This is a genomic window from Dyella koreensis, from assembly GCF_044904565.1.
GTDB lineage: Bacteria > Pseudomonadota > Gammaproteobacteria > Xanthomonadales > Rhodanobacteraceae > Dyella_D > Dyella_D koreensis.
On record NZ_JADIKD010000008.1, the window covers coordinates 344,209 to 401,879 of the forward strand.

The 57,671-nt window shown below is 64.5% G+C and carries 40 protein-coding genes (2 of these 40 only partly in view); 20 read left to right on the forward strand and 20 right to left on the reverse strand.

The annotated features are described in order from the left end of the window. The 4 genes from ISS97_RS07185 to ISS97_RS07200 form a co-directional block, all read left to right on the forward strand. Nucleotides 1–1,658 carry the 3' portion of a M1 family metallopeptidase gene (locus ISS97_RS07185; protein WP_379986946.1) on the forward strand. Its footprint begins 1,021 nt before the window's first position, so the window shows 1,658 of its 2,679 coding nt (coding positions 1,022–2,679); the start codon falls outside the window, past its left edge; it ends in the stop codon at nucleotides 1,656–1,658. Between the two features lie 574 nt (nucleotides 1,659–2,232). Further along, a complete protein-coding gene (locus ISS97_RS07190; protein WP_379986945.1) occupies nucleotides 2,233–6,408 on the forward strand; it encodes a hypothetical protein in 4,176 nt (1,391 codons plus the stop codon). Further along, on the forward strand, nucleotides 6,401–7,228 hold the full coding sequence (prmC, locus tag ISS97_RS07195) for a peptide chain release factor N(5)-glutamine methyltransferase (RefSeq protein ID WP_379986944.1): 828 nt from the start codon (nucleotides 6,401–6,403) through the stop codon (nucleotides 7,226–7,228). The genes ISS97_RS07190 and prmC overlap by 8 nt, the downstream gene beginning before the upstream one ends. 355 nt (nucleotides 7,229–7,583) lie before the next feature. Next, nucleotides 7,584–9,644 (forward strand): glycosyl hydrolase family 18 protein, encoded by a 2,061-nt coding sequence (locus tag ISS97_RS07200; protein ID WP_379987211.1) that lies wholly within the window; start codon nucleotides 7,584–7,586, stop codon nucleotides 9,642–9,644. Nucleotides 9,645–9,708: 64 nt separating this feature from the next. Here ISS97_RS07200 and dxs read toward each other — a convergent pair whose 3' ends face one another. After that, nucleotides 9,709–11,601: a 1-deoxy-D-xylulose-5-phosphate synthase gene (dxs, locus tag ISS97_RS07205; RefSeq protein WP_379986943.1), complete on the reverse strand. Its 1,893-nt coding sequence runs from the start codon at nucleotides 11,599–11,601 to the stop codon at nucleotides 9,709–9,711. Nucleotides 11,602–11,761: 160 nt separating this feature from the next. Here dxs and ISS97_RS07210 point away from each other — a divergent pair, with 160 nt between their 5' ends. Continuing rightward, on the forward strand, nucleotides 11,762–12,181 hold the full coding sequence (locus ISS97_RS07210; protein ID WP_379986942.1) for a low affinity iron permease family protein: 420 nt from the start codon (nucleotides 11,762–11,764) through the stop codon (nucleotides 12,179–12,181). 15 nt (nucleotides 12,182–12,196) lie between these two features. On the opposite strand, the gene ISS97_RS07215 is transcribed toward ISS97_RS07210, so the two are convergent. Further along, a complete protein-coding gene (locus tag ISS97_RS07215; RefSeq protein ID WP_379986941.1) occupies nucleotides 12,197–12,820 on the reverse strand; it encodes an HNH endonuclease in 624 nt (207 codons plus the stop codon). An 11-nt stretch (nucleotides 12,821–12,831) separates the two neighbouring features. Further along, on the reverse strand, nucleotides 12,832–12,999 hold the full coding sequence (locus tag ISS97_RS07220) for a hypothetical protein (RefSeq protein ID WP_379986940.1): 168 nt from the start codon (nucleotides 12,997–12,999) through the stop codon (nucleotides 12,832–12,834). Nucleotides 13,000–13,074: 75 nt separating this feature from the next. Between ISS97_RS07220 and ISS97_RS07225 the strand changes: the two genes are divergently transcribed. Continuing rightward, the gene (locus ISS97_RS07225; protein ID WP_379986939.1) at nucleotides 13,075–13,827 is read left to right on the forward strand and encodes a SapC family protein; all 753 of its coding nucleotides are present in this window, start codon (nucleotides 13,075–13,077) and stop codon (nucleotides 13,825–13,827) included. Between the two features lie 150 nt (nucleotides 13,828–13,977). On the opposite strand, the gene ISS97_RS07230 is transcribed toward ISS97_RS07225, so the two are convergent. From ISS97_RS07230 to ISS97_RS07245, 4 genes are all read right to left on the reverse strand, one after another. Then, nucleotides 13,978–14,481, reverse strand: coding sequence for a RidA family protein (locus tag ISS97_RS07230; protein WP_379986938.1), 504 nt, complete (start codon nucleotides 14,479–14,481; stop codon nucleotides 13,978–13,980). 38 nt (nucleotides 14,482–14,519) lie between these two features. Continuing rightward, nucleotides 14,520–14,951, reverse strand: a complete 432-nt coding sequence (locus ISS97_RS07235) for a c-type cytochrome (protein ID WP_379986937.1) — start codon at nucleotides 14,949–14,951, stop codon at nucleotides 14,520–14,522. Beyond that, nucleotides 14,948–16,555 (reverse strand): flavin monoamine oxidase family protein, encoded by a 1,608-nt coding sequence (locus tag ISS97_RS07240; protein WP_379987210.1) that lies wholly within the window; start codon nucleotides 16,553–16,555, stop codon nucleotides 14,948–14,950. The genes ISS97_RS07235 and ISS97_RS07240 overlap by 4 nt, the downstream gene beginning before the upstream one ends. A gap of 152 nt (nucleotides 16,556–16,707) precedes the next feature. Further along, nucleotides 16,708–19,083 carry a TonB-dependent receptor plug domain-containing protein gene (locus ISS97_RS07245; protein ID WP_379987209.1) on the reverse strand — a complete coding sequence of 792 codons (2,376 nt, stop codon included), beginning with the start codon at nucleotides 19,081–19,083 and terminating at the stop codon, nucleotides 16,708–16,710. 372 nt (nucleotides 19,084–19,455) lie between these two features. On the opposite strand from ISS97_RS07245, the gene ISS97_RS07250 reads away from it, so the two are divergent. From ISS97_RS07250 to ISS97_RS07260, 3 genes are all read left to right on the forward strand, one after another. Continuing rightward, entirely contained in the window at nucleotides 19,456–20,856 is a 1,401-nt protein-coding gene (locus tag ISS97_RS07250) for a TolC family protein (protein ID WP_379986936.1), read from the forward strand. A gap of 196 nt (nucleotides 20,857–21,052) precedes the next feature. Continuing rightward, nucleotides 21,053–21,991: an efflux RND transporter periplasmic adaptor subunit gene (locus ISS97_RS07255; protein WP_379986935.1), complete on the forward strand. Its 939-nt coding sequence runs from the start codon at nucleotides 21,053–21,055 to the stop codon at nucleotides 21,989–21,991. Continuing rightward, nucleotides 21,991–25,113, forward strand: coding sequence for an efflux RND transporter permease subunit (locus tag ISS97_RS07260; RefSeq protein WP_379986934.1), 3,123 nt, complete (start codon nucleotides 21,991–21,993; stop codon nucleotides 25,111–25,113). Before ISS97_RS07255 ends, ISS97_RS07260 begins: the two co-directional genes overlap by 1 nt. Nucleotides 25,114–25,216: 103 nt before the next feature. On the opposite strand, the gene ISS97_RS07265 is transcribed toward ISS97_RS07260, so the two are convergent. The 4 genes from ISS97_RS07265 to ISS97_RS07280 form a co-directional block, all read right to left on the reverse strand. Then, nucleotides 25,217–25,549: a hypothetical protein gene (locus ISS97_RS07265; RefSeq protein ID WP_379986933.1), complete on the reverse strand. Its 333-nt coding sequence runs from the start codon at nucleotides 25,547–25,549 to the stop codon at nucleotides 25,217–25,219. A 239-nt stretch (nucleotides 25,550–25,788) separates the two neighbouring features. Next, on the reverse strand, nucleotides 25,789–26,262 hold the full coding sequence (locus tag ISS97_RS07270; protein ID WP_379986932.1) for a GNAT family N-acetyltransferase: 474 nt from the start codon (nucleotides 26,260–26,262) through the stop codon (nucleotides 25,789–25,791). Between the two features lie 231 nt (nucleotides 26,263–26,493). Beyond that, a complete protein-coding gene (locus ISS97_RS07275; RefSeq protein ID WP_379986931.1) occupies nucleotides 26,494–28,269 on the reverse strand; it encodes an acyl-CoA dehydrogenase C-terminal domain-containing protein in 1,776 nt (591 codons plus the stop codon). Between the two features lie 40 nt (nucleotides 28,270–28,309). Then, a complete protein-coding gene (locus ISS97_RS07280) occupies nucleotides 28,310–28,792 on the reverse strand; it encodes a hypothetical protein (RefSeq protein ID WP_379986930.1) in 483 nt (160 codons plus the stop codon). Between the two features lie 170 nt (nucleotides 28,793–28,962). Here ISS97_RS07280 and ISS97_RS07285 point away from each other — a divergent pair, with 170 nt between their 5' ends. The 3 genes from ISS97_RS07285 (at nucleotide 28,963) to ISS97_RS07295 (ending at nucleotide 32,887) form a co-directional block, all read left to right on the forward strand. Then, nucleotides 28,963–29,436: an SET domain-containing protein gene (locus tag ISS97_RS07285; RefSeq protein WP_379986929.1), complete on the forward strand. Its 474-nt coding sequence runs from the start codon at nucleotides 28,963–28,965 to the stop codon at nucleotides 29,434–29,436. A gap of 259 nt (nucleotides 29,437–29,695) precedes the next feature. Beyond that, the gene (locus ISS97_RS07290; protein WP_379987208.1) at nucleotides 29,696–32,305 is read left to right on the forward strand and encodes a glycoside hydrolase family 3 protein; all 2,610 of its coding nucleotides are present in this window, start codon (nucleotides 29,696–29,698) and stop codon (nucleotides 32,303–32,305) included. A gap of 30 nt (nucleotides 32,306–32,335) precedes the next feature. Continuing rightward, the gene (locus ISS97_RS07295; protein WP_379986928.1) at nucleotides 32,336–32,887 is read left to right on the forward strand and encodes a putative glycolipid-binding domain-containing protein; all 552 of its coding nucleotides are present in this window, start codon (nucleotides 32,336–32,338) and stop codon (nucleotides 32,885–32,887) included. A gap of 41 nt (nucleotides 32,888–32,928) precedes the next feature. On the opposite strand, the gene ISS97_RS07300 is transcribed toward ISS97_RS07295, so the two are convergent. After that, nucleotides 32,929–34,467: an MFS transporter gene (locus ISS97_RS07300; protein WP_379986927.1), complete on the reverse strand. Its 1,539-nt coding sequence runs from the start codon at nucleotides 34,465–34,467 to the stop codon at nucleotides 32,929–32,931. 337 nt (nucleotides 34,468–34,804) lie between these two features. On the opposite strand from ISS97_RS07300, the gene ISS97_RS07305 reads away from it, so the two are divergent. Further along, on the forward strand, nucleotides 34,805–35,671 hold the full coding sequence (locus ISS97_RS07305; protein WP_379986926.1) for a LysR family transcriptional regulator: 867 nt from the start codon (nucleotides 34,805–34,807) through the stop codon (nucleotides 35,669–35,671). On the opposite strand, the gene ISS97_RS07310 is transcribed toward ISS97_RS07305, so the two are convergent. Next, entirely contained in the window at nucleotides 35,658–36,716 is a 1,059-nt protein-coding gene (locus tag ISS97_RS07310; RefSeq protein WP_379986925.1) for an alpha/beta fold hydrolase, read from the reverse strand. The genes ISS97_RS07305 and ISS97_RS07310 overlap by 14 nt on opposite strands. 223 nt (nucleotides 36,717–36,939) lie before the next feature. Here ISS97_RS07310 and ISS97_RS07315 point away from each other — a divergent pair, with 223 nt between their 5' ends. The 5 genes from ISS97_RS07315 (at nucleotide 36,940) to ISS97_RS07335 (ending at nucleotide 41,055) form a co-directional block, all read left to right on the forward strand. Further along, on the forward strand, nucleotides 36,940–37,425 hold the full coding sequence (locus tag ISS97_RS07315; protein ID WP_379986924.1) for a hypothetical protein: 486 nt from the start codon (nucleotides 36,940–36,942) through the stop codon (nucleotides 37,423–37,425). A 29-nt stretch (nucleotides 37,426–37,454) separates the two neighbouring features. After that, complete coding sequence (locus ISS97_RS07320; RefSeq protein WP_379986923.1) at nucleotides 37,455–38,522, forward strand: sensor histidine kinase; 1,068 nt, start codon at nucleotides 37,455–37,457, stop codon at nucleotides 38,520–38,522. Then, nucleotides 38,522–39,280, forward strand: a complete 759-nt coding sequence (locus ISS97_RS07325) for a LytR/AlgR family response regulator transcription factor (RefSeq protein ID WP_379986922.1) — start codon at nucleotides 38,522–38,524, stop codon at nucleotides 39,278–39,280. The genes ISS97_RS07320 and ISS97_RS07325 overlap by 1 nt, the downstream gene beginning before the upstream one ends. 203 nt (nucleotides 39,281–39,483) lie before the next feature. Further along, the gene (locus ISS97_RS07330; protein WP_379986921.1) at nucleotides 39,484–39,633 is read left to right on the forward strand and encodes a hypothetical protein; all 150 of its coding nucleotides are present in this window, start codon (nucleotides 39,484–39,486) and stop codon (nucleotides 39,631–39,633) included. A 30-nt stretch (nucleotides 39,634–39,663) separates the two neighbouring features. Continuing rightward, a complete protein-coding gene (locus ISS97_RS07335; protein WP_379986920.1) occupies nucleotides 39,664–41,055 on the forward strand; it encodes a C40 family peptidase in 1,392 nt (463 codons plus the stop codon). Nucleotides 41,056–41,118: 63 nt separating this feature from the next. On the opposite strand, the gene ISS97_RS07340 is transcribed toward ISS97_RS07335, so the two are convergent. Together ISS97_RS07340 and fusA are read right to left on the reverse strand one after the other, a co-directional pair. Further along, nucleotides 41,119–41,622: a GreA/GreB family elongation factor gene (locus ISS97_RS07340; RefSeq protein WP_379986919.1), complete on the reverse strand. Its 504-nt coding sequence runs from the start codon at nucleotides 41,620–41,622 to the stop codon at nucleotides 41,119–41,121. 133 nt (nucleotides 41,623–41,755) lie between these two features. Then, nucleotides 41,756–43,795: an elongation factor G gene (gene fusA, locus ISS97_RS07345; protein ID WP_379986918.1), complete on the reverse strand. Its 2,040-nt coding sequence runs from the start codon at nucleotides 43,793–43,795 to the stop codon at nucleotides 41,756–41,758. Between the two features lie 732 nt (nucleotides 43,796–44,527). Here fusA and ISS97_RS07350 point away from each other — a divergent pair. Both ISS97_RS07350 and ISS97_RS07355 read left to right on the forward strand, forming a co-directional pair. Beyond that, nucleotides 44,528–45,328, forward strand: a complete 801-nt coding sequence (locus tag ISS97_RS07350) for a hypothetical protein (protein WP_379986917.1) — start codon at nucleotides 44,528–44,530, stop codon at nucleotides 45,326–45,328. Between the two features lie 46 nt (nucleotides 45,329–45,374). Next, complete coding sequence (locus ISS97_RS07355; protein WP_379986916.1) at nucleotides 45,375–47,339, forward strand: hypothetical protein; 1,965 nt, start codon at nucleotides 45,375–45,377, stop codon at nucleotides 47,337–47,339. A gap of 409 nt (nucleotides 47,340–47,748) precedes the next feature. Here the strand turns inward: ISS97_RS07355 and ISS97_RS07360 are convergent, their stop codons facing one another. The 5 genes from ISS97_RS07360 to ISS97_RS07380 form a co-directional block, all read right to left on the reverse strand. Continuing rightward, a complete protein-coding gene (locus tag ISS97_RS07360) occupies nucleotides 47,749–50,166 on the reverse strand; it encodes a TonB-dependent receptor plug domain-containing protein (RefSeq protein ID WP_379986915.1) in 2,418 nt (805 codons plus the stop codon). 615 nt (nucleotides 50,167–50,781) lie between these two features. Further along, nucleotides 50,782–53,064 carry a xanthine dehydrogenase family protein molybdopterin-binding subunit gene (locus ISS97_RS07365; RefSeq protein WP_379986914.1) on the reverse strand — a complete coding sequence of 761 codons (2,283 nt, stop codon included), beginning with the start codon at nucleotides 53,062–53,064 and terminating at the stop codon, nucleotides 50,782–50,784. Beyond that, nucleotides 53,061–53,594 carry a (2Fe-2S)-binding protein gene (locus ISS97_RS07370; protein ID WP_379986913.1) on the reverse strand — a complete coding sequence of 178 codons (534 nt, stop codon included), beginning with the start codon at nucleotides 53,592–53,594 and terminating at the stop codon, nucleotides 53,061–53,063. The genes ISS97_RS07365 and ISS97_RS07370 overlap by 4 nt, the downstream gene beginning before the upstream one ends. A gap of 415 nt (nucleotides 53,595–54,009) precedes the next feature. After that, the gene (locus ISS97_RS07375) at nucleotides 54,010–55,350 is read right to left on the reverse strand and encodes an APC family permease (RefSeq protein ID WP_379986912.1); all 1,341 of its coding nucleotides are present in this window, start codon (nucleotides 55,348–55,350) and stop codon (nucleotides 54,010–54,012) included. 548 nt (nucleotides 55,351–55,898) lie between these two features. After that, on the reverse strand, nucleotides 55,899–57,671 hold the 3' portion of the coding sequence (locus tag ISS97_RS07380; RefSeq protein WP_379986911.1) for a S53 family peptidase. Its footprint extends 162 nt past the window's final position; the window shows 1,773 of its 1,935 coding nt (coding positions 163–1,935); the start codon falls outside the window, past its right edge — the gene reads right to left on this strand; it ends in the stop codon at nucleotides 55,899–55,901.

Sequence of the window (57,671 nt, forward strand, 5' to 3'; positions counted from 1 at the left end):
TGACCATGGGCTGGTGGGACGACCTGTGGCTCAACGAAGCCTTCGCCACCTGGATGCAGCAGAAGGTGACGCAGAAGGTGCATCCGGAATATCGCGCCGACCTCGACCGCGTGCGCGGTGCGCAGGGCGCGATGAACGGCGACAGCCTGGTCACCACGCGCAAGATCCGCCAGCCGATCACCGGCAACGGCGACATCGAGACCGCGTTCGACGGCATCACCTATCAGAAGGGTGCGGCCGTGCTCGGCATGTTCGAGGGCTACGTGACCGAGCCGGTGTTCCAGAAGGGCATGCGCGCGTACATCCAGGATCACAAGTTCAGCAACGCGACGGCTGACGATCTGGTCGACTCCATCGCCAAGGCCGCCGACAAGGGCAATGACTTCAAGGAAGCCTTCAAGAGCTTCCTCAACCAGCCGGGCGTGCCATATGTGCAGACCAAGCTGGCGCAGGAAGGCGGCAAGACGGTGCTGCATCTGAGCCAGAGCCGCTACCTGCCGCTGGGCAGCACCGGCGATGCGAACCATCTGTGGGGCGTGCCGGTGTGCGTGCGCTACGGCACCGCCGACGGCAGCAAGGTCAGCTGCGAGCTGTTGAACAAGGCGCAGGGCACCATGGCGCTGCCGGGCGCCACCGCGCAGAGCTGGGTGATGCCGAATGCCAACGGCAGCGGCTACTACCGCTTCAGCATGGACAAGGCCGACCTCGGCACCCTCGGCAAGCAGATCGGCAAGCTCGACGATGCCGAGCAGCTGGCTTATGCCGATGCGATCAATGCGTCGTTCAAGCGTGGCGACATCGACGCCGGCACCGCGCTGGCCGCGCTGAAGCCGCTCACCGGTTCCAAGGTGCGCGAGGTTGCCACCGCGCCGATCGGCACCTTCAACTGGATCTTCAACCAGCTCGCCACCACCGATGCGCAGCGCGCCAAGCTGGTGGCATGGGCCAAGTCGTCGTACCTGCCGAGCCTGCAGCAGCTGGGCTATCACCGTAAGGACGGTGAGCCCGATGGCGATTCCCTGCAGCGCGCCACGCTGGCCAACTTCCTTGGCCTGGACGTGAAGTTGCCGGAAGTTCGCGCCGAACTGCTCAAGCAGGGCGACGCGGTACTGAAGGCAAAGGACGGCCGTCTCGACTTCGCCGCCGCCGACTCCAACCTGCTCGGTGCCGCGCTGGGCGTGGCGGCGCAGGAGCATGGCAAGCCGGTGGTTGACGCGCTGACCGCCGAACTGCCCAAGACCAGCGATCCCGCGCAGCGCAACGCCATCCTCAGTGGCCTGGCTCAGGTCGAAGACCCGGCGCTGGCCGAGCAGGTGCGCAACCTCTCGCTGGACAAGCAGGTGAAGGTGGGCGAGATGGCTGCGCTGCTGATGGGCAACCGCGATACCCAGGCCGGCCGCGACGCCATGTGGAAGTGGTCGGTGGCGAACTACGACAAGATCGTGGCCCGCACCGGCAGCTTCGCCGGCGGCCGTCTGCCGGGCCTGATGGGCGGCGGCGGCTGCTCCAAGGCCGAGGCTGATCGTCTGCAGGAGTTCTTCAAGACGCGCGCCAAGGAAGTGACCGGTGCCGAGCGTGGTCTGGCGCAGAACACCGAGGGAACCCTGCTGTGTTCAGCGTTGAAGGCCAAGCAGGATCCGGCAGCGATCCTGCGCTAATCGCTTTTGGGGAATGAGAATGGCCGGGCGGTGAAAACCGCCCGGCCATTCTTTTTGCCACATCTGGTAGGAGCGCACCCTGTGCGCGAAAGCCCTGCGAAGCAAGGCTGCTTTCCTTTCCCGTCTGGCAAAAATGGCCCTGCTTCGCAGGGCTTTCGCGCACAGGGTGCGCTCCTACAGGGGGGGGCGGGTGCTTCAACCCCGTTTTTGATCATGCTCCGTTGCATCCCTTAGCAGTGCTTTTCATCACGCCGCCGAATCCACCTACACTGCACGGCGGCCACTGACGGCTGAGAGCCTGTTCCATATCTTTGCGTGGCCCGCGCCGGAATCTGTTTGCGCGCAGGCCAAGGAAGAACGAGGGCGTGTACGTCCGTACACAACCGAGTGATGACGCAGGCATGTGGGCAAACAGATCCGGCCCGGAGGGTTGCTTGTATGTGGGGACCATGCGGCGGCGCGCGGCTTGACCTGGCAATAAGCCAGGTGCTGCGCCACGCTCCACCACCTGATCCCCACATACAAGCAACGCGGGCTACGCAAAGATATGGAACAGGCTCTAAAGGAGACCGGCATGCGTCGATGGGGATGGTTGTTCGGAGGGCTGGCGATAGCCGTCTCGGCATTCGCGCAGGATGTGCCGCCACCGTTGCGCGACTGGAAGGACTGGGCGCTGCACGACGTGCCGCAACATGCCTGTCCGTTCCTGGCCAGCCAGGCGCCCAATGCCGGCAGCTATCAGTGCGCATGGCCCGGCCGCCTGGCACTGGATGCCGGCAAAGATGGCGGGCGCTTCAGTCTTGATGTGCATGTCGATGCGCCCGGCTGGGTCAGCCTGCCAGGCGACGAGCGCAACTGGCCGCAGCAAGTCACCGCCGGCGGTAAGCCGCTCACGGTGCTTCATCGCAACGGCCAGCCGATGCTGTGGCTGGAACCTGGCGATTACGCGCTGCACGGTGTACTGCCCTGGGATACGCGACCGGCGCGATTGCGTGTGCCGAATGCGATCGGCCTCGTTGCGCTGAATCTGGATGGGCATGCGGTGAGTCGCGTGGAGCGCAACGGCGAGCAGCTCACCCTGGGCGAAGCGGCCGAAGCGCAGCGCGCGGCCGATGCGCTGTCGCTGCGCGTCTATCGCCGCCTTGAGGACGGTTTGCCGGCGACGCTGGAAACGCAGCTGCAGTTGAACGTCACCGGCAGTGCGCGCGAGCAGTTGCTGGGGCCGGCATTGCCGAAGGGCTTCGTAGCGACTTCATTGAGCGGCGATCTGCCGGCGCGGCTGGAGAACGATGGGCAATTGCGCATCCAGTTGCGTCCTGGCCAATGGACCTTGCATCTGGATGCGCGCAGTACCGACACCTTGCAGCAGGTGGCGCTGAAGCTGCCGGCGCAGCCGTGGCCGCGCCAGGAAATCTGGAGCTATGCCGACGATCCCGGGCTGCGTAGCACGCGCGTACAAGGGCAGGCGACCGACGCCTCGCAGGCTGGTGTGCCGGGCGACTGGCAAGAGTTGCCGGCCTTCGCGCTGGACGATGACAGCGGCCTCACTGTCGAGCAGGGCACGCGCGGCGGCGAAGGCGGGCAGGGCGATCAGATCCAGGTGCAACGGCAGATGTGGCTGGACTTCGACGGCCGTGGACTCAACGTCAGCGACCAGCTCCATGGCACCTTGCGGCAGCGGCAGCGCCTGGATGTGGCCGCGCCGTGGCAACTGCAGCGCGCGACGCAGGGCGATACGCCGTTGCTGATTACCGCGGCGGGCGATGGCCGCAGCGGTGTGGAGCTACGCGAGTCGGAACTGAATCTGCAGGCCGGCATGCGCCTTCCGTCGCACAGTGGCGCACTTCCCAGCGGTGGCTGGCAGCTGCCGCTGGAAGGCATCGACGGCACGCTGCATCTTCCCTACGGTTTCCGTCTGATCGGTGCGAGTGGTGCGGATCGTTCGCCGGATTCGTGGATCGCGCAGTGGAGCCTGCTCGATCTTTTCATCGTGGCCTTGATCGCCTTGCTCGCGGGCCGCCTGCTCGGCTGGCCTTGGGCCTTGCTGGCGATAGGGTTCCTTGCGCTGTCACAGCATGAATCAGGTGCGCCGCGCTGGACGTTGGGTGTGGCGCTGGCGCTAGGCCTGCTCGCGCGTGCATTGCCGGAAGGGCGGTTGCGCCTTGGTACACGCATCGGCGCAGGTGCCACTCTTGCGCTCGCCGCGCTGTGGTCGCTGCCATTTGCCGCTACGCAAATGGATTACGCCTTGCATCCGCAATTGGAAGGGCAGGGCATCAACATTGGCAATGAATCTTTGGCGCAGGGATATGCGCAGGATCGTCGTGCCTCCAAGGCCAAGGCGGAAGTAGCGCCGGCTATCGAGGAAGCGGCGACCAATCCGATCCCTGCACCAAATCAACCACCACCCAAGATCGTCGCTATGAGGGCGCCACCGCCTGCACCGCCGGCTCCTCCCGCTGATATGGATAGCGTGGCCGAAGCTGATGCGAATGCCCCGGCTTCATTGCAAAGTGTCATGGTCACCGGCTCGGCGATTTCGCCGGGCAACCGCTTCGCGCATGCCGCCGACAACCACAGTGTGATCCAGGCTGGCCGTGGCGAACCGTCGTGGAATGTCGGCAACAACTATCGCCTCGGCTGGTCCGGCCCGATTACCGCGGAACAGACCACGCGCCTGGTCATCGCACCGGCATGGCTGGTGCGTCTGCTGCGCGTGCTGATGCTCGGCCTGCTGGTGGCCTTGCTGGGCAGGATCGTGCTGCGGTTGTTTGCATCATCGGGCGGTGCCTGGCGTGCATGGCCGTTCGCGCGTACTGGCGTGGCATTGCTGTTGCTCGCCCCGCTTCTGTTGGCGGTGCCGACGCATGTGCAGGCGCAATCGCTGCCCAGCGATGAACTGCTGCGTCAGCTGCAGGGCCGTCTTACGGAAGCGCCGAAATGTGTGCCGGATTGCGCGGTCATCGCGTCGGCTGCGTTGCAAGCGAATGGTGAGCAGATCCAGCTCGATATGGAAGTCCACGCCGGCGCGCCGGTGGCGGTGCCGTTGCCGCGTCCCGATGCGGCCTTGCAGCTGCTGGATGTGAGCGTTGATGGACATGCGGATGCGCCGCTGGCGCAGCGCGGCGAACAGACCCTGGTGCGACTGGAGCGCGGCGTGCATCGCATCGCCTTGCGCTACCGTGTGGACAACACCGATACGGCCAGCCTGCGTTTCGCACTGCGCCCGCAGCATGTGACTTTCAGTGCCCAGGGCTGGGCGCTCGATGGCGTGGATGCAGGGCGCGCGCTGGGCGACAGCCTCGCATTACATCGCGTCCGCGCCGGTGCCGATGGCAAGGAAGTGGCTTCGGCAGCGCAGACGTTCCCGCCGTATGTGCGTGTTACCCGCACGCTGGTGCTTGGTGTGGACTGGACGGTGGAGAACACCGTCGAGCGCATCGCGCCGCGCGATGGCGGCTTCAGTCTCGAACTTCCGCTGCTGTCCGGCGAGCATCCGCTGGGCGACGATGCCCGTGTGCATGACGGCCGCATCGGTGTGACCTTCAACGCGGGCCAGCAGGAAGTGAGCTGGACCAGCCGGCTGGATCACACGGACAAGCTCGAACTGAAAGCGCCGGCACTCGGCGAACGCGCTGAGCAGTGGCAGCTACAGGCCGCGCCGATCTGGCATGTGGACAGCAGTGGCGTGCCGATGACGCAGAACGATGGTGGCCTGGTATTCCAGCCGCTGCCCGGTGAAACCCTGCAGCTTGCGTTGACCCAGCCGAAGGCGACGGCCGGCGACAGCCTGGCCTTCGACAGTGTGCAGGTCAGTCATGCGGTGGGCGATCGCGCCACCGAAACGACGCTGAGTCTGCTCGCGCGCAGTACGCGTGGCGGCGAACATGCCATCCAGTTGCCGCCGGGTGTCGAATTGCTGGAAGCATCGCGCGATGGCGACGCCATCAGCCTCGCTATCCGCGACAACAAGCTTGGCCTGCCGATGCTGCCAGGCCAGCATCGTTTTGAACTGCGCCTGCGCGAGCCACATGGCGTGTCTTTGATCACGCGCACGTCGGTGCTGGCGCTGCAGGCGCCGGCCGCGAACATCTCGCTCGATCAGAACCTGCCAGAAGATCGCTGGGTGCTATGGACGTGGGGGCCGACCGCCGGTCCCGCCGTGCTGTATTGGTCGCAGCTGGTCGTGCTGCTGTTCGCGGCATGGCTGCTCGCGCGTTTCGCGCCGACGCCGCTGCGCTTCCATCACTGGCTGCTGCTGGGGCTGGGCTTCTCCGCGTTCGCGTGGAGTGCGTATGCGCTGGTGGTGGTGTGGCTGATCCTGCTGGGGCTGCGTCTGCGCCTGCCGACTGAGCGGCTTGGCCGGGCCGGCTTCAACCTGACGCAGGCAAGTCTCGCGGGACTCACCTTGATTGCACTGGCGGTGTTGATCTCGGCAGTGCCCAAGGGGCTGCTGGGGTTGCCGGACATGCATGTCGCTGGCAATGACTCCACTGCGTGGCAGTTGCGCTGGTTCGCCGATCAGGCGCTGGATGTGCTGCCGCGCGCCGGCGTGTTCAGCGTGTCGCTGTGGGTCTACAAGATCGCCATGCTGGCGTGGGCGCTGTGGTTGGCGAATGCGTTGATCGGCTGGTTGCGCTGGGGCTTCGAGGCGTGGACGAAAGACGGCTACTGGCGCAAGCGCGCGCCGAAGTCGGATGCGCCGCCGGAGTTGCCGACGCCGCCGGAGGAGCCCGCCCGCGATGTCTGATGTCCGTGGCGTATTGGCCGCTGCAACGCAGCGCCTCGGTGAACGCGTCGATGCCGAGGCGCTATTGCTGCATGTGCTGCAGAAGCCGCGCAGCTGGCTGATCGCGCACGACACCGATGTACTCGATGCGGATGTGATCGCGACCTATGAAGCGCTGATCGCGCGCCGCGCTGCCGGCGAACCCGTGGCATACATCACCGGCCATCGCGGCTTCTGGTCGCTGGAGCTAGAAGTGACACCGGCAACGCTGATTCCACGCCCGGAAACCGAATTGCTAGTGGAGCTTGCGCTGCGACACCTGCCCGCAGGCCAAACGCTGCGCGTCGCCGACCTCGGCACCGGCAGCGGCGCCATCGCGCTCGCCATTGCGCACGAGCGGCCGCAGGCGCAGGTAAGCGCCGTGGACGTCAGCGCCGAGGCTCTGGCCGTGGCACGCCGCAACGCGCAGCGGCTCGGCATCGGCAACGTCCGGTTCCTACAGGGCAGCTGGATGACACCGTTGTCTGGCGAGTCCTTCGCGGTGATCGTTTCCAACCCGCCCTATATCGAAGCGGACGACCCGCACCTCGAACAGGGTGACCTGCGTTTCGAGCCTGCGGGCGCCCTGGCATCGGGTACGGATGGCCTGGATGCCATCCGCCACATCGTAACGGAGGCACCGGCCCGCCTGCAGCCGGGTGGCTGGCTGCTGATGGAGCACGGTTGGGACCAGGGCCCGCCGGTACGGGCTTTGCTGACAGCGGCGGGCTATGTCGAGGTCGAAACCGTCCCGGATCTGGAAGGCCGCGACCGCGTCAGTGGCGGTCGTTTTCCCGGCTGAGCCAGGCCTTTCTCGATCTAATCGATGCACCCGTCGATGGCCTGGCGGGGCGGAGTGTGTCCGGGTGCCCAGCCTTCAAAATGTCTGATTGACAACGTTGTCAACTGAGAGTCAAGTGGCGCGGCTGGCGCCTGGGGTGCCGGCACTGGCGGGGGCTGGGGAGGGGCGTCATACACCGTTGGGGAGGCCTGGCAGGCAGTACCGGTGGGGACCGGAGCCGGGTGGCATAGCGGGCACTGACAGGGATGTTTGAACCATGTCATCCAGAACCTGGCTGCATGGTGCGCGCGTATCCAGCGAACTGTGTCGCGTCGTCCAGCTGTTCGAACTCTCATTCGATCACTGGAGTCATGTCATGCGCATCCTGTTGAGACTATTTCTGCTGCTGGCGATCGTGCCGGCGGCCTTGTGGAGCGGAGCGGCCCAGGCGCAGAGCGCGACCTGTGCCGGCGTGGCGGCGTGGAACGCCACCACGATCTACAACGCGGGCGACAAGATGGTTTACAACAACCATCTGTATCAGGCGCTCACGCAGATCTGGAACACGCCGCCTGATTACTGTCCGAGCTGCGGCTGGTACCAGGATATTGGGCAATGCGGCGCCACCACCAACCAGCCGCCGACCGCCGCGCTCACTGCGCCGGCCAATGGCGCCACGTTCACCGCTGGCGCGAACATCACGCTGACGGCAACGGCTGCCGATAGCGACGGCACGGTCAGCAAGGTGGAGTTCTTCAATGGCTCGACTTCGCTCGGTGTGGATACCTCGTCGCCTTACTCCATCACCTGGAGCAACGTGCCGGCCGGCAGTTACACGCTGAAAGCGGTGGCGACCGACAACGGTGGCCTCACCGGCACCTCGGCCACGGTCAGCATCACGGTGAACCCGGCCAGCGGCGGTGACACCACGCCGCCGAGCATACCCGCGGGTCTCGCTTCCACTTCGCAGACCTCCAGCACCATCTCGCTGTCGTGGACGGCCTCAACCGACAATACCGGCGGCAGTGGCGTGGCAGGTTATGACGTGTATCGCGGCGGCACCTTGGTCGGTTCGACCAGCGCCACCAGCTACACCGACACCGGCCTCGCCGCGAACACCAGCTACAGCTACACCGTGCGTGCGCGCGACAACGCAGGCAACGCTTCGGCGCTGAGTTCGGCGATCAGTGCGAAGACGGCGACCAGTGGCGGCGGTGGCGGTGGCAAGCGCGTGCTCGGCTACTTCACGCAGTGGGGTATCTACGGCCGCAACTATCAGGTGAAGAACATCGACACCAGCGGTTCCGCCGCGGTACTCACCCACATCAACTACGCGTTCGGCAACGTGCGCAACAACATCTGCGAAGTGGGCGTGACGCAGGCATCCGACCCAAACACTGGCGTGGGTGGCGATGCGTATGCCGACTACACCAAGTCGTATGACGCCTCCAGCAGCGTGAGTGGCGTGGCCGATACCTGGAACCAGCCGCTGCGCGGCAACTGGAACCAGCTCAAGGAACTGAAGGCCAAGTATCCCGGCGTGAAGGTGCTGATCTCCCTCGGCGGCTGGACCTGGTCGCGCGGCTTCGCCAGCGCGGCAACGGCGGCCAACCGCCAGTCGTTCGTGGCTTCCTGTATCGATGCGTATATCAAGGGCAATCTGCCGGTGACCGACAGTGCCGGTGGCGCTGGCGCGGCGGCGGGCGTGTTCGACGGTATCGACATCGATTGGGAGTATCCGGCGGCATGCGGACTCAGCTGCGGCACCAGTGCCGACACGGCGAACTTCACCGCGTTGCTGGCCGAATTCCGCCGTCAGCTGGATGCGGTGCGTCCGGGTCTGCTGCTGACCATCGCGGGCGGCGCCGGCGTCGACAAGGTCCGGGTCACGCAGCCGAGTCAGTACGCGCAATACATCGACTTCGTGAACCTGATGACCTACGACTTCCACGGCCCGTGGGAGAGCCCGACCAACTTCCACTCCGCGCTGTATGCACCGCTCGGCGATCCCTCGACCGGCGATGCGGCGAAGTACAACACCAACGATGCGATCCAGGCTTTGATCGCGGCCGGCATGCCTGCCGCCAAGATCAACCTCGGCATCGGCTTCTACGGCCGCGGCTGGACCAATGTGCCTAACGCCAACAACGGTCTGTTCCAGGCCAGCACCACCGCGGCGCCGGGTACGTATGAAGCCGGCATCGAGGACTACAAGGTACTGAAGAACCTGGGCTACCCCGCGTTCGACAATACCAGCGCCGGCGCGCACTGGATCTTCAACGGCACCACGTTCTGGAGCTTCGACGATCCGGCCAACATCCAGCGCAAGATGAACTATGTGAAGTCGCAGTCGCTGGGCGGCGCCTTCTCGTGGGAGTTCAGTGGCGATGACTCCACGGGTACCTTGATCAAGGCGATGTCGAATGGCTTGAAGTAAGCGCCATCCGAGCAACAAAAAAGCCGGCCTTCGGGCCGGCTTTTCTTTGCGTACGATGCGTCGCTCAACTGACGCTGGTCACCGCCGTCGAAGTCAGCGCCGGGAACCGCGCGCGGATCGCGTTGCGGATGCCGGGCAGATCGAGCCCCGCCATGGTCAGCACTTCCTCGCGGCTGCCGTGTTCCAGATAGACGTCCGGAAGGCCGAGATGCAGGATCGGCAGTGTCACGCCGTGCGCGGCCAGGCATTCGGCGACGCCGGAGCCGGCGCCGCCAGCAACAGCGTTGTCTTCCAGCGTGACGAAGGCTTCGTGCGTCTTCGCCAGTTCAAGAATCATCGCTTCATCCAGCGGCTTCACGAAGCGCATGTTGACCAGCGTCGCGTCCATCTCGGCGGCGATTTCGGCGGCGGGTGCAAGCATCGCGCCGAAGCTCAGCAGCGCAAGACGACGGCCGCGACGACGCAGTTCGGCCTTGCCGATCGGCAGGGTTTCCAGCTCCTTGCGCAGCGGCACGCCGGGACCGGTGCCGCGCGGATAGCGCACGGCGGCGGGGCCGTTATAAGCGAAGCCGGTGCTGAGCATCATGCGGCATTCGTTTTCGTCTGCCGGCGCCATGATCATCATGTTCGGCAGGCAGCGCAGGAAGCTCAGATCGAAGCTGCCCGAGTGCGTCGCACCGTCCGGGCCGACCACGCCGGCGCGGTCGATGGCGAAGGTGACGTCCAGGTTCTGGATCGCCACATCGTGGATGGCCTGGTCGTAGGCGCGCTGCAGGAAAGTGGAATAGATCGCCACCACTGGCTTGGCGCCTTCGCAGGCCATGCCTGCCGCAAGCGTCACCGCATGCTGCTCGGCGATGGCTACGTCGAAATAGCGCTGCGGGTATTCCTTGGAGAAGCGCACCAGACCCGAGCCCTCGCGCATCGCCGGTGTGATGCCGAGCAAGCGCTCGTCGGCCGCGGCCTGATCGCACAGCCAGTCGCTGAAGATGTCGGTATAGGTCGGTTTGGCCGGGCCGGCTTTCTTCACCAGGCCTGCTTGGGGGTCGAACGGGCCGACCGCGTGATATTCGATCTGCGCCTGCTCGGCGGGCGCGTAGCCCTTGCCCTTGGTGGTGATCACGTGCAGCAGCTGCGGGCCGGGCAGCTCTTTCACCGTGCGCAGCGCGTGCAGCAGCTGCGGGATGTTGTGGCCGTCGATCGGGCCGGTGTAATGGAAGCCCAGTTCCTCGAACAGCGTGCTCGGCACGAACATGCCCTTGGCGTGTTCTTCCCAGCGCTTGAAGAAGCGGCCGAAGAACGACTGCTTCGGGATCGCGCGCTTGGCCCGCTCACGCCACACATTGAGCGTGTGGCTGGCCATGGCGCGCGCCATCATCTTGGTCAGCGCGCCGACGTTCTCGCTGATCGACATGCCGTTGTCGTTGAACACCACCAGCATGTTCGGCTCAACGTCGCCGCCGTGGTTCAGTGCTTCGAAGGCCATGCCGGCGGTCATCGCGCCGTCGCCGATCACCGCCACGAACTTGCGCGGGTCGCCCTTGCGCTGCGCGGCGATCGCCATGCCCAGCGCAGCCGAGATCGAGGTGGAGGAGTGGCCGACGCCGAAGGTGTCGTACTCGCTTTCCTCACGGCGCGGGAACGGCGCCAGGCCATCCTTCTTCTTGATGCTGGTGATGCGGTCGCGGCGGCCGGTGAGGATCTTGTGCGGATAGCACTGGTGGCCGACGTCCCAGACCAGGCGGTCGTTGGGCGTGTCGAACACGTGGTGCAGCGCCACGGTGAGTTCCACCACGCCCAGGCCCGCGCCGAAGTGGCCGCCCGAGCTGGCGACGGCTTCGATCAGGTACCGGCGCAATTCGTCCGCGACGGCGGGAAGCTCCTCATCGGGGACGCGGCGCAGGTCGGCCGGCGTGTCGATGGTCGCCAGATGGGGGTAATGGGACAAATCGTTCATCCGCGTATTGTTGAACCAGCGGCAGGGCGGAGCAAGGGCGGAATCCTGAAAGCGCGGTGTCATGCGCTTCGTTCAGCCAAAACAAAAGCTTGTGTCACATCGTACTTACGCGCTGGTAGCCAGTGTTTGGGCCATCCGCACCCCCCCCGAGGAGCGTGTCATGACCCCGCAGACCGCCTTTCGCCGCTTTTCCGATGCCACCGCCCGCCATGCCGGCCGACCCGCCGCTTTTCTGCTGGCCGTGCTGGTGGTTGTGGTCTGGGCCCTGACCGGGCCGTTGTTCCACTTCGGCGATACCTGGCAATTGGTGATCAACACCGGCACCACCATCATCACTTTCCTGATGGTGTTCCTGATCCAGAGCACGCAGAACCGCGACAGCGCCGCTTTGCAGATCAAGCTGGACGAGCTGATCTGCAGCAGCCGCGCGCACAACGCGCTGTTGGCTCTGGAGGAGCTGGACGAACGGGAGTTGGAACTGATCCGCAATCATTACGCACGGCTGGCGGAAGCCGCGCGTAGTGATCTGGCGAAGTTCGAGGAAGCGATCGAGGACGTGCGACAGGCGGGCAGGCGCTGAGCCTGCCTCAAGCCGTCAGGCCATCATCGGCCGGCGATCGCGCGGCAGGTGATTGACCAGGAATTCCATCTGGTCGGCCAGGATATTGCGGTTGGACAGGATCAGGTGCTCCACCCAGCTCGGCCGGTAGGGCACGGCCAGCAAGGGCATGTTGGCCTGCTGCGGCGTGCGGTTGCTCTTCTTCAGGTTGCAGGCGAGGCAGGCACTGACCACGTTCTCCCACTCGTCCTTGCCGCGCTTGGAGATCGGCAGCACATGATCGCGGGTCAGCTCACCGCGGCTGAAGCGCTCGCCGCAGTACAGGCAGATATAGCGGTCGCGCGCGAACAGCGCGGTATTGGTCAGGGCCGGCGCCGGGTCGATGGCGTGGTCGTGGCAATGGCCGGTGCTGGCGACAATCGGGTGCAGATGCAGCCGGCTCTGTTCGCCTAGCTCGCGGTTGTGCCCGCCATGCACGGTCAGGCAAGGGTCGCCGAGGGTCCAGGCCACGGCCTCGCGGACGTAAAGGCAAACGGCTTCCTGCCAGCTGATCCAGTCAAGAATGCGGCCGCCGGCGTCCAGCGACAGCACTCGGGTCGAGTGCAGATCGGCGACGCGGTTCGGCATTTCGATCAGCCGCATTGGGGCTTCCATCGGCATGTAGTCGTCCTTCAGGCAAAAGCGAAAGAGCGTTCAAACAATGCAACGGTGCTCGGGTTTTCCGCAGCATAGACCAACTTCGTTGCAAAACGCATGCAAATGCTTGTCAGGATTGAAAGATAGGTCCCGCTACGGGTGGTTTCCGGGATCGCCCACGCGCTGATATAGTGCTTGTTCATCTGTAGACCCGACGCCGGGTTTGGGAGGGGAAGCCTGGGTGGCGACCCCGGCACGGCGGGGCAGAGGTAAGTGACGTGGCTGAAGTTCTTTTCTACGAGCGCCCTGTGCCGCTCAACCGTACCCAACACAAGGATCTGCGCCTCAAGGGCATTCCTAGCCTGAAGTTCGCCGCTGGCGTGCATTCGGTGCCGCTCACCGGCGTGGAATTCCCGGCCGCCGCGCGCGACCTGCCGATCCTGTTCGCCGGCCAGACCATGGAAGAAGCAGGCCCGATGGCTCTGCTCGGCCTGCGTCAGAACGAGAACCTGTTCGTCGACGCCGACGGCCAGTGGGCCGCCAACACCTACGTGCCGGCCTTCGTGCGCCGCTATCCGTTCGTGCTGGCCGAAAAGCCCGCCGACCAGGAAGGTGACGACTTCACTGTGTTCCTCGACGAGGCCTACGAAGGCTTCGGCGACAAGGAAGGCGAGCGCCTGTTCAAGGAAGACGGCACGGACAGCGAAATGCTTTCCAACGCCGTGAACTTCCTCGGCGAGTTCCAGCAGCACGTGAGCCGCACGCAGTGGTTCATGCAGCAGCTGCGCAAGCATGACCTGCTCGAGCCGCGCAACATCCGCCTCGAGAAGGACGGCAAGTCGATCAACCTCAATGGCCTTTACGTGGTCAGCGAGGAGAAGCTGCGTAACCTCGACGAGAAGACCGCGCACGAGTTCCTGAAGGAAGGCGTGTTCGGCTGGATCTACGCGCACCTGCTGTCGTTGGCCAACATCGACCGCGTCGCGCAGCGCCTGGACCTGATCGAACAGGCTGAAGTCACCAAGAACTGACCGCGTTTCATTGCGAAAAAACGGCATCCGGAAGGGTGCCGTTTTTTTTTGGCGTTGGATTGTGGGGAACGGGGAACGGGGAACGGGGAATAAGAGCGCCAGGCTGGAAGCGCGCGAGGCTCTTGCCGTTCCCCGTTCCCCGTTCCCAGGTCAGGGCCGTACCGCCACCACTTCGATCTCCACCCGATACCCCGGATTGCCCAGCGCGGCAATCTGGAAGGCCGAGCGCGCCGGCAGTTTCGGCTGTTCCTTGGTGCCGAAGAACTGCGTATAGCCGGCCATGAAGCCGGCGAAGTCCATGCGGCCGCCGTGGCTCTCGTCGCCGACCAGGAACACCTGCATCTTCACCACGTTGCCCATGCTCAGATGCATGCTCTTGAGTTGCTTCTCGATCGCGGTGAGCACGCCGATGGTCTGGGTCTTGGTGTCGCCATAAGCGGCGACGGAATCCTTGGGCGCTTTCGCATCCACCACTGGCGGCACATTGCCGCTTACATAGACCGTAGCTTTGCCGGCCGGCACTTCGACCGCGGCCGAGATGGGGAAGTCACTGTTGGGGATCTTGTAGCGCACCACTTCTTGTGCGGATTGTGCGGACGCCGCCGTGACGACGAGCAACAGCAACGGTGCGAGACTGCCTGCGAGCTTGCGCATGAAACCATTCCTCTTGGGTGGGGATGACGGATACCGAATCAGTGATGCATCGAGGCGACTTCCTCGGCGCTGATGCTATCGCTGTACTGATTGCCGAAATGAGTGCGGATGTAGTTGATCACGCCGGCGATCTGCGTGTCGCTGAGCTTGGCATCTTCCAGGAAGCGATCCTCCGCGCCGGGCGTCGGCTTGAACGACGGCATGTCGCGGCGACCGTGCAGGATCACCGCGGCCATGTACTGCGGCGATACCAATCGCGGGTTGCCAGTGAGCGCGGGATAAGTGCCCGCACCCTGCGCGCCTTTCGCATCCGGCATATGGCAGCCCTGGCAGATGCTGCGGAAGATCGTTTCGCCATCGGCCGCGGCCAGCTTCGAACCGATGTGTCCGGCGTTGTCGGACGACTGCGCATGCAGCGTCGATGCGAAACACAGCGCCGCCACGCCGACGGCTTTGCTTATACGTTTCATACCTTGTCCCCCGCGATGGCGCGCTGATGGATGCGGCCGATGGCGTCGAGCGCGGACGTCACCGCGCCTTCCTGCCAGGCCGGCAGATACGAAGCGTGCTCGCCGGCCAGCGCGATGCGGCCGTCGATCTTGCACAGATTGTCGTAGTGCTTGGCGCGTGCCTCCTCCGTCCATACGCCGAAGCAGCCCATCGTGAAGGGAGAGCGGTGCCAGCCCACGGCCACGCCGTTCTCGAACTCCTCGCGGTACTGCGGGTGAATCTGGCTGCCGTACTCCACGGCTTTCTGCACACGCTGCGCTGGCGTCATCGCGGTGAACTCGTATGCGCTGAGGCCCCAGATATAGGCGCCGAGCAGCACGCCCTTGCCGCCGCTGTGATAGCCGGTGCTCGGATAACTGATGTTGGCGATCGGCAAGTCGGTGTAGCTGATGCCGCCGTAGATGTGCTCGTCCTCCTCCCAGAAGCGCCGCTTGAACTGCAGGCCTACTTTCACCGCGGCCGCATAAGGCACGGCGGCGATCGCGTCGGCCATCGGCTGGCTGACGTTGATCGGTAGCTGGCTGAGGATGGACAGCGGGATGGTGCACAGACACCAGTCGGCACTGGCAGTGTGTGTCTGTCCCGGCGCGGTGGTGTCTTCGTAGGCGACACTCACGCCGCGTTCGTCCTGCTGGATCGCGGTGACCTTGGCGTTGTAACGAATGACGTCCTTCAACTCGTGGCCAAACGCCTCGCCGATCCGGCCCATGCCGCCCACCGGCTGAAACAGAGTGGTCTGGAACTCGTAGATCTCCCCAGCGGAAAGGCCCGTCCACAGGCGCGAGCTGAGAACATCCTTCAAGCCCACCGGTTGCGAAGGCACGGGGCGCGCGGAAAGGCCGCCGCCCGGATCCTTGTCGAAACCGCGCCGGTTGCTGCTGGCGATGCCGCGTGCGTAGGTGAGGTCTTTTTCGAGCGCACCCCAGTCGCGCAGCGATTCCAGCAAGAGTTCCTGATCTTCCTTGCTCACCGCGGCGTCGAGCTTGCCTTGTTGCGTGGTCTTGGCCAGCAGTTCAGCGACATGCCCGCGGTAGTCGGCATTGATCGTGCGGTAGCGCTGCGGTTTGCCGCCGAACGCCTTGCTGTTGTGCAGATAGGCGTTGTGGTTGACCTGCACATACGCTTCCAGCGGTACGCCGAGCTTCTTGCAGTAGCTGAGGATGCCGTGATGATGATGCGGCAGGCGCCACGGGCCTGGATTGACGTAAAGCCCCTGCTCGAACTGGCAGTGCTGGGTGAAGCCGCCCAGTTCGGTAAAGCGGTCGCCGCCACGCAGCGACCAGTTACGTCCACCGGCGCGATGGTTGTATTCCAGCACCTGCACTTTGTAGCCGGCCTGGCGCAACTCATACGCCGCCACCATACCGGCAATGCCCGCGCCAAGAATCAACACCGATGCACCCTTGGGTGCGCCTTCGAGCTTGATCGGTCCGCGCCAGGTGGACTCTGCCGCCATGCCCAGGCGACTCATCGCCTGGTACATCACGGCGCTGCCGGCGGTGACGCCGATCATGCGCAACAGATCGCGCCGTTTCATCGAAAAGCCTTGGCTATCGCCTTGCATCGAATACCCCTCGAAATCAGAACTGCGGGGCGACATGCCGGCGCCGGACAACGCCTCCTCCGAAGGGTGTGCGGCGAACGCAACGGCATGGCGCGCGGTTGAGGCGCAAGCCAGTGCTCCCCGCGCCGGGCAGGCGCGGAGAGGTTCCGTCGTCAGAAGCGATACGTGACCTTGCCGTACCAGTAGCGGCCGTTGAAGCCGAACGGCGACAGCGACGAATACTGCAAGCCGTCGGCGCGGTCTTCGTACACGTTGGCCAGCGAGGCCTTGGTCGGGTACTGGTTGGTGAGGTTGTCCGCGCCCACGGTGAAGGACCAGTCCTGCAGGTTGTAGCTGGCGGACATATCCAGCAGCCAGCGCGCGGCGAACTTCTGGTCCTGGCTGCCGTCGTCCATGTCGCCGCGGCGGATCACTGAGCCATAGCGGGTCAGGTTGGCATGCAGGTTGAAGTCGTGGAACGCCCAGTCACCGCTGAACACATACTTGGTGCGCGGCGTTGACGAAGTCAGCAAGCCCTCGCTGGCGCGGCCGAAAGCCGGCGTGGAGATACTCAGCACCTTGGTCTGGTTGTAGTTGCCGCTGGCCGTCAGCGTGAGCTTGCCCCACGCATTCAGATCCAGCCGATAGTTGGCGATCAGGTCCGCGCCACGCGTGCGCGTGGTAGCGCCGTTGACGAAGAACTGCGCGCCGGTCACCTGGCTGTTCGGGATGCTCACCGCGATCTGGTCGGAGTAGAGAATCGCGTTGCCGATGCGGATCTGATACAGGTCCAGCGTGGTGCTGAAGCTGTCGAACGGCTGCCACACCGCGCCCAGGCCGTAGTTGGTCGATTTCTCCGGCTTCAGAGGCTTTGCGCCGAGTGCAATGGCGACCGGGTCGGAAGTGCGATACGTGCCGATCTGCGCGAGCTGACCGTTCTGGATCAGCGTTACCACCGACTCGTAGTTCTGTTGCGCCAGCGACGGCGCACGGAAGCCATTCGACACGGTGCCGCGCAGGGCGAACGTATCAGTGAACTGATAACGCGCGGAAATCTTGCCCGAGCGCGTCGAGCCCGCATCGCTGTAATGCTCGTAGCGCGCCGCCACACCGGCCGACAGCTTGCTGCTGAGATCGGTTTCCAGATCCAGATATGCCGCTTCGCTGTGGCGGCCGAAACTGCCGGCCACTTCCGGCGTCAGGCCCGGATACACCTGCGAGCCGCCGGCATATGGCGTAGTGGTACCTGGAATCAGCGTCGCCGGATTGAAGAAGTACGAATCCGGATCGCCCGCGTCGATCACATAAGTTTCCTTGCGGTACTCGCCACCGAACGCCACCGTGACCGGGTTCGGCAGAAAGCCGACGCCGAAGTCCTTGCTCAGATCCAGATTGGCCACGCTCTGTTTGTTGCGAAAGGTGCCGGCGTGGAAATACGTCGGCGAATGACCCAGCGTGTAGTACAGATTGGTGTTGACGCTGTTGGCGATGTCGAACACCAGGTTGTTCTCGCCATGATCGGCCGAGAAATCCCAATGCCAGCCGCCATCGGTCTTGCCGCGCACGCCGAGTACCGCAGCGAGGTCGTTGCTGTGGTTGACGATCTGCGGCAGGAAACCGTTGGGATAGATCGCCGGCACGTTGCGCGCCGAGTTGTACGCACGGTAGTAACCGTTGGAGGTGACATCGCGCTTGCTGCCGTTGAGGTAGCCGTACAGCTCGATGTTCGGCGTGATGTTGTAGCCGAAGTTGAGCAGCACCTGGTACGTCTTCACCGCCGGATCGCCGTAGCGCTCGTACGGAATGCCGCTGGGATTGGGCGCGCCCGCCAGCGTGGTGGACTTGTCCTTGTTTTCGGCGCGATTGGTGTTCATCGCGTTCTGGTAGTTCCACGCCAGCCGTGCCCAGCCGGGCGCATTGCTGCCGGTCCCGCCAAGTGGAATGCCTACCGAGCCCTGGACGCCGTTCTGCGCGCCGTCACCCTTGTCCATCACGCCGCCGCTGGCGGTCACGCTGTTGTTGCCTGGTTGACCGCCGCGTTTGAGCACCACGTTGATCACGCCCGCGATGGCGTCGGAACCGTATTGCGCGGCCGCGCCATCACGCAGTACTTCGATGTGATCGATGGCGGCAATCGGAATCGAGTTGAGATCGACCGGCGCCGAACCACGACCCACCGACGAGTTGTAATTGACCAGGCTGGTGGTGTGGTAACGCTTGCCGTCCACCAGCACCAACACCTGGTCGGGCGACAGACCACGCAGGCTGGCGGGGCGGATCGCGTCATTGCCATCGTTGATGGCGGGGCGAGGGAAATCCAGCGAGGGAAGCAGGCTGCTGAGTGCGCTGGCGAGATCGGTACTGCCGGTGGCGGTGAGATCCGCGGGGGTCAGTACGTCGATGGGTGCGAGTGATTCGGAAGCGGTACGGTCGGTGGCGCGGGTACCGGTGACGACGATTTGCTGGAGCTGTCTTGCTTTGTCAGGCGAGGCCGCATCGGCGGCGGGTTTATCGTCGGCCCAGGCTGCGGAGGCGGCGAGGGCATTCATACAGCACAAGGGCAGTACCGCGAGCGCCAAAGGGCGCCGCTTAAGTCGTTCTTTCATGGTGATTATTCCCCGATCAGGCGAAAGTGACGGCTTCGTGCCTTGGGTCTTGCATCGCAGCAAATCCTCCCCAGGGCTGCGATGAATCGAGGCTATTTAAGATGGTGCGGTGCGTCAATATCTGGTCATTCGCGCGTCATTGAGCTGTAATGGTCGGCCCGGTGGGTCGCGCATCCGCGGCAAGAAATTTCGTTCCGACGGTTATTGCGCAAGGTTTTAAGGGTGTCCTAAGCGCTGGCGGCCACGATGGCCGCCATGTCCCCGACCCCTGTTCCCCGATTCTCGTTTCGCCGACATGGATGGCTCTGCGCCGCCGTGGCGCTCGCACTTGCGGGCTGTGCGAGCTATCAACCCAAACCCATCGACACCGCGGCGACGCATGCGCAATGGCAGGCACGGCGTTTGGACGATCCCGCGCTAGCCGAACGCATGCGCACGCTGTTGCCCGCCGGTCATGAAGCCTGGCCGCCGTCAGCCTACGGCCGCTCCGAACTGCTGTTGGCCGCGTTGGTATTGAATCCCGATCTGGCCGAAGCGCGCGCGCATCTGGCGGAAGCGGATGCGGCCATTCGGACGGCCAAAGCATTGCCCAATCCCACCGTCAGCCTGGCGCTGGAGCGCTACACGCAATCGCAGGCGGGCAGCAGTCCGTGGTTGTGGGGCATCACCACCGACATGCTGATCGACACCCTGTTGCGCCGCCGCCTTCGTGCGGATCTGGCCAATGCCGGTGTGCGCGGTGCGCGGCTGGATTACGCGGAGAAGGTGTGGGACGTGCGGCGCAATCTGCGCACCGCGCTGGCGGACGTGATGCTGGCGCAGCGCCAGCAGAAGCTTGCCGATCAGACCGTGGCGAAGGCGGGTGAGCTGCAGGCGGCCTTGCAGCAACGGCATGCACTGGGCGAAACCCTGCCGGCCGAAGTACTGCAGTCCGCGCAGACGCTGGCGCAGGCGCGCAACGAATCCGCCGCTGCCGCGCAACGCAGTGCGGATGCCAGGGCCAGGCTCGCACGCGCCGTCGGTGTGCCGGTGCAGGCGCTGGACGATGTCCATCTGCGCTGGGATGGACTCGATACGCCTGCCGCCGTCAACGACAGACTTCCCGCGCTGGCCGAGCGTGCGCAGTTGTCGCGTGCCGATCTGGAGCGCGCGCTGGTCGACTACGACAGCCGCGAGACCGAACTGCATCAGCAGGTGCGCGCACAGTATCCGCAGGTCTCGCTCGGGCCGGGCTACACCTACGACCACGGTGTGCGCAAACTGCAATTCAACCTCAGCACCACCTTGCCCATCTTCAATCAGAACCAGGGGCCGATCGCCGAAGCCGAAGCGCGCCGCGAAGCGGCCGGCAAGCATGTGGAAGCGGTGCAGGCCACGATCGACAGCGAGATCGTCGCGGCATCCGCCAAGTACGACGCTGCCTTGCGTGCGCTGAGTGCGGCGCGCGGTGGGCAGCAGGCTGCGCAGAAGTTGCAGCGACAGATCGAGCTTGGACATGCGCATGGAGAGGATGACCGCGTGGCGGTGCTCAATGCGCAGTTGGCGGCGTTGGCGGCGGGGCAGGCTGAGCTGGTGGCGCTGGATCAGGCGCAGCAGGGATTGGGGGCGGTGGAGGATGCGGTGAGGGCGCCGTTGGAGGGGGATGAGGTTTCGGTGTTTGGCGATTGCTCTTCGCTTTCTGCCTCCTCGGCGGAGAGGGTTGGGTGCTCGCGATGACCTCTCCGCTTCGTCATTCCGGCGTAGGCCGGAATCCAGTGGCGTTGTCGCTCGGTTGTCGCGTCTGCGTGCCTTTTCCAGTGTCAGGCGCCGGGATGGTTCTTTCTTCGGAGTCTGATCGTCCAGTCTTGAGCGCCGCAAGGGGACCTGGAGATCAAAAGCTACACATCGACGCGCTTTGCGCGAGGAAATGGTGATGACTAATCGAATGTATCAGCGCGCCTTGTTGCGCGGTCTTGTCGTCACTTTGCTGGGCGGTTTTGCCGTTACAGCGGCAGCGACGGAGCTCAATGCGGAGGGTCAGGCGAAGCTTGGCCTGACGACGGCGGCTTTGCAGGGTGCACAGGCGCCTGCGGAGTTGGCGGCGACGGCGGAGGTGTTGGATCCGTCGACGTTGTCCAAAGCTGTCGACGATATGGCAGCGGCGCAGGCGGCAGCAGAAGCGTCGGGCGCGGAGTACAAGCGGGTGCAGGCGCTGTTTGCGGCGGACGGAAATATGTCGCGCAAGGCGGTGGAAGCGGCGCGCGCGCAGTCGGCGGCGGATCAGGCGAAGCTGCGGCAGTTGCAGGCGCAGTTGCGGGTGGATTGGGGCGCGGGTATCGCGTCGCTGAGTGCCGATGCGTTGCGCGCACGTGCGGAAGCTTTGCTGAGCGGGCAGGAGGTGTTGATCAAGGCTGAGCCTCTGAGTACGCCGCCGGCAGGCTTCGCGGCGAACGGCGCGAGTCTGCGCTTGTCTTCGGCGCAGGCGGTGGATGCGCGCGTGGTGGGGGCGTTGCCGCGCAGCAGTGGCGGGCTTGCCGGTGGCTGGCTGTTGCAGGCGTCGGCGCCAGGGCTGACGCCGGGCATGATGTTGACCGCGCAACTGCAGGGTAAGGGCGAGTCGCTGTCGGGCGTGTTGCTGCCGCGCAGTGCGGTGGTGCGCTGGAATGGTGTGGCCTGGGCGTACGTCGTCAGCGATGCCACGCACTTCGAGCGCCGTGCCGTGAAAGCGCTGGCGATGACGCCAACCGGCTGGCTGGTGGGTGAGCCATTCAAGACCGGCGAAAAAGTGGTGACGCGTGGTGTCGAGGCGCTGATCGCGCTCGATGCCGCACCAGTACCCGCCGAAGCCGGCCCCGTGGCGAGTGACGACTAATGCTGGTTGCCATCATTCGCACTGCGTTGCGCCATCCGTACTGGGTGGCGTTGCTGGCGGTCCTGCTACTGATCTTTGGCGTGAATCATCTGACCGTCGCCAGCTACGACGTGTTTCCCGAATTCGTGCCGGCGCAGATCACCATCCAGGTGGAATCGCCGGGCTTCACTGCGTTGCAGGTGGAGCAGCGCGTGACGCAACCGATCGAGAACGCCGTGAACGGCGGTACCGATGTGGACGTGGTGCGTTCGCAGTCGATCCAGGGACTGGCCGTGATCACGGTCGTGTTCAAGGAGGGCAGTGATCCGTTCCGCGATCGCCAGTTGCTGGCCGAGCGCGTTACTGAAGCGGCGACGCGCCTGCCGCAGGGCGTACAGACGCCGGCCTTGAGCCCCATGGTCTCGTCCACCATGGACATGCTCAAGTTCGGCCTGCTCAGCGACAAGCTCGATCCGATCGCCTTGCGCTCGCTCGCCGACTGGACCATCAAGCCGCGACTGCTCGCCGTGGCCGGTGTGGCGGATGCCACCGTATTCGGCGGTGGCGTCCGCGAATGGCAGGTGCGCGTGCATCCTGACCGCCTCGCGGCATTCGGTCTCACGCTGGAAGATGTGCGCCTGGCGGCGGCATCGGCCAGCGGCGTGCGCGGCGCCGGCTATGTCGATACACCGGCGCAACGTGTGGTGCTCGAAGCGGACGGCACGCTGAGTGATCCCGGTCAGCTGGCGCGCGCCGTCATCACGCAGCACGCGGGCCGCAACGTGACATTGGGTGATGTGGCGGATGTCGCCGAGCACGCGGCGCCCGCGTTCGGCGACTCGCGCATCATGGGCAAGCCGGGCGTGCTGGTGGCACTCAACAGCCAGTACGGCGCCAACACCCTGGAAGTCACCCACGCGGTCGAGGCCGCGCTGGAGGATCTCAAGCCGATGCTGAAAGAGCAGGGCGTGACCTTGGTGCCTTCACTGCATCGTCCGGCCACTTTCGTGGAAGTCGCGCTGAAGAACATGCGCGGCGCTTTGCTCCTTGGCGCATTGCTGGTGCTGGTGGTGCTGGTGTTGTTCCTGCGCGACTGGCGCACCGCACTGATTTCGTTCCTCAGCATTCCGCTGTCGCTCGCCGTCGCGGTGATGCTGTTCCCGTGGCTGGGCTGGACTGTCAACACCATGACCCTCGGTGGCCTTGCGGTGGCCCTGGGCGTGGTGGTGGATGACGCCATCATCGATGTCGAGAACATCACGCGGCGTTTGCGTCAGGCCGGCAAGGCGGCACCGCGCCTGCCGGTGATCCTGGGCGCGTCGATCGAAGTACGCCGCCCGGTGGTGCTCGCCACGCTGGTAGTGGGCCTGGTGTTTCTGCCGATCCTGCTGCTGCCGGGTTTGCAGGGAAGTTTCTTTGCGCCACTCGCCGGTGCCTTCCTGCTGGCGACGTTCGCGTCGCTGCTGGTGGCGCTGACGGTGACGCCGGCCCTGTGCCTGCTGCTGTTGCGGCCGGACCAGCGCCATCGCGAGCCGCGCTGGCTGAAGCGCATGAAACTGGCGCAGCACCGCTTGCTGGAACGCGCGCTGCCGCATGGCCGCGCCTTGCTCATCGGTGCGCTGTTGTTGGGTGCTGCCGCAGTGGTGGCACTGCCATTCTTCGGTGCCTCCTTGCTGCCGGAATTCCGCGAAGGCCATTTCGTGCTGCAGGTGATGGGGCCGTCGGGCACTTCCATCGAGGAAATGGATCGACTGGGCGAAAGCATCAGCAAGGACGTGCTGGCGATTCCCGGTGTGGCGACGGTGTCGCAGCAGGTCGGCCGTGCCGAGGCGGTACAGGACACCTGGCCGCCGAACCAGAGCGAGTTCCACGTCGAGCTGAAGCCCGGTCTGGCGGCGAACGACCAGATACGCATCGAGAAGGCATTGAAGGATGCGCTGGACAGCTATCCCGGCTTGAGTTCGGAAGTGGTGACCTTCCTCGGCGACCGCATCGGTGAATCGCTGTCCGGCGAAACCGCGCCGGTGTCGGTGAGCATCTACGGCAATGATCTCGATACGCTGGATCAGCTCGCCGCACAGGTGAAGCAGACCATGCAGCAAGTGCCGGGCGCCGGTGGCGTGCGCCTGGCCGAAGCACCGACGGTGCCCACGCTGCGCATCGCACCCGATCCGGTGCGGCTGGCGGCTTACGGGCTGCGCATGACGGATGTGCTCGATGCGGTGGCTGCCTCGCATCAGGGCGTGGTGGCCGGCGAGGTGTTCAGCGGCGTGCAGCCGATCGCGATCCGCCTGCAGCTCGATCCGGCCACGCAGAAAGATCCTGAGGCGGTGGGGCAGTTGCTTCTGCGCAGTCCGGCCGGGCGCAACGTGACACTCGCTTCAGTGGCCGACACCGATCTGGTCGACGGGCGCGCGAACGTGTCGCACGAAGGCGGCCGCCGTCGTCTGGTGCTGGCGGTGACGCCTACCGCTACTGACGTGGTTGGTTTCGTGGCGCAGGCGCAGGCTGCGCTGGAGAAGAGCATCAAGCTGCCCGCCGGTTACTACCTCGAGTTCGGCGGCGCGGCGCAGGGCGCCGTGCAGGCGCGTCACGATCTGCTGCTGCATGGCGGCCTGGCCGGCGTCGGCATCCTGGCTCTGCTGATGATGGCCTTTCCGGATCGTCGCAGTGTCGCCCTGATTCTCGCCAACGTGCCGTTTGCGCTGGTGGGTGGCGTGATTGCCGCGGCGGTTACGGGCGGCGTGCTTTCCATCGGCGCATTGGTCGGCTTCGTCACCCTGTTCGGTATCTCCGCACGCAACACCATCATGCTGATCTCGCACTACGAGCATCTGGTGGAGGAAGAAGGCGTGCACTGGAATCGCTTCACCGTGCTGCGCGGTGCGCGCGAACGCCTGACGCCGATCCTGATGACAGCGCTGGTGACTGCGCTGGGCCTGTTGCCGCTGGCCTTGGGCAATGGTGAGCCGGGGCGCGAAGTGGAAGGGCCGATGGCGATCGTGATTCTTGGCGGTCTCGCTACATCGACCCTGCTCAACCTGCTGGTGATGCCGGCGCTGGCGGGACGCTATCTGCGCCTTGAAGCAAAGAAGGCCACGGCCGTGGCCAGCGGCGAAGCAACGCTGCCTACACACGGGTAGTTTGACGGCGCGCCGTTCAAGCGCGCCGTCATTTCATGACTTCAGAAACAGCGAAGGAGCGCGATGCGCTCCTTCGTTGCCAGCTCAGCGTAAGCCCCGGGGCTTACTTGCCGATCTCCTTGCTGACCTGGTTTTCCTGCTGGTTGAGCGTCTTCTGTTCCTGCTTGGTGATATGGCCACCGTTCTGGCTCGCCATGTCGCGCTCTTCCTGACGGATCTGGTGATCGTCCTTGTGCAGCTGCGCCGCCTGACCCTTGCTCAGATCGCCTTCCTTCACTTCTTCATGGATGCGCTTGTTCTGGTTGTGCAGGCGATCGTTGACCTGCTCGCGGCGCGGATGATTCTTCTGCCACTTGGTGTCTGTGGCCTGTGCCGTGCAGACGCCCATGCTGGCAACGATCAACGCGCTGGCGATCATCATCGACTTGATCTTCATGGCTAACTCCCCCGAGTGGATGGTGGTGGCGGGCGGCGCGGAATGCGCCGCCCGTGATGCGCATCCTACGCAGGCGATGCGGCGAGGGAAGAGGGCACGGCAAGGAGATGAAGCGCTTGGTTCATGTCTCCGGCGACTATGTAAACGCAGGAAAATACGTGTCGCCGAAACGGTCAACCGAAGTGCGATTGGCGCGTCTTTCTGTTGCCTTTGGGTGGCCGTTGAAACGGCATGCCACGTCAACGCACCGGCTTGGCCAGACGCAGCAGATCCGCGCCGTAACCGTTTGCCTCGTACAGCGCGCGTGCGCGTTCGTTGCCCGGAAACACTGCCAGCGTTACCAGCATGCAGCGATGCTCGCGTGCCCAGGTTTCCGCGTGAGCCAGTAGCGCGCGGCCGACGCCTTTGCCTTCGTGCGCGGGCGCCACTGCCAGATCGGAGATGTGGCAGTTGGTGTGCCCGGTGAAGAAGTCCTGCGTCTTTTGCAGATGGACGAAGCCGACGCGTTCACCACCGTCGTCTTCAGCGACGAACAGGAAACTGTTGGCCGGCTGTTCTTCGAGATGGCGTGCGAGGTCCTTGCGGATGCCGGCGATGCATTCGTGGCGCCGGCGCCAGGGCGGCAGGGTGAAATCCACAAAGCGGGGAACCAGGGCGAGGATGAAGTCGTCGTCATCCTCGGCCAGCCGAATCAGAAAACTCATGTCAGTCATGCGCTTGGATATCAGTGGGTGTACGGCAGGTTCTACACCACGCCGTGTGCATGACGGAAGTCCCGTCCTGCCTTCGGGGGCGGGGGCTTCGGCTTGACGGTCTGTTCCGCCTCGAAGCGAGGCCTCTCCCTCCCGGAGGATTGGGCGAGGGATGGGGACTTGGTTCACCGCTTCTTGCCGCAAACAAAAAGCCCGGCATCGCCGGGCTTTTTGCATTTGCCTTGATGAAGATCAGGCAATCGCGGGCAAGGTTTCCACACCGGCTTCGATCGCGGCCTTGTGCATCAGGCAGCGTGGGAGGATGCGGGCGAAGTAGAAGCTGGCGGTGTCGCGCTTAGCCTGTTTGAAGGCGGCGGACTGGTTGCTGGTTTCGGCGGCGGCGACGCTGCGGGCCCACATGTAGGCGAGGGTGACGTAGCCGGAGTAGTAGAGGTAGTCGAGTGCGGCGGCGCCGAGTTCTTCGGGGTTGCTCATCACGCGCGCGGCGAGCTTCTGGGTGAGTTCGCTCCATTCCTTGGTGGCTTTGGCGAGCGGGCCGATCAGGGAGGCGAGCGCGGCGTCCTGGGCGTGGCTCTGGCAGAAGGCGCCGATTTCTTCCAGGAAGTGCTTGGCGCCGACGCCTTGCAACTGGAGGATTTTGCGGCCGAGCAGGTCGGCAGCCTGGATGCCGGTGGTGCCTTCGTACAAGGTGATGATGCGGGCGTCGCGTACGAACTGTTCGACGCCGTTCTCACCGATGTAACCGTGGCCGCCGTAGATCTGCAGGGCTTCCTTGGTGCTTTCCTGCGCGAGTTCGGTCACCACGCCCTTGGCGATGGGGATCAGGAATGCGACGACGTCGCTGGCTTTCTTGCGGGCGGCTTCATCCGCGCCGCGCGCTTCGATGTCGGTCTGCAGCGAGGTGTACAACAGCAGCGCACGCGAACCTTCGACGATAGCGCGCTGGGTCAGCAGCATGCGGCGCACATCCGGCTGCACCAGCAGGTTGTCGGCCGGCTTGTCGGGGAACTTCGGACCCGACAGCGAGCGCGACTGCAAACGTTCGCGCGCATAGTTGAGGCTGTTCTGCAGCGCGCGCTCGGACAGCGCGAGGCCCTGTACGCCCACGCCGAGGCGCGCGGCATTCATCATGGTGAACATGGCGGCCAGGCCTTTGTGCGGCTGGCCGATCAGGTAGCCCTCGGCAGCATCGAAGTTCATCACGCAGGTGGCGGAACCCTTGATGCCCATCTTGTGTTCGATGGCGCCGGCGGCGACGGCGTTGCGCGCACCGAGCGAACCATCCGCGTTCACCTTGAACTTCGGCACGATGAACATCGAGATACCGCGGCTGCCGGCCGGTGCGTCGGGCAGGCGGGCCAGCACCAGATGGATGATGTTCTCGGCCAGGTCGTGCTCGCCGGCGCTGATGAAGATCTTGGTGCCAGTGATCTTGTAGCTGCCGTTGTCGCCCGGTTCGGCGCGCGTCTTCAGCAGGCCGAGGTCGGAACCGGCCTGCGGCTCGGTGAGACACATGGTGCCGGTCCAGCGGCCTTCCACGATGGGCTTGAGATAAGTGTCCTGCTGTTCCTTGGTGCCGTGCAGTTCCATCGCGTGGCAGGCGCCTTCGGACAGCAACGGGTACAGGCTCCAGGACAGGTTGCCAGCCTGGAAGATCTCGGTGGTGGCCGTGCCGATGGTGTTGGGAAGCGCCTGGCCGCCGAAGTGCTCGGCCTGGGTGAGTCCGGTCCAGCCGCCTTCGGCGAACGCCTTGAAGGCCTCCTTGAAGCCCTTGGGCGTGGTCACTGTCTGGGTCGCCTTGTCATAGCGGCAGCCTTCCTCATCACCGCTGGCATTGAACGGTGCGAGCAATGCCTCGCTGAGCTTGCCGGCTTCTTCCACCACGGCATCGAGCAGATCGCGCGTGTGGCCTTCGCCACCCTGCAAGGCGGTCAGGGTCTTCTCCGCGCCGAGCACGTCATAGAGGGCAAAGCGCAGATCGTCGAGCGGAGCCTTGTAAATCGTCATGGCGAAGTTCCTGCGTAAGAAGAGAGAGATGGCGCGTCGATCAGCGCCAGGTGTTGGGAATGCCCGGCACCGGCGAGAGCCAGTCGTTGCCGTGGAATTCGAAATCGCGCGCCTTGTCTTCCTGCTCGGGCTTGGCGTTGGCGCTGCCGGTGACGCTGTAAGGCACCGAGCCACTGCTGCCCTTGGCCGCCGCGATTTTGAGCACCTGGCTCATCTCGGCGGTGGGCAACACATTGACGCGGGTGATGTCGCCGGCGAAGGCAGGGATGTCCAGGTCGAAACTGCTGTGCAGGCGCACCGGCACCAGCTCGGCCACCTTCAGCTCGCCGTCGATGGAGCGGAAATTCATGCCGGCGTAGCTGTTGTTCTGGATGCGCACGGTGAGCTGCCATTGCCCGTCCGGACGCACCGTCATCTCCTGGATGCTGATGGCGGGCGGGAACACGCTCTTGCGCGGCGGACCACAGGCCACCAGGCCGGCCAGCAGGGCAAGCAACGCGGAAAGGCGGAGCAGTCGTTTCATGGAATTCCCTCAAACGATTGTTTGAATATAGCAGGGAGGGGGGAATGGGGAGCAAGAGCGGAAGGCATGCCGGTGGGGCGGTATCGTTGTTGCCGCGCAGCATTTCCCCGTTCCCATCTCCTGCCTAAGCAGGCATCATCCCCAGTTCCCTGACGCCAAACCTGACACTCATGACCCGACGCATCATCGCCCGCCGCTCGCCGATCCACGGCAATGGCGTATTCGCCGCCACCCCGATCAAGAAGGGTGAGGAACTCATCGAGTACAAGGGCACGCTGATGACCCACGCCGAGGCCGACGTGCTGTACGGCGACGGTGGCGAGACGGGCCACACGTTCCTGTTCACGCTCAACGACGATTACCTGATCGACGCCAACCGCAAGGGCAACACCGCGCGCTGGATCAATCACAGCTGCGAGCCGAACTGCCAGGCGCTGGTGGTGGAGAGCGAAAGCGGCGATCCGCGCAAGGACAAGGTGGTCATCGAAGCCATCCGCAACATCAAGCCGGGTGAAGAGCTCACCTACGACTACGGCATCACGCTGGACGTTCCGCACACCGCCCGCCTGAAGAAGCTGTGGGTCTGCCTGTGCGGTTCGCCGAAGTGCTGCGGAACGCTGCTGAAGCCGAAGCGTGGGCGCTGAGCCCTAGGCGCTCTCTCGCAGTCATCTAAGAAACGTTTTCCTGGGCCGCATGGTTCCAGGAAACGGGCCGGCATATGCACGTGCCGGCTTGTGCTTTGCCTTGCATGAGCGCGAGGCATTCCTTCGCCGGATTTCATACTGCGCGAAGTGCATTATCTCAATGTCGCACCTGCTAGGCGCCATGTAGGATCGGGCGAAAACCTAGTTGCAGGAGCTGAGCATGGTGCGATTCATCGTGAGCAAGGAAGGTAGCCCGTCGATGCGCGGCGCGATCCGTTCGCGGCACTTGATCCTGGCCGCTTGCGCGCTTCTTTCCGGGCGCGCCATCGCTATGGCGGCCGACACCGACTACGCCGAACAGCGTGCCGCCAAGTTGGTCGCCCGCATGACCCTGGACGAGAAGATCGCCCAGTTGCAGAGCACCGCGCCGGCGATACCGCGTCTTGGCGTCGGCGCCTACGACTGGTGGAGCGAAGGCTTGCATGGCATCGCACGTAATGGCCACGCCACGGTATTCCCGCAGGCGATCGGTCTGGCCGCGAGCTGGGATACGGATCTGATGCATCGGGTGGGCGATGTGATCTCCACCGAAGCGCGGGCGAAATACAACGTGGTCGGCAAGGCCGATCACCTGCGCTATGAAGGGCTCAGCATCTGGTCGCCCAACGTCAATATTTTTCGTGACCCGCGCTGGGGGCGTGGTCAGGAAACTTATGGCGAGGATCCATTCCTGACCGGCAGCCTCGCCATAGCGTTTGTGCGAGGCCTGCAGGGTGACGATCCACGCGTGCTGAAGACCATCGCGACACCCAAGCACTTCGCGGTGCATAGCGGCCCGGAACCTGGGCGCCATGGTTTCAACGTGAATGCCTCGCCGCACGATCTCGAAGACACCTACCTGCCCGCGTTCCGCATGGCAGTGGTGGAAGGGCGGGCCGGCTCGGTGATGTGTGCTTACAACGCGGTGGATGGCACGCCGGCCTGCGCTTCGCCGGCCTTGCTGGCGGAGCGCCTGCGGCGTGACTGGCAGTTCGCCGGCTATGTCGTGTCCGACTGCGATGCGGTCGACGACATGACCCAGTTCCATCACTACAAGCCCGACAATGCCGCTTCTTCCGCGGCGGCGCTCGCCGCAGGCACGGATCTGAACTGCGGCAAGGCGTATGCCGATCTAAGCGAGGCGGTGCACAACGGCCAGATTCGCGCGGAGCTTATCGATACCGCGGCGCGCCGCCTGTTTGCCGCGCGCTATCGGCTCGGCCTGTTCGATCCGGCGAGCGATCCTTACGAACACCTCGGTACGCATGACATCGCGTCATCGGCGCATCGCGAACTCGCTTTGCGTGCCGCGAGAGAAACGATGGTGTTGTTGAAGAACGAACACCAGACCCTGCCATTCAAGCCCGGCGTGCGGCTGGCGGTGATCGGCCCCAACGCCGATACCGTGAATACGCTGGAGGCCAATTACCACGGCACCGCGATCGACCCGGTGACACCACTTGCTGGCCTGACGGCGCGCTTTGGCGCCGTGCGCTATGCGCAGGGTTCGACGCTGGCGCCCGGTGTGGCGGTGCCAGTGCCTTCCACCGCGCTGCGCGTAAGCGGCTCCGACACGACACCGGGTCTGAAGGGCGAGTACTTCGATGCCACCGGGTTCGATGGCAAGCCGAAGCTGGTGCGCACCGATCGTCGCATCGATTTCGACTGGGATGTCGTGGCGCCCGCTGCTGCTCTGGATGCCGATCGCTACGCCGTGCGCTGGCAGGGCGAGCTGCTGCCACCCGGTGCGGGCGATTACACGCTGGGCGTGCATGTGGACCGCTGCTTCGACTGCACAGGGCACGATCCGGTGCGGCTCTATGTCGACGGCAAGCTGCTGATCGACGATGCCGGCAAGGAGCCTGACCTGAGCGTCGCGGTGCATTTCGACGATACCCGTCCGCGTCTGATCCGCCTTGAGCTGCGCCACACCGGACAGGATCAGGGCGTGCGCCTGCAATGGATCGCGCCGGCCGATGCGCAACTGCGCGAAGCGCGTGCGGCGGTCGAGCCATCCGATGCGGTGGTCGCCTTCGTCGGTCTGTCGCCGGACATGGAAGGCGAAGAGCTGAAGGTGGAGGTTCCCGGGTTCGCCGGCGGCGACCGCACTGATCTGCAATTGCCCGCGCCCCAGCAGCGATTGCTGGAGGCCGCGGCAGCCAGTGGCAAGCCGCTGGTGGTGGTGCTGATGAGCGGCAGCGCGGTCGCGATCGAATGGGCCAAGCAGCACGCCGATGCGATCCTGGTAGCGTGGTATCCGGGCGAAGAGGGCGGTACCGCGGTCGCCGATACGCTCAGCGGCCGCGCCAATCCCGCCGGCCGGTTGCCGGTGACGTTCTATCGTTCGGTGAAGGATTTGCCGCCATTCGCCGAGTACGGCATGCAGGGGCGCACCTATCGATACTTCAAGGGTGAGCCGTTGTTTGCCTTCGGTGATGGCCTCAGCTACACGCGCTTTGCCTACGCAAAACCGCAGCTATCGTCCGAACGCATCAAGGCGGGGCAAGCACTTTCGGTCGACGTCGAAGTGACCAATGCAGGCGAGCGCGACGGTGACGAGGTGGCGCAACTTTATCTCACTGCGCTGGATGCGCCGCCCGGTAGCCCGCGTCACGCGCTGGTCGGTTTCCGGCGTGTGGCATTCAAGGCAGGGCAGACGCAGACGCTGCACTTCGAGGTGGCGCCGCGGCAGTTGAGCCTGGTCGACGTGGACGGGAAGCGGGCGATCAAGGCCGGGCGCTATGAGTTGTCCGTAGGCGGGGCGCAGCCAGGTAGCGGGAACGTCAAGCTGGGTTTTGCAATAGACGGAGATATGGCGCTTCCGCGTTGAAAAACTGATTCTCGCAGGGAAAAAGCCGGCATGACCGTAACCGCAATGTGGCGAAGGCTGGATGCCCCGGGACATGACGTAGCCTCGCTCATCCAGAGCGACACGGGCTGGCTACTTCGCGGCACGGCGATCTTCCTGCATCAGCTCGGCCCGGCCAGCGTCGAATACTCGGTCGATCTCGACCCGGTCTGGCAGACGCGCCGAGGCCGGGTGCGCGGTTATCTCGCCGGAAACAAGTTCGACCATGCGATCAGCCGCGAAATCGACGGCTGGTATCTCGATGGCGTGCTGTCCGCCGGTACTACGCTACTCTGCGACCTCGATTTCGGCTTCACCCCCGCGACCAATCTGCAGCAACTGCGTCGTCTCGCGCTGGCTCCGGGGCGGGCGGCCGAGTTGTCCGTTGCATGGTTCGACATTGGCGCAACCTCGCTGGTGACGTTGCCGCAGCGCTACGAGCGCCGCGGCGAAGCCAGCTACTGGTACGAAGCGCCGACCGTACCCTACGAAGGACTGCTCGACATCGCCACGAACGGATTTATAAAGCTCTACCCCTCGCTATGGGCGATGGAATCCTCATAGGTTGGTGATCACCGGTCGGTTCCCCTTGTTTCCCTCGTTGCTCAGGCGGATTCCGTGGCGTTGCAGCAGATGGTGTCTTGCACCGTGGCACCTGGTCCGAAGGTGACAAAGCTCGCCACGGCCAGCACCCAGGCGCCGATGCAGCCGAACAGCATTACCCAGCCAAAGCCATGGACGAGCGCGCTCTGCGCTACGCCTTCGGCCAGACCCGCCAGCGAGGTTTCCGCAACCGAGCCGGAAGCGATCCGTTCGGCCATGTGGCGGAGCTGCGATGCATCCAGCGCGCCCTGCGTTGCGCGCTCGAGGTGGAAGAAGATGCCCTGCAGCAGCAGGAAGCCCATCAGCGCGATGTTGATGGCGAGCGTGATCAGCCGCGCACTCATGTCGATACCCGACGCCATGCCGGCGCGTGAGGTGGGCACCGAGCCGGTCGTGGTATTGGTCACCGGTGTGTTGGTCATGCCGAGACCGGCGCCCGCTACGACACAGCCGGGCAGCATGCTCAGCCAGCTCGCGTGATCCATGGCGCTGCCCAACTTCATCAGCAGGAAGCCCAACCCGATCGTGAAAAGACCTGCGGGAATGACAATGCGCGGCTGATAGCGCAGCACCAGGCGCTCGGCCAGCGGCGGCACCACGAGTGTGGGCAGCGTATAGGCGAGCAGGGCGAAGCCGGCGCTCACTACGTCGTAGCCGAGTGCGCTCTGGAAGTAGATCGGCAGATAGATCATGAAGGGCCAGAAACTGAAGTTCATGCCCATCGAGCCATAGAGCGCGCCGGAGAACGGCCGGATGCGGAACACCGAGAAGTCGAACATCGGATGGGCGCGGTGCTTCTCCACATAGACGAACGCGAGGAAACTCGCCGCCGACACCGCGATGCACGCCAGGCCGGCGGCGCTGGCGAAGCCAAGCTCCGGACCTTGCGTGATGTAGAAGGTCAGGCTGAACACTGACAGCGACATGGTGACGATGCCGGCGAGGTCGAGTGTTTTCGCTTCCGGATCGCGGGATTCGTCCACGCTGCCCGCGATGAGTGCCGTGGTCAGCAGCGCCAGCGGCACCTGGATCAGGAATACCCAGGTCCAGTCCAGCAACGCCACGATGGCGCTGCCGATGATGGGGCCGAAGCCCAGGCCAACACCGAGGATGATGCCCCACGCAGCGAAAGCCCGGCTGCGCCGCGGGCCTTCCTGGAATTGATGGGAGAGCGCGGCGATCTGGCAGATCACCATCACGCCACCGCTCAGGCCTTGCAGAAAACGACTGGCGATCAGCACTGTGGTGTCGTGCGCAAGGCCGCAGATCAGCGAGGTCACGCCGAACGCGAGCACGCTGATCAACAGAATGCGCTTGCGTCCGTAGCGGTCCGCCAGCGTACCGGCGGCCATCAGCACCGCGGTGCACGCGATGGTGTAGGCATTCATGATCCACTGCACGCTGCTGAAGCCAGCGTGCAGCACTTTTTCAACGTTGGGCAGGATCGCCGGCACGCTGGAAATCTCCAGGCCGAACATCAGCGCGGCGAGGCTGATGGCGGTGACGGCGATAATGTCTTTGCTGGTGGACGAAGGGGACACGGTAGGCTCCTTGGGATGGCGCACAGGGTGGCCGCCAATGCGAACAGGCCGCGCCTGTTTTCCGGGTGCGCGTTGTCGACCGCGCAGGCGATGCTGCGTGGGCAGGCGGATCTCGCGTTTATCGATGGGCGGATGGACGGATCAGGCGATCCGCAGATCATCTGGTCTATGTGGCGCTCATTGCACCGCATGCGGTATCCGCATGTATTGCGCTAGTCCATGACATTGGCCGGGTAAGGGGTGAGGGATAGCCCCGTTCATTCTGCGCAAGCGGGAAGCATGATGGAAATGATTTAATTTTGTGGTATCTATTAGCGTCCATCATTAATCCGCCGCCATGGACTTCGATCCCGCCCTGCTGCGTGCTTTCGTCGCCGTCAAGGAAACCGGCGGCTTCACTCGCGCGGCGCAGCGCCTGAACCTGACTCAGTCCGCGATCAGTCACCAGATCCGCCGGCTCGAAGAACAGGTGGGCCGGCAACTCCTGTTCCGCACGACGCGCGCGATGACGCTCACCGAAGACGGCGAAGACTTTCTGCATTACGCCGAAAAGATCCTGCACACGCTGGACAGCATGGCCCAGCGCTTCAAGCCATCGCCGATCTCCGGCGTGGTGCGCTTCGGCGTACTCGAGAATTTCCTGGGTGAGCGTTTGCCAACGCTGCTGTGCCAGTTCGGTCGCGCGTTTCCTTCCGTGCGGCTGGATGTAAGCGTGGGCATGAATCTCGACCTGCAGCCGATGATCAAGGCCGGCGAACTCGATCTGGCCGTGGTCATGGCCGCACCGGGTAGCGAAGAGGGCACGCCGCTGCGACGCACGCAGTTCGTATGGGCGGCGGCCGAGTTTTTCGATGTCGCGCCCGGTGCTTCTTTGCCCTTCGCCTTTTTCCCGTCGCCGTGCATCAATCGCCTGGTGGGACTGGGCGCGCTGGACGGCAAGTCGGTGCCATGGCATGTCGTCTTCACTTCGCAAAGCCAGCAGGGCATCCGCGCCGCGGTCATGGCAGGCCTCGCCATTACCGTGCTGACTCGGGACGACGTGGAGCCCGGCATGAAGATTGTCGACGGCAGCTACGGCCTGCCGCCGCTGTCGGAAGCGGAGTTCATCCTGGTCTGGAGCGCGGGCGGCAAGACGCCTGCGGCGGTGGAGTTCGGGCGGTTGATTACGCAGATGTCGGGTGTGGACGGTCCTACTCGTAGATAGTGCTTACGTTGTCGCCTTGCTTCGAGCCCGCATGTACTTCCCGCATGAATGCCGCGACTTCACGGTTGAGCAGGTCAGGGCGTTCGAGCTGGATGTAATGGGCGCTGCCAGTGGCGATGATGCGCCGGCCGTGTGTCGACAGTTGTTTGATGGCTTCTTGTTGGGCGTCGTGCGCCGCTTCGGCCTGCTGCCACTGCACGGCGGTGATCACGGCGGGTATCTGGGGCGGTCGCGGTATACGGGTGTCGCGCGAGAAAACCAGGATCGGCAGGTCGCCATAGGGGCCGGTTCTGGCGGCTTCCGACAGAGATGAGCCGAGGTCTGATGCTTCACGCTGATACGCCGTTACCTGGGCAGGTACGCAGGTATTGGCCTTGATCCAGCCAGCGTAAGCTTCGAGGCCTTTCGGGACAGCGGTGCATTGCCCCATCGTGCGAAACACACCCAGGGTCATCAGGGTTTTCATCGCGCTGTACTCGAACGCGCTGTGCTGGCTCATCACGGCCATGTATGGCGCGTCCCGGTATTGGGTGGGTGACGAGCTGTCTACAAAAATCAGGCCGGCGACGCTGTTGGAATAACGCGAAGCGTAGGCACGGATATGCAGCCCACCGGCGGAGTGACCCATCAGCACAACGGGACCCGTGATGCCGGCTTGCCGCAGCAGCTCGTGCAATTGATCTGCGATGCTGGCTGAGTCCCGGTGGCCCGGTTGCGGGTCGCTCCAGCCGAGGCCGGCGCGATCGTAGGAGCAGGTGCGTGTGCTGTTGGATAGCACGGGCTGGATCTTGCCCCAGCTGGTGAAATCCTCGCCCATACCGGATTCGAGCACGAGCGTAGGCTCCCCTTCACCAGCGCAGTAGAGATGCATCAAGTGGCCGTTCACAGCGTAGAGCTTGCCGGGAGGCGATGCGGCCCGCCGGTAGTGGGCTACGGCAAGTGCATTGAAGAGCGCACCCGACACGCCGAGCACCACCAGCAATGTCAGCAAACCCAGCGCCAGCCGGCGCAACCATGTCCAACTGCGCGCGCCCTTCGATCGCATGCCGTTTCCTTGTGCAGGTAGTGCGGTCGACTATCGGAAACACGCGACGGCCGCGCCAGCGCATTGCGCTGAACCGTGGGATGGCTGCGCCAAGTCGTTTGGTCCTCCGGCAGCACACGCCCTGGCGCATGGAATACACGGCTTGCCGCACAGCGGGCTGTTGCCTATGGCACTGCCGCGGAAGCGGGGCGAACCTGCACCCCCAACACGACGGACAGGACCCATGAAGACCTTCATCGCGACGGCACTTATCTCGGCATCGCTCTTTGGCGGCATCGCGCATGCGGTAGGCCCCAGCGACGATCTGCACCGGCTCATCGACGATTTCCAGAAAGCGATCGTGGCCAAGGACGGTAAGGCGCTATCGGACATGTTTCTTCCCAGCGGAGGAGCCTGGGTTACGGTGCTCTCGGACGACACCTATGCGCGGATGAAAGCGAAGTCGCCGAACGCGCCTCGCTACAAGCTCGGCAGCTACACCGATTTTGTGCAGTTCGTATCCACGGCGAAGATGCCGATCGAAGAGCGCTTCAGCCATATTCGTGTCGAAACCGACGGCGCCGTCGCTTCGGTGTACTTCGATTTCGTGTTCCTGGAAGACGCCAAGGAAAACAATCGCGGCAGCGAGACATGGCATGTGGTCAAGACAGATAGCGGCTGGAAGATCAGCTCGATGACCTACTCCGTCAACCTGCCGGCCAAGCGCTAGAATTCCCTATAGAAGCCAGGGGAGGTCAGGTGTACGCCAGCCAATTGCCGCAGCGCGCCGAGCCACCGTTCTGGCTTCCCCTGCTCGCCGGCCTGCCGATCACGCTCTGCATGGTGGTGATGGCCCTGCCTGAACTCGGGCGCGGGCATTCGGCGGCTTATCGCGCGCTGTACTTGTGTGCGTATGTGGTGTGGATCGTGCCGCTGTGCCTGATCCAGCGCCATCTGTGGCGACAGCGGGCGGCGTGGTGGAAGGCCGTGCTCGTGCTGCTGGTGTTGACCTATGTGTTGTCGCTGATCAACAACGCGATAGGGCTTTACATGGCGGTGACTTGGAAGCAGGTGCCGGGTTATCAGCCGGCTTTTATCTTCAGAGGGCTGGATGGCTGCTGGCTGGCGTTGATCGCGTTCTGTGCCATCCATGCTGTCGTCGCCTACTACACCGAACTCCAGGCGTCGCAGGCGCGGGCTGAAAGCGCCATCTCTCACGCCCGCGATGCCGAACTGCGGGCGCTGCGCTATCAGCTGCAGCCACATTTTCTGTTCAATACCTTGAATGCCATTTCCACCTTGGTGGCGTCAGGCGAGAACCGCGATGCCAACCGCATGATCGCCCGGCTCGCCGACTTTCTGAGAGCGACACTCGAAGGCAACGAGCGATCGCATGAAGTCGCTCTGGCCGATGAGCTGGCCCTCATGGAGGCCTATCTGGATGTGGAGAAGGCGCGTTTGGGACGCCGTCTCGTGGTGCGCACGCAGGTAGGTCCCGATGTGCTGGGAGCCATGGTGCCCTATCTGCTGTTGCAACCCCTGGTCGAGAACGCGATACGCCATGGCATCGCGCAGCGCACTGCGCCGGGTCGGCTGGATCTGACGGTGTCGCGTCAGTCAGGCCGCCTTCGCATGGATGTCGCCAACGATGGCAGCACCGACGAAACGCTCGATGTCGCCCATCGCTCTCCTGCCATCGGTCTCAGCAATGTGCGCAAGCGGCTGGAGAATCTGTATCCAAACGATCACGCGATAGACGCCGGCCCGCGCCCCGATGGGGGATATGCGGTGCATATCGATGTTCCCTATCGCGAGGCGACGGTCTGATGCGCGTCGTCATCGTCGATGACGAGCCTCTGGCCCGGCACGGCGTGGTGGTTCGGCTGGCGGGGCAGACCGACATCGAAATTGTCGGCGAATTCGAGGATGGTGCTTCGGCGCTCGACGGCATCGTCCGCCTCGCCCCCGACCTGGCCTTTGTCGACGTGCAGATGCCGGGCATGAGCGGGCTCGAACTGTTGTCGGTACTTTCTTCGGCAGAGCGCCCCATGGCGATCCTGCTGACCGCGCACGACAGTTTTGCCATTCGCGCCTTCGAGCTTCACGCCATCGACTATCTGCTCAAGCCCGTCGACGACGATCGCTTCATGGAGTCGCTCGATCGCGCGCGCCAGGCTTTGCCTTATCGCCGCAAGGTGGCTTCATCCATGGACTCTTTCCTTAACCGAGAAGACGCCGGCTGGCTGGAGCGTTTCACGGTGCGTATCGGTACGAGAGTCCTGCTGGTCGAGTCGAGAGACGTGGACTGGATCGAGGCGGATGGCGACTACGCCGTCCTGCACGTGGGGGACGAGTCCCATCTGTTGCGTGAGCCGCTTCGCAAACTGGCAAGCCGGCTTGATCCGGCGCAGTTCGTGCGTGTCCATCGTTCCGCCATCGTGCGGATCGACCGCGTCGCCGAAATGAAAGCCCTGGTGAATCGCGATGTTCTGCTGCGGCTGCGCAATGGCGTTCCGCTGAGAGCCAGCAGGACATATGTGGACGGGTTGTACGAAGCCCTTCGCGTTCGTGGCGACAGGCAGTAGCGCAGCGTCAGGCGCCGGTCTTGCTCATCCGTTGTCCGGTCGTGTCCGGACAAACATCGCCACCGTCCGCGGACAGCATCCCTGGTGCGGACGGTTTCTTCGAAATGGCTTGGGAATGCGGCTTCCCAAGGATTCTCCGGGTTGGCACGGGCCTTGCCATATCTATCTCGAAAGCCCCAAAACCCCGCTCAAGGAGAACCACCATGAAATTCGAAACCGTGATGCTGCATAGCCTGTTCGGCGCCTGCCTGCTGGTCTGCGCATTGACCCTGGGGGCGATGCTCACCGCGAAGGCCTCCGTGTCGAATGTGGCTGCAACTCAGACCCCGGCTGTGGTTGCAGCCAGCAACTGATCTTCACTCACCACCGAACCAGGTTTTCTCATGCGACTCGTTTCCCGCGTTACCACTGGTCTGGCCCTGGTTATGGCGTGCGCGCCGGCCTTCTCGCTGGAGCGCACGCTGCCTATTCCGCCTTCCGGTGTGATTGGTGTGCAGGAGGCGATGCTTTCGCCCGATTATTGGGTGGCGAGAGCTCCGGCGGCCGACAAGCTGATATGGGACAAGGCGCAGATCGACGCGCAGAATGCGCGACTGCTTCAATCCGATCCGACCATGTACGACCTGCGCAAGGTCGGACCCACGCTCACGCGCAAGCAAGTCGAAAGCTGGATCAATAAGGTTTCCAGGCTGCCCGGCAAGCCGTTGTTCGACGAGCACGATCAGCCGATACCGCAGTCCACGATTGACACAGTCGCAGCGAGCGTTGCGCTGGACAAGATTCCCGATAGTGCGCCGGCGCGTTACGGCATGGTGGTGCATCGTGTATCGCTGCGCAATTTCCCCACCAGCCTGCGGGCCTTTCCCGGCAAAGGGCTGCAGGACTTCGAAAGCTTTCAGGAGAGCACGGTGTTTCCTGGCGATCCGGTGGTGATCGCGCACACCAGTCGGGACGGCCAATGGTTTTTCATCGTCAGCTCGCGCTATGCGGCCTGGGTGGAGCGCTCGGCGATCGCCGAAGGCAGCGCTGACGAAGTGTTTTCGCATGCAGAGAAAACGCCCTATCGCGTGGTAACGGGCGACAAGGTGCGCACGGTATTCACACCGGAAGCACCGGCGGTTTCCGAGCTGCAGCTGGACATGGGTACACGCGTGCCGCTGGCCAATCTGCCGCCGGATCAGCCAGTGAACGGCGAGGGCGCCTATGCGTCATGGGCGCTGGAGCTTCCGGTGCGCGCGCCGGACGGTTCGCTGCATTTTCAATCGGCGTTACTGCAGCGGACGGTGGACAGCCGCGCGGATTATCTGCCACTGACCCGGGCCAACATTATCCGCCAGGCCTTCAAGTTTCTCGGCGAACGCTACGGCTGGGGCCATCTTTACAACGGGCGCGACTGCAGCGGTTTCGTTTCCGACGTCTACCGCAGCATGGGCGTGCAGATGCCGCGCAACTCGGGCGATCAGGCGAAGAGTCCCGTTCTGCAGCATCGGCTGTTTACCGCGGAGGACGACCACGCGGCGCGCATGAAGGCTTTGTCGGAGGCGCAGGTCGGCGACCTCATCTATATCCCCGGTCACGTGATGATGTTTCTCGGCCGTGTCGATGGCGAGCCCTACGTGATCCAGGATGTCGGTGGCCTCGTATTCCGCGATGGCACCGGCAAGATGCGCTGGACCAAAACCAATGAAGTATCGGTGACACCGCTGTTGCCGCTGCTGGTCGACGAGAAACTCTCCTACGTCGACGCGATGACGAGTCTGGTGCGTATCCGTTAGTGAGATTGTTTGCGTGCGGCCCTGGTTATCGAAGGGCTGAGAGGATGAAAGCCATCTTCATGCTCATGTGTCATCCCCGTAATCAATCGCCACCACTTCCACCCGCATATCACCCGCCGGGCGGTGCCATACGACCTCTTCGCCTATGCGCGCACCGATCAGCGCACGGGCCAGCGGCGAGACATAGCTGACCAGGCCGTGCTCGGCGTCGGCTTCGTCCTCGCCGACGATGCGGTAGCGGCGCTCGCCCTCGCCGGTGTCCACGATCACCGTTGCGCCGAAGGCCACGCGGTCACGCGGCTGCTGGGCAAGATCGATCTCGATGGCGCTGGAGACGCGGGTGTTGAGCCAGCGCAGTTCGCGCTCGACCGAGGCCAGTTCGCTCTGCTGGCCAAGTGCGTCCTCGGCAGCCTTGATGGCGTCGCGGCGCGCCTGAGTCGCGGCAAGACGATCGCGCAGCTGTTGCAGACCACGTGGCGTGACGTAGTTGGGGTGTTCGCTCAGCGGGATGTCCGGCAGCGCGTTGCCGGGGTTCTCGTCCGCATCCTTCACGAAGGCACGGCTCATAACGATCTCCTGCGTCATTGAGCTGACGCATGCTCGACCTGACTGACATGGCGGCGCCGCCGGCTTGCATCAAGCGGGCGGCGGCATCGGTGAAAACCGGCGCTTGCAGAAATCCGCGCCGGCTTGAAGGTGCTTAGTCTTCCTCGACTTTGGGCTTCCATGCCTCGCTGAGCTGTCGCTGCACCGGTAGCGGCACCGGCTCGTAGTGGCTCAGATCCAGGCTGTAGCGGCCGCGGCCGCCGGTCATGGCTTTGAGTTCGGTGGGGTAGTCGGTGAGTTCGGCCAGCGGCGCCTGTGCCTTGATCACCAGCTCGCCGCCGCGCTGGGTGTCGGTACCGAGAATGCGGGCGCGCTTGCCGGCCAGGCCGCCGGTAACGTCGCCGACGTTCGATTCGGGAATGGCGACTTCCACATCCACGATCGGCTCCAGCACGATCGGGTGCGCTTTGCTCACCGCATCAAGAAACGCCTTCTTGCCGGCGCTGACGAAGGCCACTTCCTTGGAGTCGACCGGATGGTACTTGCCGTCGTATACGGTGACGCGCAGATCCTGCAGCGGGAAACCGGCTACCGCACCACTCTCCATCGCCTGCCGTACGCCTTTCTCGATCGCGGGTAGAAACTGGCCTGGGATGACGCCGCCTTTCACCGCGTCGACGAATTCGAATCCACTGCCACGGTTCAATGGCTCCACGCGCAGAAAGACTTCGCCGAACTGGCCGGCGCCGCCGGTCTGCTTCTTGTGGCGATGGTGGCCTTCGGCATGGCCGGCGATGGTTTCGCGGTAGGCGATGCGCGGCGGGTGTGTGACGACTTCCACGCCGTAGCGTTCCTTCATGCGTTCCAGCATCACTTTCAGGTGCAGGTCGGAGAGGCCTCGGATCACCGTTTCGTTGAGCTCCTTGTGGTGCTCCATGCGGAAGCAGGGGTCTTCCTCGGAAAGCCGCAGCAGTGCCTGTGACAGCTTCTGCTCCTGGCCCTTGTGCTTGGGTTCCAGCGCGAGGCCGAACATTGGCTGCGGGAAGCGCAAGGGCGCGAGGTGGATGCGGTCCTCGTCATGCGAGTCATGCAGCACGGCGTCGAAGTGGATTTCCTCGATCTTCGCTACCGCCGCGATGTCGCCGGGAATGGCCTGGTCGATTTCCACATGCGTCTTCGCATTGAGGCGGAACAGATGGCCCACCTTGAACGGTTTGCGCCCGTCGTCGATGAACAGCTGCGTGTCGCGGCGGATCGTGCCTTGCCATACGCGGAATACACCGAGCTTGCCCACGAAGGGATCGTTGACGATCTTGAAGACGTCGGCGACCACATGCTTCGCCGGATCGGCGCTGACGTCGATCGGTTGATTCTCCGCATTGAGAAAGGGAGGTGGATTGCCTTCGGTTGGATTGGGCAGCAGCTTGTCAGCCAGTTCCAGCAACTCGTTCACGCCAGCGCCGTTGCGTGCGCTCACGAAGCAGATCGGCACGAGGTGGCCTTCGCGCAGGCATTGCTCGAAGGCGTCATGCAACTGCTCCGGGGTGAGCGAGGCTTCGCCGGTATCGAGGTACGTGCCCATCACGCTTTCGTTGATCTCCACCACCTGGTCGAGAATGCGCTGGTGCGCTTCGGCCAGTGAGGAGAAATCGGTAGTGCCGTTGCGGTGGAAAAAGCAGTCGAGTACCAGCTTGCCGCCCTGGGCGGGGAGATTCACCGGCAGGCATTCGCTGCCGAACTCTTCGCGCAGCGCATCCACCAGCATGCCGAGGCGTGCGCCTTCGAAATCGATCTTGTTGACCACCAGCACGCGGGCGAGGCCGCGCTCCTTGGCGCGCTCCATCATGCGGCGGGTGCCGTATTCGATGCCGTTGATGGCATTCACGACGATGGCCACAGTTTCCACGGCGGCGAACGAGGCGAGGGTGGCGCCGCGGAAATCCGCGTAGCCGGCGGTGTCGATCAGGTTGATATGGCAGTGGGCGCGATCGATGCCGGCAATGCTGCTGTCGATGGAATGGCCGCGCGCCTTTTCCTGGCTGTCGGTGTCCGATTGCGTGGTGCCGCGCTCTACCGAGCCCTGGATCTGGATGACGCCGCCGGCATGCAGCAAGGCCTCGAACAAGGTGGTCTTGCCGGAACCGGCGTGGCCGGCGAGCGCGATATTGCGGATGTTTTCCGTGTTGTACGACACGATGCGACCCTCCTCTACAGAGGCGCGGGATCGTGCCGGCGTTGACCTGCGGCGCCGCACGACGCCGAGCGGAGCACTAGAGCCTGGATACGCTCTCTACGTAGCCCGCGTTGTCATTGAATGGTCGCCAGGCGGCGGTGTGTGGCGAAGCGCCTGACTGGCCGTCAGGTCAAGCCGCGCGCCGCCGCCTGGCGACCATTCAATGACAACCCTACGGGCCGAATCTGTTTGCCCACATGGCCGCGTCATCACTCGCTCATGTATCGACATACACTTCACTCGATCTTCCTTGCCATGCGGGCAAACAGATCCGGCGCGGGCCACGTAGAGAGCGTATCCAGGCTCTAATGGCGGGCCGTCATGGTCGTCCGGGCGTGCGGGACGCGGGGGCGGTCATGGCGGGGTACGGCGCGTGGCGCCGTCCGCATAGCCTTGAGCGATCGCGCGGCAGGGTCAAGTTGCACTGCGGGGCAGGGAACCCCGTCGGCCTGGATTTGTCTTACGAGACCCGCAGGCCGGCCTGGAAGACCATGGCCATGCGCTCCCCATGCATCGAAGGGATGCCTCATCGAACACCCACCGCAAGTCGAACATCACCGCTGGACGGCGCCCGATGCCGCCGCCCGCGGCCTGGCTCCCCTGGATGGCCCGACCCGAGCCCTGCTGCACCAGCTGCGCTGGCGCAAGCCGCCGCGCGATCGCCGGCGGCTGTGGCTCGGGCTCGCCATCACGTTGTTGCTGCACCTGTTGTTCGTGGGCATTACCTGGTGGGAGATGCGGCCACAGCTGTCCCACGAAACGGTGCATGAGCACACAGGCGATGCGCTGCAAGTCCGCCTGATTCCCCGCCCGAAGGCGGCGGTATCGAGCGCACCGCCACCGGAAACACCGCCCCCGCCCCCGGCACAGGCGCCGCGTCCTGCGCCGGTGGTGCACGAGGCGCCCGCGAAGAACGCGATGAGCGTGAGCCTGCCGGCTTCCTCGTCGAGCACGGCAACGCATCCGCCACTGTTCGACGCCAATGGCCGGCCGCTGCTGCCCACGGCAAACCCGTCGCCCGTGCCAACGCCGGACTACGTGGCTCGCGGCGTGGATGGCGACACCAAGGTGATGCAGCACAGCAGCCCGGTGAAGTACCAGGCCACGCGCTTCGACAAGGATTGGGACCGCGGCGAGGACGTGGTCGACAGCGCATTGCGCAAGGTGGTCGAGAAGGCCACGGTCAAGCACACCTTCCACGTTGCGCCGGGCGTGCGGATTCATTGCACGGTGGCATTGTTCGTCGGCGGCTGCGGCGGCGATCCGCCACCTCCGCCTTCGGCCAAGGATGGCGATGAGCGCCTCAATATGGCGCCGTCTTCCTTGCTCGCACCGTCGCCGAATCCACCCAAGCCGCCGAGCGAGGCGGAGTGCATCGCCATCTACCGCGACGGCAAGCCGCTGCCACATGGGTGCCCGGTCGATACGCCGAATCGCTCGGTGGATGCCGAGCTGCGGGATCGAGAGGCAAAGCATCAAGGCAATCCCCCGTAGGAGCCCTCTGTCCAGAACCCCGGCATCGCCCGCTACACTTGCGCGCATGCCCTTGCCGCCTACGGAACCCACTCGCGCCGCACGCTCGACGGTGTCGCTGCCTTCGCCGCGCGAGGCGGCCACGCTGGCGGCCGTCTATCGCCGGCGCCGGCAGGAGCGTCCGCGTGAGCGCTGGCTGCGTGTGCTCGGTATCGTCGGCACGCTGTTCGTGCATCTGGCGGTGTTGGTCAGCATGATCCTGGGCCCGGCGTATGAGCTGGAAGATTTGCCCGAGTCGCACAGCCCCGCGCTGCAAGTGCGCCTGATCGAAAAGAAGAAAGAAGAGCCGCCACCGCCTCCGCCGGTGCGCGGCACGCCGCCGAAGGAAGTCGGGCCGGTGCATCGCGGCAGCAGCGCGCCCAGCGTCGTGCGCACCCGTAGTGCCAACACCTCTGCCACGCGCACCGACGCCGAGCTGGCACCCGTGCCGGTGCCGGCGATCGAAACGCCGGTCGTGGTGGTCAAGGCACATCCGAGCGCGCCCAAGCCCGAGGCCGTCGCCGCGCCGCAGCCGACTGTGACCCTGCCCAAGCCAGCACCGGCGCCAGAATTGCAACCCGTGCCGACCGCCGTCGAACCGCCGCAAGTAAGTCTGCAGACGCCCCCGGCACCGCAGCCGGTGCCACCGAAATTCCAACCCGAACCGGTGCGCAAACCACAGGCCGAAGGCAACCAGCCGGTACCGCCGCCCGCTTCGCTGGCGATGCCCGAAGTGCCGCCGCAATCCGTACCCAACGTCACCGCGCCCACCATCGCGATGGAACGCGCCGTACCCAAGCCCACCACGGCCAGCCTGCCGCAGATCGCGCACGCGGAAGTCGTGGCGGCGCCGACCGAGCCCGAATTGCAGGCCGTGCCGTTACCCGCGCAGGCCGCGCCCACGGTGAATCTGCAGGCGCCGACCAGCGTCACCACCGCCGTTGTGCCGCATGAGCAGCCGCGTATCCAGGCGCCATCGATCCGCGTGGCCGAAACGCAACTGGAAGCCGTGCCGCTGCCGGAGAACGCGCAGCCGAGTCTGGAGAAGCCGCAAGCGCCGCGTCTGGAAACCGCCGCGCCCAAGGCCATCGCCCTGGATCGCAAACCCACGCTTGAACGTCCGCAAGTCACCGCTGAGCCTGCCGCCAGCGCGGAAGCTGCCAAAGCGTCGAGCCAGGAGTCCTCTACAGCAGAGAGCAAGGCGGCCAGTGCGACGACCGGCCCCAAGAGCAGCAGTGCGGCTTCCAGCGAAACCGCGCAAAGCGCCGACACCGGCAAGAGCACCGCACCCAACGCCACGCCGCAGGGTAGCGAAACGGGCACGCCGGGAAGCTCGCCCAATGGCGTGACCTCATCGCCGAGCGCCGGCGGAAAAAGTGGCCTGAACCTCGCGCTGCCACCCGGCCAGGGCAACGGCCAGAGCAGTGGGCAGAACGGTGGGCAGGGCAACGAGAACAACGGACCCAGCGGCACCTACGTGCAGCTGCAGCCGCGCGGCAACACCGAGATCATGTCGCACGGCACGCCGAACATCGGCTACCAATCCACCCGCTTCGAGAAAGACTGGACGCCCGAGGGCGAAAGCTCCATCGACACCGCCCTGCGTCACGCGGTGGAAAAAACCACCGTGCGCCACACCTTCCACCTGCCGCGCGGGGTGCGTATCGAATGCGTGGTGATGCCACTGTTCCCCATGGGCCTGCTCGGCTGCGGCAACGGCGACCCACCGCCCAAGCCCGTCGACGACAAGGTCTACGAAAAAATGAAACTCGCACCAGCCAACCCGCTGGTGCCCCCCGCACCTGCAACCACCGCAGCCCCCGTCAGCGCCATCAAACTCGACAACAGCGCACAGTGCGCCACGGCCAAAGTGGCCGGCGGCCCGCTACCCCCGGGCTGCGTGGACGACCGCCTGCCAGCAGGGCACAGCCAGCCGGCGAAAGCCAGCACCGCACCAACCTCATGGGTGCCCGCAAGCGATCAATTCCACTAAAAAAACGGCGGGCTTCGCCCGCCGTTTCGCTTCTGAAGTTGTTCTTGATCTCCGGGTCTTCGTGTAGCAACGAGCGCTGACCGATCAGAGTTGGAAGAGAGCCACTCGCCGTTTGACACTGGAAAAGGAGCGGCTAGAGAGCACACCGCCTGCTCTCAGGCCATTTCTCTTTGGTTACTTTCTCTCTAGGCCCCCTCGGGGGGTTGGGCCAGCAAAGAGAAAGTGACCCGGACCGCGGCAGCGGTTCGGAAGTCCGCCGCAGGCGAGCCAGGGCACGCAGACGCGACAATCGAAACGCTTCACTACTGGATTCCGGCCTGCGCCGGAATGACAAAGTAGAAATTGCGTCGCAAGAACTGAACCCTTGCTCCGACCCTCTCCCGAAGGGAGAGGGAGCAGAGCGAAGCGATCAAAACTTCATCGCCAACCGCGCAAACCAAGACGCCCCATTCAACCCAAACTGCACCGCCTCATACTTGAATCCGTTATCCGTCTCATTCGGATCCTGCTTGGTCGGGAACTTGTCGAAAATATTCGCCCCGCCCACGGTGAGCTTGATCTTGTCGTTGAAGTGATACGTCAGACTCACGTCCGCCGATGTCTTGTCGGCGTAATGCTGGTTCGGCACCGGTGGGCCATCGAACGTACCCAGCGTCATCGGCCCGAAGTAGATGAACTTCCAGTCCGCCTCCCACGGCCCGCGCGTGTAGTCGAAACCGAGAATGGCCTTGGAGCCAGGTGCGCCATCCTCGATAAACAGACGCTCGCGATCGGACAACACCACATCCTCGCGGCCGACCAGCGCTGGTGGTGCGTGGATGCGCTGCACACGGGTAAAGGTGCGGTTGAAACCGAAGCTGGTGTTGAGCGTGCCGCCGCCGAATTGCAGGCGATGGTTGGCGGTGAAATCCAGGCCCTTGGTCTGTGTGTCCACGGAGTTCACGAAGAACTGCGCCTGACCCACGCCCAGTCGATCGAGAATCGCGCCGATGTTCGGGTCGCTGGTGTCGAAGCGGCCGCTGAGCACGATACGGTTGGTGATGTCGATGCGATAACCGTCGAGCGTGAGCTGCAGGTCGTCGCGCGGCGCCCAGGTCATGCCCAGCGTATAGCTCTTGGATTTCTCTTCCTTCAGCGGCGGGATGCCTGCGGCGTTGGCGATGGCTCCGCCATTGGGCGCCAGCACGACATCCACCGGTTTGCCGCTGACGAAGTCAGTGAAGGTTGAGGAGAACCAGCGTTGTTGCAGCGACGGTGCGCGGAAGCCGGTGGAGACCGAGCCGCGCAGCAGCAATTTGTCGGTGGCGTGGAAGGCAGCGGCGAGCTTGCCAGTGGTGGTGGAGCCGAAGTCGCTGTAGTCCTCGTAGCGCACGGCGGCGTCGGTGAGGAAACGTTCCGTCCAGTCGGTTTCCACGTCAGCGTAGAAAGCGTAGCTGTGGCGATCCTGGTTGGTGACGTCGCCGGGCTGGAAGCCTGGGAAGCCCTGGCTGCCGGCGTTGCCGCCGCCCGGGCCGTCGGCATCGATGTAGGAGCCTGGTTCGCCAGCCTTGATGCGGTAGTTCTCGCGCCGGTACTCGCCGCCGAAGGCCACGTTGAGGCCATTCAAGATGTCGCCGTAATAGCGCGACAGGTCGAGATTGGTCGTTTCCTGCTCGAACGAGAAGCCGCCAGCGTGGAAACGACGCGGGCTCAGCCCGGGACCGCCATTGAGCAGATCACGGTTGGCGATCGATGCATTGAGCGTATTGCTGATGATGTCCTGCAGCGCGTTGTAACCGTAGGTCTGCGACAGATCGGCGCGCCAGTCGCCGAAGGTATCCCACACGCCAAGGATGGCGTAGCGATCCTTGATGGCGCCGTTGATGTAGGGCACGAAGCCATTCGGATACATCGCCGCCGAATTGCGCGAGGGGATGTCGTCGGAGCCAATGCCGCCGCGTGCGAACGCCGCGGACGATGCGGAACGGTTCTGGATGCCGCCGGTGAAATACAGGTGCGCCGATTCGGCCACCGGTACTTCGCCGTTGACGTAGAGCGTTTCGTTATCGACCTTGGTATCGCCGATGGTGCGCGGGTCGCCGGGATCGGAGCGGTTCGAGCGGCCGCGCTTCTGCCACTCGCCCGTGATGCCGATACTGCCGCCGTTGTCGAAGCGGAAGCCGCAGTAGGCAGAGGTGAGGTAGTTCTTGCCGTCGCCGCGGGTGTATTCGCCGAAGCCGGCGACGCCTTCGCAGCCGGGGCTTTTCTTCAGCACGATGTTCATCACGCCGGCGATGGCGTCGGAGCCGTACTGCGCGGCGGCACCGTCGCGCAGCACTTCGATGCGTTCGATGGCGAGCGTGGGAATGGCGTTGAGATCGGTGCCGGTGTTGCCGCGATTGCGCGCGCCGAACAGATTCACCAGCGCCACGCTGTGGCGGCGCTTGCCGTTCTCCAGCACCAGGGTCTGGTCCGAGCCGAGGCCGCGCAGCGCGGCGGAATCGACCAGGTCGGCGTTGTCCGAGCCGGTCTGCCGCACGGAGGTGAAGGACGGCACGCTGTACTGGAGGTTCTGCGCCACGTCGAACTGCGGGCTCTGTTCAGCGGCCTTCTGCATAGGAATCACATCGACCGGCACCGGCGTTTCGGTTTCCGAGCCGCCGACGCGGCGCGAGCCGAGGACGGTGACGCCTTCGAGATTGGTGGCTTTCTTTTGGTCGGCCGGTTTGGCCGTTGATGTCTGTGGTGGATTAGTGGGTTCAGTGCTTTGCGCCCATAGCGGCGCGGAGATGCCCGCCATGGCCAGCGTGATCGCGGTGCACAGCAACGACTTGCGCGTATCTTCCATATCACCCTCCCCGGTGTGGAATGTCTTGCCCCTTGGGGGGGGAGCCTACGCGAGGGGTGTGGGGGATGGGAATGTGCGTGGTGCACAGTGTGAAGGTGTCAGGTTTGCGCAAGCTTGGTTGTGTGTGGCTGGGCCAGGGTGATCTCGCGACACCGTTTCTACTCTGCGTCATTCCGGCGCAGGCCGGAGGCGCTTCACAACAGCGAAGCTGGTCATCCAGTAGTGATGCGCTCGGTTTTAGCGTCTGCGTGCTCTGGCTCGCCTGCCGCGGGCTTCCGAACCGCTGCCGCGGTCCGGGTCACTTTCTCTTTGCTGGCCCAACCCCCCAAGGGGGCCTAGAGAGAAAGTAACCAAAGAGAAATGGCCTAAGAGCAGGCGGCTTGCTCTGTAGCTCCGCCTTTTCCAGTGTCAGACGTCGGGTGGGTTTTCTCCGGCATCGCGCATTACTGCCTTTCTCCCTCTCCCCTCCGGGGAGAGGGTTGGGGTGAGGGGCGGGTGCTCGAGAGAGCGTTGCCGAGAGCGCGCTTTTTGTAGGAGCGCACCCTGTGCGCGATGCACGGCGTGCCGGTCGCGCACAGGGTGCGCTCCTACAACGACTCGAATTGCTGTGGTTGCTTAAAGCAGCCGTCGCAATTCTTTCATCAGCGGCAGGCGGCGTACGCGCACGGCGCTTACGCGGAACACCGCGTTCGCCAGTGCGGGTGCGGCGGTGGGCATGGCGAGGAAGCTGGCGCCGGCGGGGTCGCGGTCGCCGGGGACGGTGATGACTTCGACGTTGTCGGGTAGCTGGGCGATGGTGGCCAGGGGATAGTCTTTGTAGCCGCGTTGTTGCGGTTGGCCGTCTTTGAAGGTGACGGCGAGATTGAGGGCGGCGGATAGCGCGTCGAGCGTGGCGCCGGCGACCTGGCCTTCGAGCCCCAGCGGGTTGATCACGCGGCCGACGTCGACGGCGCAGACGACGCGTTCGATGTTGAGTTTCTCACCTTGCATCGAGGCTTCCACCGCGTGCGCGACGTAGGTGCCATTGATGTGCCAGCAGGCGATGCCGAGGCCGTTGACGGTGCGCAGCCAGTTTTTCCACTCGATGCGGTCGGCGACGAGTTTGAGTACGTTGATGAGTCTGCCGGTATCGAGCGTGCCGCCACCTTGCAGCGGAATCTGACGCGGTTCGCCGAGCAGACGCAGGCGGGTGACGAGCGGATCTTCTTTCAGCGAGTGCGCGATTTCGTCGATGAAGCTTTCGACGGCGAACGCGTTACTGAGGTGCGGCATGCCGCGATGCGGGCCGCGCGGCATGGCGGACTGCAGGCTGTACCAGTCGCTGCGGTAGTTGGGTACCAGGCCGGCGGGCAGTTGATTGGCATCGACTTCGGACGTCCACAACCGGTTGTCGGGCACGCGGCGCTGGCCGAGGGCGGAGGCGCTGGCCTGGCGTTGGTTCCAGCTCACTACCTGGCGTTTGCTGTCCAAGGTGGCGCTGAGTTTGTGCACGCTGGCGGAGCGGTAGAAGTCGTGGGCGAGGTCTTCATCGCGGGTCCACAGCAGGCGCACGGGTTTTTCGGCGAGCTTGGCGAGCATCACGGCTTCGGCGACGAAGTCATGGTCGAGGCGACGGCCGTAACCGCCGCCGACGCGCGGTACGCGGATCTCGATCTGGTCGGGCTTGAAGCCGGTGAGTCGCTGCACCACGGCCCAGGCCTGCTGGGGTGCCTGCGTGGGCACGACCAGCGTGGCGCGATCCTTGTCGATGCGCGCGAGGCAGTTCATCGGTTCGGCGGTGGCGTGCGCCAGCCACGGTTGTACATAGACAGCTTCGACGCGGCGCGCGGCTTTCTTAGCGGCGGCATCGACGTCGCCATCGTTGCGCACGCGGGTGGTGGGCGCGGCGTCCTTGTTGTTGACGAGGTCGCTGGCCTGCTGTTCGAGCGCGGCGCTGTTTTCGCCGCCGCTGGGACCGGCCTTCCATTCCAGCTTGAGCTTGGCGCGGCCCTGCAGGGCCGACCAGGTGTCTTCGGCCAGCACGGCGACCGACGGTGCCAGCACGGTGTCGCCGGGGAGCAGGCCGGGCTCGAGCTTGAGCTCGATGACCTTCACCACGCCCTTGACCGCTTCGGCGTCCTTGAAGTCTTTGCTGGCGAGCGTGCCATCGGCCCATGGGCAGTGCAGCAGCACCGCGACCAGCGCGTCGCCGTAGGTGTTGTCGATGGCGAAGGCAGCCTGGCCGGTGACAATGGCGCGCGCATCGACGTCGACGGCGGGCTGGCCGATCAGGGTGTAGCGATCGGGTGTTTTCACCGCGATGGATGTCTGCGGCGGTGCCACCTTCGAGGCGGCCTCCGCGAGGCTGCCGTAGTCGAAGCGGCGGCCGTCGGGAGAGATCACGAAACCGGACTGCGTGCGCAGACGATCCGCCGGCACACCAAGGCGGCGCGCGGCAGCCTGCATCAGCAGCCAGCGTGCGAGCGCGCCGGCCTGGCGCAGGTCGGTCCACGCCGCGGGAATGGAATCGCCCAGGCCGCCTGCCTGATGGCCGTAGATCCAGCGCGGTTCGCCGTTGCCGTTTTCCACGCCAAGGCCAAGTTGCACCACGCTGACCCGCGACCAGTCGGCATCGAGTTCGTCGGCGATGATGCGTGGCAGTGACGTGGCGGTGCCGGTGCCGGTGTCGGGATCGCGCGCACCGATCAGCACATTGCCCTCGGCATCGATCCGCACGTAGACGCCGAGGCCGTACAAAGCATCGCCGAGCATGGCTGCCGGCACCGGCGGCTCGCCGGCTTCGGCCAGCCGCACGCCGACGATCAGCGCGCCGGCGGTGCCGGCCAACACCTGCAGGAAGCGGCGGCGCGCGGGCAGGGCGGGCTGCACGGGCGTGAGGTCATCGCGTCGCTGGTTCATGCGTGGCCTCCGCTGATGGCGGCCGCAGCACGCTTGATGGCGCGGCGCACCCGGGTCTGGCAACCGCAGCGGCACAGATTGGGTAATTGCTCGATATCGTTGTCGCTCGGCTGCGGATGGCGATTGAGCAGATCCACGCCAGCGATCAGCCAGCCAGGGGTGCAATAGCCGCAGCCGATGGCGTTTTCATCCACAAAGGCCTGTTGCAGCGGATGCAACTTGCCGTCGTCCGCTGCAAGCCCTTCGACCGTGGTCACTTTCTTGTCGGCGAGTTCGTGCACGGGCAGGGTGATCGCGGATACGGCCTTGTTGTTCACCAGCACCAGATCGGCGCCGCCCAGCCCGTGATCGCTGCTGTATTTGGTGCCGGTCAGGCGCAACACGTCGCGCAGATACCAGAGCAGCGGCATGTCGGCGTCGCCGGTGTGGCGGAACTGCCGGCCATTGATCTCCAGATCGATGCCTTCACGCACCTTGTCAGGGGTGATGTTGCTGGTCGGGTTGGTGGCCAGGGCCTGGGCTTGCGCCATGGTGGAACTCTCCTAGGGTGCTCTGAACAAGTCTACGCAGCCGTCACCGGCTCTGTCTGCCCACCACTCCGTGGTGCGTTGGCGCAGACAGACTGGCCGTCTTTCAAGTCAGCGCGCCACGGAGTGGTGGGCAGACAGAGCCGGCCCTCACGTGTTGAATAAAATGACAGGGTGATGTGCGGGAGGCCCGCAGGCTGCGGCCCACGTCTAGGCAAGGCAGCCAGCCTTGCCGTCGCCGCGTGCCACACCCTGCGAGCCTCCCGCACATCATGACGGCTGCGTAGACTTGTTCAGAGCACCCTTACGTATCCATCCATTGTGGCATTGCAGCGGCCTTTGTTGGGAATGCGGCACGCCGCGAGGCGCGCCACGGTTCATGCGGCGCGCCATGCAGGGAGGTCAGGGCGAGAGTGATTTATTCGGCGCGCGGCGCCGGCTGGCTGGTGGGGAACATCCGGCGCCATACGTAATACACCGGCACGCCGGCCGCCATGATCAGCAGGCCGATGCCGGCGTTGCGCGGGTTGTCCATCATGGTCTTCACCACCACCCACGCGATCACGCCGACAAAGATCAGCGGCAGCAGCGGGTAGCCCGGCACCTGAAAGCTGGCCTGCGCGCCCTGCTGGCGGCGATACCAGAACAGCGTGGCCACACCCAGCGCGCAGGCGAGCCAGTCGCCGAAAGTGGCGTAATCCAGCAACTGGCCGTAACTGCCCGAGATCGCCAGCAACACGGCCCAGCCCGAGAGCAGCAGCAGCGCGACGTTCGGCGTACGGTGCTTCGGATGCAGTCTGGCCACGCTGCGGAAGAACAGCCCGTCGTCGCCCATCACCTGCAGCACGCGCGCGCCGGCCACCAGAGTGATGTTGCAGAAGCCCAGGGTGGAGATGGCGATGCCGACAGCGATTAACTTGGCGCCGATCGGGCCGAACACGCGATTCATCACATCGGCGGCCGGCGTGCTGCTCGCAGCGAGACCGTCGTGGCCCAGCACGGCGAGATAGGCCACGTTGACCAGGGCATACACCGCGATCACCAGCAGCATGCCCACCAGCAGCGCGCGCGGCAGCGTACGCTGCGGCTCACGCACCTCGCCCGCGAGGTTGTTGAGATAGGTGAAACCCGAATACGCAAACAACACCGGCAGCGCTGCGCCCATGAAGCCGACGTCCGCGCGGCCGGCATCCACCGCCAGCACCCCCGAGCCGCCCGCGCCCGCGAGGAAAAGGCCGCAGACGACCAGCACAGCGACCGCCAGCAACTTGAGCAGTGTGAACAGGTTCTGCACCTGTGCGCCCAGGCGCAGGCCGAACAGATTGATCCCCGCCACAAACACCAGCGCACCCGCCGCCAGTGGTTTGATCGCCGTCGTCGGCAGACCGAACACCGAAGACGCGTAGCTGGCGAAGATCGTCGCCACCGCCGCGCTGGAGCCGGAATAAATCACCAGCAACATGGTCCAGCCGAACAGGAAGCCGGCCAGCGAGCCGAACGCCTCGCGCAGGTAGACATAACTGCCGCCCGCATGCGGCCGCCGCGCGCCAAGCTCCGCATAACAGAGCGCACCGATCAGCGTGAGCAGGCCCGCGCCCACCCACACCAGCAACAACGCCAGCCCCGACTCCGTGCGTTGCGCCGCGATGCCGGGATTGAGAAAAATGCCGCCACCAATGATGCCGCCGACCACGATCATGGCGGCATCCCACGAACTCAATCGCCGCACATAGCCGCCTGACGTGGGGGAGTCGCTCATGAATGGGTCGCCCTGTGAAAGTTGCAGGCGAGCATGGCGGGTGGGCCGATTCGCGGCAAGTCCTGGCAGAGGGCAGGTGCCGGCCTACGTAGCAGCTCTGCTTTTGGCTTTTCCGCTCTTGATCTCCGGGTCCCCTGTGGAGCGGTGAGGGTTGGACGATCAGGCCCCGAAGGGGGCGCAGGCAGGACGCCTGCGCCTTTTCGACACGACAGGGATGTCGTGTCGAAAAGCCCGGCCAACTCTCACGAACCCGTAGGCGTAGCCGGAGGGCGCGCAAGAGGGGTGCCTTTTCTTTTGGTTACTTTTCTTTGGGCAAGCAAAGAAAAGTAACTCGGCCTCCGGCAGGAGGACGAAAGCCCGCCGCAGGCGAGCCCGGTCGCGACAATGCGAACATCGAAGCGATAACGCCACTGGATTCCAGCCTTCGCTGGAATGACGAAATAGGAGGTGGTGTCGCGAGCGCCTGCTCTCATCCCGTGTGGGGAGTGAGTACAAAAAACCGGCACCCTTGCGAGTGCCGGCCGATCAATACCTAACCGCAAAAACGCTTAGAAACTCCGCAGGAACAGATCCAGATTGGTCACATTGAGCGTGCCAATACCCGACCCCGGCTCATACCCCGGCTTCCCGTAGTAGAACCAGTTGTCCCCCGCACGGATGTCGCCGAAGCTCGACCACTTGCCGTAGCCGAAGATGTTCTGCAGCAGATACACCTGCGGATTCCAGAAGCCGACGCGATGTCCGGAGCTCTGCGTGAGCAGCGCCGAGATACCGTTGAGCTGTGGCGCCACGAAGCTGGTGCCGCCTTCGCCGGAGAAGGCGCCGCCGTCGGTAGTGGAGACCACGATGTAGCCGGTCTCCGGATCGGCGTTCAACGAAATATCCGGAATGTTGCGGCCGTGGAAGTTACCCGGCAGCTTGAGCAGCACCTGCGGGCCGGTGGTGTCGTTGAAGGTCAGCGTCTGGTTCTTCTCGCTGGTGCGGATGCCCTGCGTGAACAACTGATAGAACGGGCGCTTCCAGTACACGCTGACGCCACCGCCGCCACCGACTGAGAACAGGTCGATCACGCCTTTGCCGACATAGGTGTCGAAATAGTTCTGGATGTAGTCCCAGCCCCAGACGCTTTCCTGGGTGATGGACTGCACCGGACCTTTGCGGAAGTGATAGCTGAAGGGAACGGTGGTGCCACCCGCGGCCGTCATGTACGGATCGGAGGCAGGCGAGTCGACCGTCAGCGGCGCATTGAAAGTGCCCGGCGTGGTGCCTACGCCCAGGCCGCGCACGGTGTCGTATGCGCCCGAGTCGCCGGTGGCGGCGAAGAACGACTGACCCTGTATCGCGGCTTCGAGCAGGATCTGATGCCAGATCTTCAGGTCGCCCACGTCGGTGGTGTCGGTATTGCTGGCGCCGGTGACGTTGAGTGCGGCGAAGTTGAAGATTTCCGGCAGACCCCAGCTGGTGGAGATGGTGTCGGCCTTGTTGTCCGAGACCGCCTGCATTGCCGCGTTGGTGAAGCTATTGCCAGCGTTCGGCGCGTCATACACCAGGATGTCGGCATCCGGTGCGAGACCGCCGGACTGCTCGACGTCGAGCGCGGTCTCGCCGCTGCCGCCGTCGAACGCGCCGCCGCCGTCCACATGGATCTGCGTGATGCGGTTCGGCTTGGTCACCAGGCCGATGCCCGACCAGTACGTCTCCGCGTCCGACGGATAGAAGTTCGACAGCGTGACGATGGCGATGGTCGAACCCTTGCCAGTCACGCCGCGCGCATACAGCGGGTTGATGTTGTAGAAGTTCGCCACGTCACCCACGGTGTAGCTGCCCGGCACGCCGGTCGCGGTGGGATTGCCGCTGCTCGGCGTTGCGGCCTTGGCGGTGGCGGCGGTCTTGGCCAGTGTCTGCAGCGAACCCTGCTGGCGCACGTCGGACGGCGCGCTGATGCGATGCGAGAGGAACTGATGCTCGTTGCTCAGGCCTGAAGCGTGCAGCAGCACGTTGGCGAGGCTGGAGGGCAGCACCAGCGGCTGGGTGGGGCGATGGAAGCTGCGTCCGTTTTCGCGCGAGACAAAGGTGTGGATCGGCGCCTGGAAGGCCGCGCTGAACTGGGCCAGGGTGCCGCTGACCTGGATGGCCATATGGTTCGGCAGCACGGTACCGGCGGCGAGTCCCTGCTTCTGCAGGAAGGACTGCACCTGCGCGATCTCCGCGTCGGTGGCGCCGTACTGGTTTGCAAACTGGCTGGTGGTGAGGAACTGGCGATAGTGCGCACTGCCAGGGGTGACGGTCTGCCGGATGTAGTCCTCCAACTGTTCCTGGTT

What these genes read in the sequence shown, in the direction of transcription:
- ISS97_RS07370 (WP_379986913.1), bottom strand. Translation starts at nt 53,594, where the DNA reads ATGGCGCAAGCCCAGGCCCTGGCCACCAACCCGACCAGCAACATCACC.
- ISS97_RS07270 (WP_379986932.1), bottom strand. Translation starts at nt 26,262, where the DNA reads ATGACTGACATGAGTTTTCTGATTCGGCTGGCCGAGGATGACGACGAC.
- ISS97_RS07280 (WP_379986930.1), bottom strand. Translation starts at nt 28,792, where the DNA reads ATGAAACGACTGCTCCGCCTTTCCGCGTTGCTTGCCCTGCTGGCCGGC.
- ISS97_RS07355 (WP_379986916.1), top strand. Translation starts at nt 45,375, where the DNA reads ATGCCCTTGCCGCCTACGGAACCCACTCGCGCCGCACGCTCGACGGTG.
- ISS97_RS07265 (WP_379986933.1), bottom strand. Translation starts at nt 25,549, where the DNA reads ATGAAGATCAAGTCGATGATGATCGCCAGCGCGTTGATCGTTGCCAGC.
- ISS97_RS07285 (WP_379986929.1), top strand. Translation starts at nt 28,963, where the DNA reads ATGACCCGACGCATCATCGCCCGCCGCTCGCCGATCCACGGCAATGGC.
- ISS97_RS07220 (WP_379986940.1), bottom strand. Translation starts at nt 12,999, where the DNA reads ATGAACAAGCACTATATCAGCGCGTGGGCGATCCCGGAAACCACCCGT.
- ISS97_RS07305 (WP_379986926.1), top strand. Translation starts at nt 34,805, where the DNA reads ATGGACTTCGATCCCGCCCTGCTGCGTGCTTTCGTCGCCGTCAAGGAA.
- ISS97_RS07340 (WP_379986919.1), bottom strand. Translation starts at nt 41,622, where the DNA reads ATGAGCCGTGCCTTCGTGAAGGATGCGGACGAGAACCCCGGCAACGCG.
- ISS97_RS07335 (WP_379986920.1), top strand. Translation starts at nt 39,664, where the DNA reads ATGCGACTCGTTTCCCGCGTTACCACTGGTCTGGCCCTGGTTATGGCG.
- ISS97_RS07310 (WP_379986925.1), bottom strand. Translation starts at nt 36,716, where the DNA reads ATGCGATCGAAGGGCGCGCGCAGTTGGACATGGTTGCGCCGGCTGGCG.
- ISS97_RS07360 (WP_379986915.1), bottom strand. Translation starts at nt 50,166, where the DNA reads ATGGAAGATACGCGCAAGTCGTTGCTGTGCACCGCGATCACGCTGGCC.
- ISS97_RS07295 (WP_379986928.1), top strand. Translation starts at nt 32,336, where the DNA reads ATGACCGTAACCGCAATGTGGCGAAGGCTGGATGCCCCGGGACATGAC.
- ISS97_RS07190 (WP_379986945.1), top strand. Translation starts at nt 2,233, where the DNA reads ATGCGTCGATGGGGATGGTTGTTCGGAGGGCTGGCGATAGCCGTCTCG.
- ISS97_RS07255 (WP_379986935.1), top strand. Translation starts at nt 21,053, where the DNA reads ATGACTAATCGAATGTATCAGCGCGCCTTGTTGCGCGGTCTTGTCGTC.
- ISS97_RS07230 (WP_379986938.1), bottom strand. Translation starts at nt 14,481, where the DNA reads ATGCGCAAGCTCGCAGGCAGTCTCGCACCGTTGCTGTTGCTCGTCGTC.
- ISS97_RS07365 (WP_379986914.1), bottom strand. Translation starts at nt 53,064, where the DNA reads ATGAACCAGCGACGCGATGACCTCACGCCCGTGCAGCCCGCCCTGCCC.
- ISS97_RS07200 (WP_379987211.1), top strand. Translation starts at nt 7,584, where the DNA reads ATGCGCATCCTGTTGAGACTATTTCTGCTGCTGGCGATCGTGCCGGCG.
- ISS97_RS07275 (WP_379986931.1), bottom strand. Translation starts at nt 28,269, where the DNA reads ATGACGATTTACAAGGCTCCGCTCGACGATCTGCGCTTTGCCCTCTAT.
- prmC (WP_379986944.1), top strand. Translation starts at nt 6,401, where the DNA reads ATGTCTGATGTCCGTGGCGTATTGGCCGCTGCAACGCAGCGCCTCGGT.
- ISS97_RS07240 (WP_379987210.1), bottom strand. Translation starts at nt 16,555, where the DNA reads ATGCAAGGCGATAGCCAAGGCTTTTCGATGAAACGGCGCGATCTGTTG.
- ISS97_RS07245 (WP_379987209.1), bottom strand. Translation starts at nt 19,083, where the DNA reads ATGAATGCCCTCGCCGCCTCCGCAGCCTGGGCCGACGATAAACCCGCC.
- ISS97_RS07375 (WP_379986912.1), bottom strand. Translation starts at nt 55,350, where the DNA reads ATGAGCGACTCCCCCACGTCAGGCGGCTATGTGCGGCGATTGAGTTCG.
- dxs (WP_379986943.1), bottom strand. Translation starts at nt 11,601, where the DNA reads ATGAACGATTTGTCCCATTACCCCCATCTGGCGACCATCGACACGCCG.
- ISS97_RS07235 (WP_379986937.1), bottom strand. Translation starts at nt 14,951, where the DNA reads ATGAAACGTATAAGCAAAGCCGTCGGCGTGGCGGCGCTGTGTTTCGCA.
- ISS97_RS07290 (WP_379987208.1), top strand. Translation starts at nt 29,696, where the DNA reads ATGCGCGGCGCGATCCGTTCGCGGCACTTGATCCTGGCCGCTTGCGCG.
- ISS97_RS07325 (WP_379986922.1), top strand. Translation starts at nt 38,522, where the DNA reads ATGCGCGTCGTCATCGTCGATGACGAGCCTCTGGCCCGGCACGGCGTG.
- ISS97_RS07260 (WP_379986934.1), top strand. Translation starts at nt 21,991, where the DNA reads ATGCTGGTTGCCATCATTCGCACTGCGTTGCGCCATCCGTACTGGGTG.
- ISS97_RS07215 (WP_379986941.1), bottom strand. Translation starts at nt 12,820, where the DNA reads ATGCCGATGGAAGCCCCAATGCGGCTGATCGAAATGCCGAACCGCGTC.
- ISS97_RS07315 (WP_379986924.1), top strand. Translation starts at nt 36,940, where the DNA reads ATGAAGACCTTCATCGCGACGGCACTTATCTCGGCATCGCTCTTTGGC.
- ISS97_RS07210 (WP_379986942.1), top strand. Translation starts at nt 11,762, where the DNA reads ATGACCCCGCAGACCGCCTTTCGCCGCTTTTCCGATGCCACCGCCCGC.
- ISS97_RS07330 (WP_379986921.1), top strand. Translation starts at nt 39,484, where the DNA reads ATGAAATTCGAAACCGTGATGCTGCATAGCCTGTTCGGCGCCTGCCTG.